Here is a 57,671-nt window from a genome sequence, read left to right as displayed (position 1 = left end):
AGCTTGATAAAGTGGGGGTAAATAGAATGACTAGCATTCCATGGCATGTTGAAAGAGTGCATCGACAGAGTGGGGATGATAGGAGGCAAAAAAAGAATTGTAAATTTTATGATGAAGGAACGTGTTGGGCTTATGCACAACAATGCAAGGGCTCTGCACATTGTATAAAATACAGAGAAAAAGATAAGAAACAAATATTGGAGGAAATTAAGCAACCCAATAAAGAGAATAATAAAAAGAAGAAAAAGGCTAAAACAAAAACAGTGCCTATGTTTTCAGAAAGTCAAAATAATATATCTTTAGTTTCAAATGTTGACTATCACAAAAAATTTCAATTTGGTTTACTTCAAATAGATACAACAGACTTAGTTTGTTTAAAGATCATGGAAAAGTTTGAAAAACAAGGATTTTATAATTTTCAGGTAATTGTGGAAGATTTAATAATAAAATCAACAATTGAAAGTATAAAAATTAATAAAGTATTTTTGGCATTAAAAGGAAAACCAATTCTATGCTCAATTAAGCAAAATACATTTTCTATTATCAATAGCTGTGATTATATGACGATATCTTTTGAAGTTATTGGTTTTGACCGAAATGAAACATATATTTTAAGGGATTATGAAGATATATGCGAAGGATTTGATCCTTTTTATGGAAATATTGCTATAAAATTGAAAAAAGTAAATAAAGGATAAAGTGACAATATATTTTCATGAATAAAAAAGATATAATATATACCTAAGGGAAGTGATGAAATTTATTAAATGATGATTTAATATATATATGATAATAATGATACAAGACAGGAAGGAACAAAAACAAAAATGAATAAACAACAACTTGCAAATAAAATATGGGAATCCGCAAATAAAATGCGATCTAAAATAGAGGCAAACGAATATAAAGATTATATTCTTGGCTTCATTTTTTACAAATATCTATCTGATCAAGAAATAAAGTTTTTGAAAGAAAATGACTTTAGTGATGAGGATATTAAAGAACTAACAGAAAAAGATGAAGAAACAGTCGAATATATTCAAAAGAATGTAGGATATTTTATCTCCTATCAAAACTTATTTTCCACATGGATTCATATGGGCAGAGATTTTGATATTTCTAATGTTAGAGATGCATTGTCCGCATTTAGTAGAAAAATATATGTATCTCATAAAAAAGTATTTGATGGAGTTTTTTATACACTACAAACAGGCTTAAGCAAATTAGGGGATAGCTCAGGATCACAAACAAAAGCAGTAAGAGATTTATTACAATTAATCAAAGATATTCCAATGGACAGTAAACAGGGATATGATGTATTGGGATTTATTTATGAATTTTTAATTAGTAGGTTTGCTGCCAATGCTGGTAAAAAAGCAGGTGAATTTTATACACCACATGAAGTATCTCTGTTAATGTCTGAAATTGTCGCAAATCATTTAAAAGGTAAAAATGAAATAAAAATATATGATCCTACAAGTGGGTCAGGTTCATTATTGATAAATATAGGGCATAGTGTATCAAAATATATGAACGACAGCAATAATATAAAGTATTATGCACAAGAATTAAAAGAAAACACATATAACTTGACTCGTATGAATCTTGTAATGAGAGGAATAAAACCAGATAATATCGTCACAAGGAATGCAGATACGCTAGAAGATGATTGGCCATACTTCGATGAAAATGATCCTGCTAATACGTATGATCCACTATATATAGATGCTGTCGTTTCTAATCCACCATATTCACAATCGTGGGATCCTACAAATAAAGAACATGATCCAAGATATGCTCGTTTTGGCTTAGCACCAAAAGGAAAAGCAGATTATGCATTTCTTCTTCATGATTTATTCCATGTCAAACCTGATGGAATCATGACGATAGTTCTACCTCATGGTGTATTATTCAGAGGTGGAGAGGAAGGCGTTATACGTAAAAATTTGATTGAAAACAATCATATTGATACGATTATAGGTTTACCTGCAAATATATTTTATGGAACAGGTATACCAACAATCATCATTGTATTAAAGCAAAAGAGAGAGAATACAAATGTATTAATTATTGATGCATCAAAAGGATTCGCAAAAGAAGGGAAAAATAATGTATTACGTGCATCGGATATCAAGAAAATTTCAGATACAGTAATGAAAAGAGAAAGTATTGATAAATTTTCCCGTGTTGTAAGTCGTGAAGAAATTAGATCTAATGATTATAATTTAAATATACCTCGTTACGTTGATTCATCAGAAAGTGTGGAAAGTTGGGATATATATGCTTCGATGTTTGGTGGCATTCCAGTATCTGAATTAAATGAATTAGATGAATACTGGCAAGCGTTTCCTACACTGAAAACTACTCTATTTTCCACAAGTGATAAGCCTTATGTGGATTTAGTAGTTGAAGATATTAAAACCTCAATCAAACAACATCCAGATGTGGTCATGTTTGAAAATAAATTTAAACAAGCCTTTGATGATTTCCGAATCTATCTAAAAAAGGAATTAATCGAGAAGATGATGAATGTAGAAATCTCAAAAACAGAAAGTCTAATAAGTGAAGATATATTCTCACGTCTGTCACAAATGCCTATAATTGATAAATATGCAGCATATCAGTTATTACATGAAAGTTGGACAAACATAGCGATTGATCTAGAAATTATTCAGACTGAAGGCTTTGAGGCAACGAAAAAAGTTGATCCTAATTTGATTATAAAAAAGAAAGATGGAAAGGAACAAGAAATTCAAAATGGATGGGTAGGTCATATTATACCATTTGAATTAGTACAAAAAGAGCTATTGTATGATGAATATCAGGCTTTAAAAAATAAAGAAAACAGATTATCTCAGATTCCATCTTGCTATGAAGAAATTATAGACTCAATGACAGAAGAAGAAAAAGAAACAGATGTTTTAAATGAAAGCAATGATGCTTTTGTCACAAAAGAAGTAACAAAAAAATTAAAAGAGCTTCAATCAGAAACACAGTCAAATGAAACAATTGCATTTAAAGAAAAATTATCTGAGGTAGAAAGTTTAGTTAAAGAAGAAAAAGAGCTAAAATCGCAAATAAAAAGTGAAACCACAAATCTTATTAAATTAACCAAGGAAACGATAGAGAATTTATCAAATGATGAAGTTTATGCATTATTGGAGATAAAATGGATTGAAAGCTTAATTGAAAATTTGTTTAGGTTACCAAACGCTATCGTAGATCACTTAGTATCAAAAATACAAAATCTACAAAATAAATATGGAACAACTTATTTTGAAATTGAATCGCAGATTAGGGAAACGGAGAAACAATTATGTGCTATGATTGATGATTTGGAAGGTAATGAATTTGATATGAAAGGCTTAAGTGAATTTAAATCACTTTTAATGGGTAAGTAATATGGAAGAATCAAAAAAACCCGCTCTTCGTTTCAAAGGATTTCATGATGATTGGGAACAGCGTAAGCTAGGAGAGATCGCTGATTATAAAAAAGGTCCATTTGGAAGTGCATTAAAAAAAGAGATTTTTGTTCCAAAAAGTGAAAACTCAGTTAAGGTTTACGAACAGCAAAATGCTATCGGTAAAAATTGGAAATTGCAAAGATATTTTATCACAAAAGAATATGCAAACGAATTAAAAGCATTTGAAACACATGGTGGAGATATTCTTGTTTCTTGTGCAGGAACTATTGGAGAAATGTACGAATTACCCGATAATTCCGAGGTCGGAGTTATAAATCAAGCTCTTATGAGAGTAAGGGTAAATGAGAAAATAATATCAAAAGAATTATATAAATTACTTTTTACTAACATGATTGATGATTTTTCAAAAGAACATAGTAATGGTTCCGCTATGAAAAATATTCCACCTTTTGCCGACTTAAAAGCAATGAATGCAATGCTTCCAACATTAGATGAACAGGAAAGGATTGGAGCGTATTTCAATAAGCTTGATCACCTTATCACCCTTCATCAAGCGTAAGCCATCTAGATAAAAATGGAGGAAAAAATGTTAGAAAATGTTGAAAACACGGAGTTATTCTGTGAGTATTATGCAAAATGGATTTCTGTATACAAGGAAGGTGCAATAAGAAAGGTAACATTAGACAAGTATTTGATGACTCAGCGATGGTTAGTTAAACTTGTTCCTGATTTAAAAGTATGTGACTTAAGTAGAATAACATATCAACAACTTTTAAATGATTATGCCATTACACACGAAAGGCAAACTACTATGGACTTTCATCATCAACTCAAAGGCGCAATATTAGATGCCGTAGACGAAGGAATAATTCCAAGAGATCCTACACGTAAAGCGATAATTAAAGGGAAAACGCCTAATGAAAATAAGAAGATAAAGTATTTGAATCAATTTGAACTACATACATTAATTTCAATTTTAGATTTGAAATCAGAAATTAATTGGGATTGGTTTATTCTATTAGTTGCGAAAACAGGTTTGAGATTTTCTGAAGCGTTGGCATTAACACCAAAAGATTTTGATTTTGCACATCAATCAGTTTCAGTAAGCAAAACTTGGAATTATAAAGGAGACGGAGGATTTTTGCCAACGAAAAATAAATCTTCAGTAAGAAAAGTTCAAATTGACTGGCAATTGGTTATTCAATTCTCTGAATTAATTAAAGGATTACCAGAGGAAGAACCAATTTTTGTTAAAGGAAAGGTTTATAATTCTACAGTGAATGATATTTTAAGTAGATATTGTAAAAAAGCCAATGTGCCGGTGATATCTGTTCATGGATTAAGACATACACACGCATCAATATTGTTGTTTGCAGGGGTGTCTATCGCAAGTGTGGCTAGAAGGTTGGGCCACTCAAGTATGAATACAACACAAAAAACTTATTTACACATCATTCAGGAATTAGAAAATCGTGATGTTGACTTAGTTATGCGTTCATTATCAGGATTAAGTTAAAGTAAAAAGTAGATGGCTTACGTTGATGAAAGCTGATAAGGATATTTACATAAAAATTTTTGAGAATATAAATAAATGAAAGAGTAATAGTAAGCATAGATATCAATAAAAAATTAGATTATGGTAAGAATAATGCCATAATCTATTTCACTTTATAAGCCAATACGGTATAATAAAACCCGATACGAGGAGGAAGGATATGCGTATAAAAGGGATATTTGCGACAATATTATCTGCCATACTTTTTGGCTTAACGCCACTTCTAACAACCATGATTTATGACTATGGCGCAACATCTATGACCGTCGTATTCTTTCGTTCCTTGTTTGTGCTACCTATTCTTGCCATAATTATGTATAATCAAAAAATATCCTTTCATATCTCAAAATTTGATCTAAAAAACGTCGCAATTATCGCGATACTTGGCAGTGGACTAACCACGATTCTTCTGTTTTCATCTTATAACTACATTGATATTGGCTGTGCAACAACCCTTCATTTCCTATATCCGGTATTTGTGTCATTATTATGCTTTTTCATCTATAAACAAAAGATATCTAAACAAAAACAAGTTGCTCTTGGGTTAGCTTTACTAGGGGCATTATGCTTCTTTGACTTAAGCGCAAATGCAAAACCTATAGGGCTGATTATGGCGATTGCATCTGCGTTCACATATGCATTCTATATGGTACAGCTTGAAAAAACACGATTAGCACATGAAAATGCTTATAAAGTATCGTTCTATCTGGCAGCATTTATCGCTATAGAAACACTTGTGTGCTCTATTGTTTATCCTATCCATTTTGTAATGCCATGGGAAGCATATGGATTGTTGATTGTACTTGCCATCATGTCCAGCTTTCTTGCAGTGGTGCTTCTACAAAAAGGGATTCAATATTTGGGAAGCAGTACAGCATCATTATTTTGTTTATTTGAACCGATCACTTCTGTTGTATGTGGCTGGCTGATATTAGGAGAAGCCTTAACATTATCAAAAATAATTGGGTGTGCTTTGATATTAACAGCACTTATCATAATGAGTAGAAAAAATAAATAAGAGGTATTTATGTAAGATAAATTAGTATTGTGGGCAAGATATCAACCTGCGTTTGTGAAACAAAAGATTATACCAGAGATTTTTGAAAACATTAAGAATGATGGCATGTTATGGCCTGAAGCTTATCAGGTGTATAAAGATAATATTAGTAAAGAAAACTGTATGCTTTTTCATCATAGTTATACAGAACAAAATATTCCAATGGGAAAAATATATTCCCATATCGCTTGGATAGAAGATGGCGTGATTCTTCCTGCATCCATACAAGAATGTCATGCGAAAGTAGTATGTTTCTTAACCGCTTATAAGATGCAGCCATCAGATCATGCCATGTGTGGGCATCATGAATTGAGCTTGATTGAATTTCAGAAAGTTCCTTCCATGATATATGATCTTCAAGAGATTTCAAAAAATAAAACATTGAGAAATGGAAAGTATTTGTGTTTATTTTAAGAATACCTTTATTACGAAAACTGATATACAAAAAGAAAAAGGATATTTCATATCAATACAAGTCGCTGTGAAATATCCTTTTCGTTATTTTCCATGAGAAATATCATTCACAAATGTAACAATATCATTCGGCGTGCAATCTAAAATATTGCATAACTTTTCTAGTGTAAGTAACGTTATATTTCTGTTGTTCTTTAAAGTATCTAAAGTTCGATTATCAATTCCGGATTTCAATAATCTATATTGTGAAACACCTTTGATCTTCATGGTTTTCCATAATGGACTGTAATCTATAATCGTAATCAACTCCTTAATCAGATTATAGAATTAATATGTCTAAATTGATATTGTGCATATATTCACAACATGGTATGATATATTAAGAAAGCAATTGTAAAAAAAATAAGAAAGAAAAGGGAGATTTTACACAAATGGAAAAGATGAAAGAGTATATCAAAAACAACAAAAGAATCGTTATATCTGGTGTAGTTGTTATTGTACTTTTAGTTGCTGGGGGCATTTGGTTTGCGGTGCAATCTGGCAGTCATAAGGACACAGAACCAAAGCAGACTGAGCAAATTGAGCAGAAACAAAAGAAAATTGAGAAGGAAGTCAAGCTGGATGAAATCAAGCCTTTGATTGATAAAGAAATTATCAAAGGGATCAAAGATTATGAAAGAGAAAAAGGCGCTAAGGTAGATTTGAAAAAACTTGTATCCGTAGATGATAGTATTGTAGAAAAAGTGGAAATTGACGATAGTAAGATTGATTCTTCTAAAGAAGGCAAATATGAAGTCATTTATACGATAACATTGAAAGGTGATGGCCTGAATACATTCCTTAAGAAAAACAAAGATGTGAAATTAACATTTGATACAAACGCTGATGAGATCATCGTAAAAGTAAAAACAACGGTTTCAATCAAAAATAAGAAACAAGCGAATGAAGAAACAAAACAGAGCAATAAAGATGATAAAGTAAAGGAAACGGTAACGAACAACAATCAACAAGTTGCGGAAAATAAACCAAATACTGAAAACAGTTCTAGTCAAAGCAGTTCTTCAAGTAAACCAAGTGGAGGAAACAATAATTCTTCCAATAATAAACCAAGTAGCAACAACAGTATAAGCAATTCTGATAACAGCAATACGAATACTAAACCAAAAGAACCTGTACATGAACATAGTTATGACATATATGTACCTGAAAAGAGTCATACAGAAGAGCGTGAAGTTCCTGTCACAGTACATGAAGCACAATATGAAATTATTGACGATTGGTACGAATGTAATCATTGTCATGCTAGATTTGATTTGGAGGAGGATTGCTTTATACATTGTGGAGATGTCTGCGGTTGTGGATGGAGTTATAAAGTAGATAGAGAATTTACTGGTTGGAAAGAAATAATAGAATATCAAAAACAAAATGTTAAAGTGGTAGATGAAGAGGCATATTATATGTGTTCTTGTGGTGCTCGCCTGTAGCAGAATCATTTAAAGGATTGACAAAAATTCGTCTTTCCTTTTTTTCATTGATAAAAGAAATTTCTATAATCAATACATAGAAAAGATGTTATATGTATTTTATTTGTAATAGTTTGGTACTTGATGTATGATGGAAGTAACAAAAAGGGAGGCTATCTGATGGAGAAAATTAGCTATGGTAAAAAATTAACACGCTCATATATCATACTATCGCAAATTGGCATATGTATTACGATATATTTGGTATTTTTACTAGTTTTTCTATATTATAAAAGTCAACCTGGCGCAAACTCTATTATGCTAAATCCGTTATTTGAATTGATACTTGCACTTATTTTTACACCATTTTGTTTCATATTGCAAATAAGTATCACACAGTTTAAATATATGGAACTAAGAGAACATGATATGTTGTACTTTGAAGGTGCCACAGTTATAGATTGTATAAAGCTGGCTTGGAATGTTTTAAGATATGGAAATGATAAGAAAGTTTATAAAGTGATTCCATATCATGATATTGATAAGGTTACATTACGTTTTTCACAAGGGAAACAATCAAAGGAGTCCTCATTTGATACGTATTATTTAAGTATCCGCTTTTATACTAAGGAAGCGTGTTTTCTTAGTTTCTCACAATCAATGTCATTAAACGAAAAACTAGATAATCAAATGATTTATAATATTTTAGAATTTTTGTTAAATCATCATGTAAGAGTTGTTGATCAGCATCATTTGATGGGATATTTGAAGCGAGATCAAAAGGCTTTCCATGAGTATTTGGATAGCATTAAGAAAAGAAAATGATTTGAGTAGTAAAGAATTTAAATGAAGATTTCTCTTTTACATTATGAGAATAATCAATGAATGTCGATTATTTATCTACAAAAAAGCTAGCGAACCTTTCGTGATTTGCTAGCTTTTTTAATTATATACAGTGCTTATAATATTTCACCATTTGAAGCAATTACCTGTTGATACCATGTAAATGATTTTTTCTTATAGCGTTTAAAAGTACCTTGACCATCCTCATCTGCATCAACATATATAAATCCATAACGTTTTTTCATCTCACCACTACTTGCGCTAATCAAATCAATACAGCCCCAGGTTGTATAGCCAATTAAATCTACACCATCGATTAAAATAGCATCTTTCATTGCTTGGATATGATCACGTAGATAATTGATTCTATAATCATCATCTACACTACCGTTGATGAATTCATCTTTTGCGCCTAATCCATTTTCAACGATAAATAAAGGCTTTTGATAACGATCATAAAGGGCATTTAAAGTAATTCTTAACCCAAGAGGATCAATTTGCCATCCCCATTCACTTGCGGAAAGATAGGGGTTTTCAATGGTAGGAAACACATTGCCTTTTGCATTTGCCTGTAAGTTAGGATCTGCACTTGCTACTCCACTGTTATAGTAGGAGAAAGATACAAAATCTACACAGCCTTGTGAAAGAATCACTTTATCTTCTTCTGTAATTGACAACGAAATATGGTTTTGTTCTAAAAACTTTAATGCATAAGATGGATAATACCCTCTTACTTGAATATCCGCAAAATAATAGTTCTCACGATCTTTCTGAATACTTTCCATTACATCATTTGGATTACAAGAATAAGGATACATATTACCAGCGGCAAGCATACATCCAACCTTATAATCTGAATCAATTTGATGTGCTAATTTTACAGCCTTTGCACTTGCTAATAATTCATGATGTGCTGCAAGATAACACATTTCTGTCTTGTTTTCATCTGGTTGAATCGTTAAACCGGCAGCCATATATGGCATATGCAAAATCATATTGATCTCATTAAATGTAATCCAGTATTTTACTTTACCTTTAAAACGTGTAAATAAGGTTTCACAAAGTCGCAAATAAAAACCGATAAGTTTTCTGTTTCGCCATGCGCCATATGTTTTAATCAAATGAATAGGGATATCAAAATGGTTGATGGTAATGAGTGGTTCTATATGATAAGAAAGACAAGTATCAATGATATCTTCGTAAAATGCTAAGCCATCTTCATTCGGTGTATCTTCATCACCAAGTGGGAATATACGTGACCAGCAGATGGAAAAACGATATACCTGAAACCCCATTTCTGCGAACAGTGCAATATCTTCTATATAATGATGATACATATCAATGGCAGTTCTGGAAGGATAATACTCATTATCTTTTAAATGTTTTGGGTCTAATTGTCCTGATGCAATTGCAAAACGATTTTCTTTAGACGGAATAAAATCAACATTTGATAGGCCTCGATTACCTTCTAAATAACCGCCTTCACATTGGTTGGCAGCAGTCGCACCACCCCATAAAAATCCTTTAGGAAATGTACTCATAAGTTATCCTCCTATCGAATGATTGTTAAAAATTCTTCTTTATTCTCTAAACCTGTTTCCATAACATCAAGATAATCAGCTGTATTTGTGATAACCACAGGGGTCAGCAATGAATATCCCGCGTTTTTGATTTGATCCATTTCAAATGTTAACAATGTTTGACCAGCATGTACCTGATCACCTTGTTTTATACAAGGATGAAAATATTTGCCTTCTAATTGGACTGTATCCATACCGACATGAATTAATACTTCAATTCCTGAATCTGATGTAATACCAATGGCATGATAAGTAGGAAATAATGTTGTAATTGTTCCATTTACAGGAGAAACAACTTCTCCTTTTTCTGGTTCTATTGCAAGACCTTTACCAAGGATACCTTGTGAGAAGGCACAATCCTCAACTTTAGATAAAGGAAGAACTACACCTTTTATTGGTGCAAGGATGATTTCTTTGTTTAACAATTCAGTTGGTTTAACACTTGCTTCAACAACTACTTCTTTTGTGTCATCTTTCCAGAATAACATGGTAAATACAAACCCTAAAATCATAGCGGCAACTGCGCCAATAATACCAACATACATATTGTCAAAGCTGTTTGTAACTGGATCAATTAAAGTAGTAAAACCAAAGATACCTAAGCCTCCCATTGCAAATTCACGTAAGTTGAATAATCCATAAAATCCACCTACTAACGCAGCAGCAATACAGCTTAGCATAAATGGCTTTTTCTTAGGAAGTAGAATACCGTAAATCGCAGGTTCTGTGACTCCAAAGAAACCTGAAATAGACGCAGGGATGCATAATTGTTTTAATTTTTTATCTTTCGTTTTAATCATCATTGCGACAACAACAGCTGTTGTTGCAAATGAGCCTCCAAAGAATGGTAGCATGACATTATCAAATCCTAATGTTGCGATATTATTGATATAAATTGGAATAATTCCCCAATGTAAACCAAAAACAACTAGAATTTGCCAAAGTCCACCAACGAGCGCACCAGCAATCATTGGAGAGAAACTACGTACCTGCATAATTCCAGATGCAATGATGTTGGAACCATATGTTGCGATTGGACCAATTAAAATAAATCCAATAACAAGTGAAATTAAAAGAGTAAACATAGGAACAAAGAAGAATTTCAAAAGATCAGGAATAATTTTGTTAAAGCCTTTTTCTACTTTAGAAGCTAAATAGCATATCAGGATGACTGGTATGACTGTAGATGTATAATCCATAGTAATAATAGGAATATTAAAAAGTGTTAAGTATACTGGCGATTCAAATATACTACCTGTGAATAAAGTGTATAAAGGTTCTCCTGCACCTGCCAAAGTACTTGCCTGGATAGCAGGATAACATAATGCAGCACCAATAACCAATCCTACAAATGGTTTTAAACCAAATTTTATTGCGGATGTGTATCCTAATATAACTGGTAAGAACATAAACATTGCATCACCGATTGTTGTCATTAGAACATCAGCACCAGATCCAGCACTATACCATCCCATAGCTAAACACAAAGCATTAAGACCTTTCATCATACCAGCAGCAGATAAAACAGATAAAATAGGTTGGAAGATTCCAGATACTGTATCTACAAGCATATCAAAAGGTTTCTTTTTTACTTTTGGTTGATCTGTATGATCACCTGCATGTATTTGAGCGACTTCACATACATCAGCATATACCATAGGTACATGATTTCCAATAACTACCTGATATTGCCCACCAGATTTCATGACAGTAACAACACCATCCATATTTTTTAGAATCTCATCATCAGCTTTGCTTTCATCCTTTAATTGAAAACGCAGACGTGTAACGCAGTGTGTAAGGGAAATAATGTTTTCTTTTCCTCCGACGTGTTTGACAATCTCCATTGCCAGTTGTTTATAATCTTTCATATTCATTTACCTCCATTTTTTATGTTATATATATGAAGGTTTAGCCAACTGAATGTAACTACCCAATTAGACGTATACTGTGCACACTTGCCTCCTTTCTATCAGTATACGGGTTCCTTATTTTGATTTTTTAACAATTCTTTCGATATGAATTGTTAAGTATAACTGTTCTTCATCTGACAGACAGTAATCATAATTGTTTTGTATAAGTTCCATGATTTTTCTGACACATTGATAGGCTTCATGGTATTGTGTTTTCACCATTGTTAACAAGGTATCATTTTCATCACTTTGATATTCTGTATGTGTTAATAGACGTTGTGCAAAGAATTTTAAATGTGTAATAAAGCGGTAATAGTAAACAGAGTCTTCATCAAAAGATACTTTACATGTGTATTTAATGATGTTGATGATTTCCTGCATTACTTTTGTTAGTCCATACATATCACCTACAGATTCTTCCATTTGTGCATTTACGATATGTAAAGCAATAAAACCTGCTTCATCTTCAGGAAGTTTAGTACCTGTTTTATCTTCGATGATATCTAAAGCAGATTTACCAATTTTAAATTCTTCTGGATAAAACTTCTTTATTTCCCATAACAGCACATTTTTCACAAAAACATGATCCTTGCTTCGTTCGATGGATGTATGGATATGATCACTTAATGAGATAATCATTCCTTCATTTAGCTTTTTATGTAATGTATCGGTTGCCATTTCCATAATCGTAACAGCAGCTTCTATTTCCTGTATTGGAATTTCATTCAATAAATCGCTTAGATGAGTAATGCCTTCTTGTTGTGACATGACAAAACGTTTTTCAATCATACGATCATCAATAGGATCGTTTGGGTGCTTTTTAAATCCGATACCTCTACCCATTAATATTGTTTCTTTTCCTGCTTCATCTTTCACAATGACGATATTATTGTTAATCAGTTTATGGATTCTCATACACATACCTCTTTTCATATAAAAAACCTGCACAAAACCAATGGAACTGCTGTTTCACTGTTTCTTATGCAGGTTTAGCTTGCCATTACACAATAACTACCCGATTACGCCTAAAGTTTAGCATACTTCATTTCAATCTGCAAGCGTTTTCTTTCAAAAAATATTTAAAAATTTTTTCAAATTTCATAATCTGATCATAATTATTTTATAAAACGCTAAGTACTTTCACAATATATGTCATAGGTGACATACTTCCACCACTTACTTATAGCTGTTGAAGTGAGGGACTTCTGCTTGCATTTGGTTAAATGAAAATGTCACCTTTACCATGTATAGTCATACTTAAAGAGAGCGAAAAAACTCATTAGATTATGTAAAATAACTTCTTGACATTGATTTATGTTTTGCTATAATGTTAACTGCTCGGAGGGCAAATCAGTGAAAGATTAGCCGGACAAGGGTATAGATGAAATATCTATCCTTTGCCCGGCTTTTTTGTTTGAAGGAGGACTTAGAAAATGGATTTTTTGAATGGTAAAATTAAACCGCTGTATCTAAAATATCTGGCAACAGCCTTTGGAAGTGCATTGATTACTTCCATTTATTCCATTGTTGATATGGCGATGGTGGGACAATATCAAGGACCGGATGGTACTGCGGCATTGGCAGTTGTAGCACCTATTTGGAATATTATTTTCAGTTTGGGTTTGTTAATGGGAATTGGTGGCTCTATTATTTTTAGTACCTTAAAAGGAAAGTCAGATAGAACATCAAAAAATGAAAATGAATACTTTACTACAGCCTTTATTGGTTCTGTTATACTATCCTTAATTGTATGGATTTTCATTGTGTTTTTTGATGAAGAAATGTTTATCTTTTTTGGCGCAAAAGCAATTTTGTTAGAACTTGCGAAAACTTACATTATACCAATCAAATTTGTATTACCATGTTTCTTATTTACACAAATGCTTGCGGCATTTCTAAGAAATGATTCAAATCCAACACTTGCGACAATTGGAGTTTTAGCAGGTGGCGTATTTAATATCATTGGCGATTACGTTTTTGTATTCGTCTTTGACATGGGCATTTTTGGCGCAGGATTAGCAACGGCAATGGGTTCTGTAATTTCATGTGTCATTATGATCACGCATTTCTTTACGAAACAAAATAGTCTAACATTAGTGAGAACTTATAATATCGTACATAAAATGAAAAGAATTTGTATTACAGGTTTTCCAACCTTCTTCATTGATGTCGCAATGGGAATATTAACGATACTCTTTAATCGTCAGATTATGAAATATCTTGGCGTTGAGGCTTTGTCTGTTTATGGGATTATCGTAAATGTAAGCACATTTGTACAATGTTGTGCATATAGCGTAGGACAGGCATCTCAACCGATTATCTCTATTAACTTTGGTGCTAGACAAGGAAAGCGTATCAAAGAAACTTTAAAGTATGCATTATATACGGTTGTGTTTTTCAGTATTTTTTGGACAGTTTTATCACTTGCAATACCGAATATGTTTGTAGGAATATTTATGACACCTACAAAAGAAATATTAGAAATAGCACCTGCGATTATCAGATGTTATGGTTTATCTTTTCTATTATTACCATTTAATATCTTCTCTACATACTATTTCCAGGCGTTATTAAAACCAAAAGCATCCTTTATTGTATCAGTTGCTAGAGGTCTTGTGATTAGTGGTGTTTTGATATATCTATTACCAATCATACAAGCAGATTTCATATGGTTCACCATGCCAATCACAGAAATCATTGTCGCTGTTTTCTCGCTTATATGTATGATAAAGTTCACGAGGAATTTAGCGGTGTAAGTGCTAAATTGTGAGGAGATTCTATGCGTAGACTCCTCTTTTATTTTGCTAAATATTGTCCTGCACCTATGGTAAAATAATTGAATCGTTATTTAGTGACCTGTGTATCTTCCTCTTTCCATACTTCATATATGTTTTGGTTCGTTTCTAACAAGATATCGCATAACTCTTTTGCGGTATATGTTTCTTTAGATAATGAATACAGTGAAATTATTCTTGTGTCCAGCGTTTGATTGTAAATATCTTTACTTGTAAAACCAGGAATATGATGTAAAGCATCTGTACATATATTATTGTATTTCTTACAAGGTTTACATATATCATCTCCATGAATGGTAAGTCGTAAAGGCACATCAGGATTATGAATGATCATATTTGCGACTTTGTAAAAATCATGTCCCATTTTTTCATCAGGTACAAAGTTATGTATGCCTGTACCATAAAGTTTAATGATATCCATAAAATGATGAGGTTTAATCAATATTGTTTTCATATTTTCTCCTTAGTAAAAGTCACAATAGACTTTCCAATCTTGTTTTAAAGCATTGTAGTAAAAGTAAAAATTACCACTATCTATAATGTTGAAATTAGCTTTAAAATCTGAGGATATTTGTAAAACAAATGGATAATCATCCCCATACCATACACCACTTTGACAGAAGGAAGGATAACCACCTATTTTATGAAGACGATAATTTTTTTTATAAATATCTTCAAAGTAATCAAGATTACCTTGTTCTTCTAAAGTGCAAATTTCTTGATCTATATCATCAGGAATACCACCATTATCCCATGTAGGAAAATCATTTTCCACAAGTTCTGTGGATAAAGGAAAAGGCTTTATTGCTTTTGATGTGTAGCAACAAGGCACTAAATCATCCAAAGAACGATATGTTCTTATCACAAACCAGCGGCTTAAATCATCTCCATTTAGATGTTTATATAGATTATTTGACACAAAAATTGTGATTAATTTTATTCCAGAAAGCTCTTTTGGACAAACAGGTGAATCAGGTAAAAAGACTGTCGCAACTGGTAACATTTCTTGGTGATCATCATCCTTTGGTACTTCTTCATTCTTTAATTTCCATCCTACTTTTCCAATCCAACTTTCAGATATTTCATTGGTTGGTCGAAAACCACCAGTACGAAAGACAATTGCTTTTCTTTTTAATGCATTTTTTATTTCTTCTATTTTCATTATATACACCTTACTCTCATTGATACTATATTAACATAGCGCATTGTATAAAAAAGGATTTATCCATAATAAACAAATCCTTAGTTAAGACTACCCTTTTAAACCTCTTGATTGCCTGTCCATATCTTCAACCACAATATCATAAATTTCACCTAATGTTGCACAATATTTTAAAACATCCCAAGGCTCATTTGTGTGGAAATGAATTTTGATTAAATCTTCATCACCAACAGCTAATAAGCAATCACCTTTAAAATTATTTCTAAAATATTCATTGATATCATCTTCATTAAGATGATTTCCTTCAATCAAAAGTTGTGTATCATATCTGAATTCTAACATATAGATTTCCTCCTATTTTCTACTATTATATCGCAAATCAGAAGGAATGTCCTTATCGATGTTTATAATCGACGTTTATAAACTAAATCCACAATGCCATCATATGTTCGTGTAGAAACCAGTTTCAATTTCTTTTCCATTTCATGATGATGAAATAACGAAATGCCTTCTCCTAGTATTGTGGGGATAATAGAGAAACAAAAAGTATCTATCATATCTGATTTTAGTAATTGATTTACAATGGATGAGCCACCACATATCCAAATATCTTTACCTTCTTCTTTTTTCAATTTTTCTATTAAGCCTACAGGTTCTTCATGAGTGAAAGTTATTGATTTTGTATTTGGCAGTTGATGATGTGTGAATACATAACTTTTTCTATCATCATAAATCCAATGATTTGGAAATAACTCATTTGCGACTTGATCATATGTTTTATATCCTAATATTACAGTATCAATCGTTTCATAAAATTCAGGATAACTTCCTTTATTTTCAGGATCACTACCATCTCCCATTAGCCAGTGAACGCCGCCATTTTTATCAGCGATATAGCCATCTAAACTCATTGCGATATATAAAATAACTTGCCTGCCATCATGCTTATTTTCCATCATGTGATAACTCCTTTTCTTTATATATATTGATATATATTATAGCCTCTATTTGAATCAGTATGCGAAATGAAAAAAATTTATAAGAAATTTAAGATTCTATCGCTAGTCACAGATTTGTATTTGGATAAAAATTATAAATTTATGACAAAAGAAAGAACAGACTATTCATCTGTTCTCTCCTATATATGAAAGGGAATGAAATTTTCCCTATCACTAATATATGCAGGAAACTAGAAAAATATACAGGCTTTATGAAAAAAAACAATGTTTTAGTTTAAGAAAATTAAATACAAACCACGTATATATGTGTGTGAAAATTATTACTATCTTAGTAATAAATATCAATGAAAGGGATTGCAATCTATAAACTGGTAAATTATTTACACCAATTTAAAAGTAAGATATAGTAATAGCGTACTCAAAGAAGGGCCGTTCTGAGTTAGAAAAAAAAGAAAATAGGAGAGATTGTAATATGAAAAAATTTAATGTATGTATCGTTGGTGGAGGAAGTACATTCACATTAGGATTCTTAAAATCATTCGTTCGTATGAAAGAAGAATTCCCATTAAACAAACTGGTATTGTTCGATATTGATAAAGACCGTCAGGAACCAATTGGTAAATTCGGTGAAATCCTGTTTAAAGAAAGATTTCCTGAATTAGATTTCGCTTATACAACAGATATCAAAGAAGCTTATGAAGGTATGGATTTCGTGTTTATGCAGATGCGTGCTGGTGGACTTCCAATGCGTGCTAAAGATGAACACATTCCATTAAGCATGGGATTGATTGGACAGGAAACATGTGGTGCCGGTGGTATGGCATATGGACTTCGTTCTTGTGTAGATATGATTAAAGCCATTCATGATATCAGAACATATGCGCCTGAAGCATGGATCTTAAACTATTCTAATCCAGCCGCAATCGTAGCGGAAGCATTACGCAGAGAGTTCCCAGATGATAAGAAAATTTTAAACATCTGTGATCAGCCGGAAAATGTGGTTCGTTCATGCTCACGTTTACTTGGATGTGATTGGGAAAACCTGGATCCTGTATATTTTGGATTAAATCACTATGGATGGTTTACACACATTTATGATAAGACAACAGGTGAAGATTTATTGCCAAAAATCAAAGAGATGATTAAAGAAAATGGCTTCTTGCCACAGGATGCAGAACAGCGTGATGCTTCATGGTTAGATACATATGGTATGGTACAGACAATTATGGCTGACTTCCCAGATTATTTACCAAATACATACGATCAGTATTACTTATATCCTGAATATAAAGCAAGTCATTTGAATCCAGAATTTACACGTGCGGATGAAGTTATGGCTGGTAGAGAAAAACGTGTATTTGCAGAATGTGCAGAAGTTATCAAAAAAGGATCATTAGGTGATGGCTTTGATAATATTTCCGATGCACATGCGGAGATGATGATTAAAGTTGCGGAAGCAATTGCTTATAATAAGAATAATCGTCATATCTTGATTATCGAAAACAATGGTGCTATCGCCAATATGCAGGATGATGCCATGGTAGAAGTTGTATGTGAATTAGGCGCAAATGGACCTAGACCAATGCGTGTTGGTAACATTCCACAGTTCTACTTAGGATTATTGGTAAATCAGGTATCTGTAGAAAAACTAATTGTAGATGCATACTTTGAAAATTCATATCAGAAAGCATTAGAGGCATTCACATTAAGTCGTCTGGTAAACGATGCGAAGAAAGCACGTAAAGTATTAGATGCATTAATTGAAGCAAATAAAGGCATGTGGCCAGAATTAAAATAATTATATCGACGAAAGAGAGAAAGGAATAATTTTATGAGGAAAAACAAAATCATGGATTTTTTCTCAGCCCTGGGACGTAGTTTAATGATGCCAATCGCTGCATTAGCAGCGTGCGGTATTGTTCTAGGATTGAGTTCTGCGTTAATGAAACCACAGGTTTTAGAGGCAGCTCCATTTTTATCACAGGCAGTTGTAGCATTTATCATTACCACCATTAACAAGGTATCTGGTGTTGTATTTACACTGATTCCAGTGTTATTTGCGATATCTATATCCTTTGGTCTAGCAAAAGAGGATAAAGAAGTTGCGGCTTTTGCGGGATTTATTGGATATTACACATTCTTAGTAAGTTCAGCATGTATGATCAATACAGGATTTATGGACTTTAGTGCTTTGAAAATATCAGCGATTCTAGGGGTAGAAACAGTTGATATGGGGGCGATTGCGGGTATTATCACAGGTATTATGACAGCCGCAATCCATAATAAATATCACAAGATTACATTTCCAGTTGCGATTTCTTTCTATGGTGGAAAACGCTTTGTGGCCATTGCAGTTATCTTAAGTGTCACAGTTGTAGGTTTGATTGCACCAATTGTTTGGGAACCAGTTTCTAGTGCTATTGATTCTTTAGGTGGCTTTATCGCTGATTCTGGATTATTTGGTGTGTTCTCCTTTGGATTCTTGGAACGTTTATTGATACCTACCGGTTTACATCATGTATTGAATGGAATCTTTCGTACAACATCCATTGGTGGAGTATATCAGGGTGTAGAAGGTTGTTTAAATATATTCTTACAATTTGTGGATAAGGTAGATATTTCTGAATTACAGCCATATACACAATTCTTAGGTCAGGGAAAAATGCCATTCATGATGTTTGGTTTACCTGCCGCTGCTTATGCAATTTATAAAACGAGTCCAAAAGAAAAGAAGGGCAAAGTAAAAGCATTGATGATTGCCGGTGTCGCTGCCAGTGTAGTTTCTGGTATCACAGAACCATTAGAATTTGCCTTCATGTTTATCGCACCAGCATTATACTTATTCCATGCGATTATGGGTGGTATTTCCTTCATGTTGATGTCAGCGTTTGGTGTAATCATTGGTAATACCGGTGGTGGCTTGATTGACTTCTTTATTTGGGGTGTATTCCAGCCAGGTTCAAACTGGTATTGGGTTTTAGTAATCGGACCAGTATTTGCGATCATCTATTACTATGCATTTAAATGGTATTTCACAAAGAAAAACTTATCCATTGATGTAGCGGAAGATGATGAAACAGAAGTAGAAGGTGTATCCTTAGATGAAAAACAGAAACAATTAGCCGCAACAATTATCGAAGGTTTGGGAGGCTTTGATAATATCATCAATGTTAATAACTGCATCTCACGTTTGCGTGTTGATGTGAAGGATATGGCATTAGTAGATGAAACAAAACTGAAAAAGACAGGTTCTATGGGAATCGTGAAACCAAGTGAAACACATATCCATGTGATCTATGGTCCGAAAGTAGAAGCGATTGCGGCTTCAGTAAGAGAGGTACTAAAATACTAAAAAGGCGGTGCAAAATTTGCACTGCCTTACTTTTCATCAACACTTCGCTGTGCGACCATTTCAATTAAGATTTGGATCACCGTTAAGATACCCATTCGAGGATTGATATCGATACTATGAAACACCTTGTTTTCATCACTGGTAATGATTGTATAATCACAATATGGTGGTAGAGGACTTTCCTCATCACAAGTAATCAAGATAATCGTGGTACCGCGCTTTTTGGCAGTTTCAAATATCTGTAGATAACGTGGCGCATCCCCGTGTGCAGTAATCAGAAATAAAATCGCATCTTTACTGATAGAATAAGTAATACCTTCCAACAAATGCCGCCATTCAATCAAGATACAGGGACGGTCTAAGGTTGTTAAAATGGTTTGTAGATATTTGGCAGGGATGGAGCTAAGTCCTGCGCCATAAATATATAAAGAACGATGACTGCAGATCAAATCGCTGATTGCCTCTAATTGTTGTAAATCAATCGCATCTAAATTATCACGAAAACATGCTAAAGAATTATCCATTAAATCCTGAGAAGATAAGGAACAGTTTTGTTGCTGCTCCAGTTCCTTGCGGATTTCATATTTAAACTCATGGAACCCATTTAATCCGATTTTCTTACAGAAACGAACAATGGTCGCATTAGATGTATATAAGGCATTGCTAATCTCTTCTAAATTCATATAAATTGCATGGCGGGGATCTTGAATAAAAAATGCTAATATTTCTTTTTCCATATCAGTTAAGGTACAGCTTTGTGCTTTTTCAAGAATTTCTAACATATGCCAGCCTCCAGTTCTTTATAATGTAGATAACTATTGATCATGATATCCATCACATAAAATACAGGCAGACGGGATGTATATTCTGCTCCTTTATTCTCACGTTGATTAGTAAAAAATCGAAAGTTTAATGTAGCGATATTAGCAATGGCATTATTGGTATAAGGGGTAATGGAAATGATGGGAATATCATTCATTTTCGCAAGTTTTGCCATGCGTAAAGTAGGCGCAAAATCACCTGTAGTACTGATCACAAACAGAATATGATGTTTTGATAAACCACGGACAATATGCTCTCCCATCTTACTGGATTCGATTTTATATACATTTTGGCGGCCAATCGCAAACAACAGCTTTTCCAGATAATCAACCAATATGGAAGTTAACCCACCAGGTGCCCATAAATAAATCGGATCATCACTATCCAGATAATGAAAGAAGCGTTCTAATTGTTCATTAGAAATTAATTTTGATGTACCTTCAATGTCGGTATATAAATTATCCATAATGATTTTATTAGTAAGCGCCTCCTGAGGTTTTGTGATGACGGTTTGAGGCTTCTGCATTTCAGAACGTAAGGCATATTTAAATTCCGCAAATCCATAGAAACCCAGCTTCTTACAGAAACGTAAAATCGTGGCGGTAGAATAGGATACTTGTTTGGATAACTCCTGAATACTCATATGTAACACATCATCCATGTTTTCATAAACGTAGCGTAATATGGATAATTCACCACTACTTAAGCTTTTTATGACAGTATCATCAAGATGTAAAATGACCAATGTAAAAACCCCTTTTCTATATGATAAGTATATTATACTTGAAGTAAACAAAAAATGCATAAAATTAAATAAATATAAGGAGGAGAAACAAGATGTTTTTCAAAAAGAAAGAATCATATATTACAGCATACACAGATGGGACAATCATTCCTATATCAGAAGTAAAAGATGAAGTGTTTTCACAAAAAATGATGGGTGACGGGTTGGCAATCTATCCAGAAAGTGATACCATTTACGCACCATGTGATGGAATCGTAACCGCTGTTTTTGACCAGACACAACATGCAGTAGGAATTACCATGGAAAATGGTATGGAGATATTATTGCACGTTGGACTTGATACCGTGAACCTTCATGAACCGATTTTTCATACCCATGTGAAAAAAGATGAGGCTGTTAAACAGGGACAGACATTGATTACATATGATAAAGAAGCACTTGCGGCTTTGGGATATAGTGATGTGACGATGTGTGTGATTTTGAGTAATGGAAATACCAAAGAAGTAGAAATTTTAAAAGAAACAAAAGCAGTTGCGAATAAGACAAATATCATTCGATATAAATAACAATAGAAAAGGGGAGAACAATGGTAAATATTCAGGTATTACTGACAACTATGATGGAGTTGTTTGCGTTTATTGTAGTTGGTTATATTTTAGTAAAAAAGCATCAAATCAGTAAAGAAACGAATAAGCAGATATCCGGTTTGGTTGTAAATGTTTTATCACCGGCATTGATTGTCAGTTCTGTGTGTGTAAAATCAGATTATGATGGTAATGATATCATTTGGCAGGCATTAGGGGCAGGTGTGCTTTTATATTTGTTTTTGATATTATTAGCGAAGCTTGTCAATCGATGCTTAAAAGCAGATGAACATGAGGCACCTGTATATGAGTTATTAATGGTATTTTCTAATACAGCGTTTATCGGTTATCCGATATTAAGGGTATTGTATGGTGATTTTGCGGTATTTGTATTTTCATTAATGCATATGCCTTTTAATATATTGATATTTTCTTATGGTGTCTACTTGATAGGAAAAGGTTCTGTGAAAGAAAATCAAAAGATATCGATAGGAAATATTTTGTCAATGGGCACAATCAGTTCTTTGTTGGCGATTATTATTTATATGACACATGTAAATATGCCTGTACCAGTTGTGGATTTTTTATCCATGCTTGGAAATGCGACAATACCAATTAGTATGATTGTGATTGGCGCATCGCTTGCATTTTTGCCGGTAAAAGAAATTATCAGTGAAAAGAAACTTTATATCTTAATTGCGATCAAATTAATCGTATTACCAATCATATTATATTTGTTGGTGTGGAAGCTTCCTTTTGATGATTTTATAAAATCACTAATTGTTGTTTCAGGAGCCTTGCCTTCAGCTTCTATGGTTGTAATTTTATCTACAGAATATGAGGGTGATGTGAAAGCAGCTTCTGCAGGGGTGTTTTTAACAACTTTGTTTTCTATTATCACGATGCCTTTCATGTTAAATATGTTATTATAGATATGGAAGAAGGCGGGATTTATGATTTATACAGAGCTGACAAATAAAGCTATCAGGCTGGCGTATCAGGCACATAATGGGCAAGTAGATAAAGCAGGAATGCCTTATATTTTACATCCCATACATTTAGCTGAACAAATGGATGATGAAATTTCTACATGTGTTGCGATACTTCATGATGTGGGAGAAGATACGGATATCACATTTGAAGATTTAGAGAAAGAATTTCCAGAAAGTGTAGTTGTACCTTTACGATATCTTACCCATGAGAAAAATGTTCCATATATGGAATATGTACAACATATATTAGAAAATGATGTTGCCATTAAAGTAAAACTTGCGGATATTGATCATAATATGGATCAGAGCCGGTTTAGTGGTATGGATGTAGATGAAAAGACAATGGAGTATTTTAGAAATAAGTATACAAAAGCGAAAGCTCTTTTATGTAAAAAGTAAGTTCCTTTAAAGGGACTTTTTTTCTTGGCAGTTTGGAAATATGTAAAAATATTTCTTAGAAAACAATGATTTATTTTAAGATTTCATCATAAAAAACAATTATTTTTCACTTTCCTGATTTTATCAAAGAAACCATGTATAATAGGGAACATTAACTAGAAAGGAGATGTTTTATGAGCAAAAGATTTAAGCTTGCGGACACGATCAATCACAAGGATCCCAAAAAAGCATTAGATGAATATTGTAAAAAAATATTGAGTTTTAAATGTATTCTCGCCAGATTTTTAAAGGATTATACCGAGGAATACAAAGATTTAGAGATTGATGACATTGTCATGTACATTGAAGCGATTCCCGATATTGATTACATCATCGATAACGAGGAAATTCTGGGATTAAATTTGGAGGATCATTCGATTGTTGGCGCAGAGGTGGATTATGATATTTTGTTTTTTGCGAGGCTTCCAGGAGAAGCAGATAACGTAAAGGCGGGTTTTCTGATCAACATAGAAGCACAAAATGATAGTAATCCAGAATATCCATTATTGAGTCGTGCGGTATATTATGTATGTCGGATATTGGTGGGTGAAAAGAATGGTGTAATAGGCTTTGAAAAATCAGAGTATGGAAATATCAAAAAGGTGTATTCCATGTGGATATGTATTGGGCATCCAAATTACAAGGATGGTGTTATTAATAAGTATACGCTGAATGAAACATGTTTGGGAAGAGAATGGCATAGTCCCATGATGTATTATGACTTGATCACAGTGGTAATGATCTATCCAAAGAAGCATTATGATTACAACGATACAAGTGATAAAAGCACGATGAAATTATGGAGCATATTATTTGAATCAGAGTTACCACCGGAAGAAATAAAAAGACAACTTATAGAAAACTATGATATACTATTACCAGAGGATCTAGAACAGGAGGTTTTTGAGATGAGTGGTTATGGTGATTATGTCGAAAACAAAGGATTGAAGCGTGGATTAGAACAAGGAGAAATCAAAGCGACAGTAGAACACGTAAAAAAGTTGATGAAAACAACAAATGTGAGCATAGAAAAAGCAATGGATATGTTAGAACTACCTCAAGAAATTCGTCCCACTGTAATTGAAAAAATCAAAAATCAGAAATAATCATTGGAAATGGTGTTTATGAAAGTGAATGCCATTTTTCTTTATTTATATTATAAATGATAGACTATAGCTTATGATTATAAATGAAGTTAAAAATGAGTATACAGGTTGTTGACTGCTAATAGTAAAAAATCTAATTACTTTTGATCGAACTAGCATCTATATTTGATCTAAATTCATTTGGGGTACAATGATATCTTTTTTGAAATTGCTTATAAAAGCTTGTAAGGTTGTTAAATCCTACAAGTTCTGATATTTCATAAACAGGATAATTAGTATTCAATAAAAATATTGTGCTCTTTTTTAGTCTTTCTTCAAAGACAAGTTTTTTAAAAGTTTCGCCTGTTTGTTGTTTAATGAAATTGCATATATAAACTGACGTATATCCTAGATGGTTACACATATCATTTAAATTACCTCGTACATAATTGTTCTTTATGTAATTCAAAATTGACTGTAGTAATTCTTCGTTTTTCTTTTGACTATGATAGTTGGTGTCAAAACCAAAACATCTTATCAGATGCGTAATCAAAATTGAGATATATCTATCTATTAATTCACTAGAGCATATTTGAGTATCTAAATGTTCACATAGGATATTTTGTACACATTGATGCACCAATTGATTGTTTTTAGTATTACAAATAAGATAATGGGTATGAATACCTTTTTTTCCTAATAATTGTTTTAAGAATTTAGATAGAATGGACTCTTCAGGAAGATTATTTATAAATGATTCCGAAAAGAATTCTACTTTTAAAATGATATTTATTAAAATGTCATCCATTGATGTTGGTAAAATTTCGTGAGGAACATGTTTGTCTATGATAATAAGATCGCCTTTATTTAAAGCAATTTTTTTATCCTCTAATTGAATAGTGATGTTACCATGATATACATAATTGATTTTTATATAATGATAAATATGCATTGGTATCTTAGGACAATTTCTTTCATGGACACTTATGATATGATTTACTCCATGAAAATCTCTATCAGAACCTAGAATAGTTAGATATTCATTATTGTAAGGAACTATATCATGATTTAAAATGAAATGTTGAAAAACAGTATTTTCATCTACTGTTGAAACAGTATGATTGCTGTACAAATATGCTTCCAATTCTTGATAATTCATATAATCTCCTTTGAAATATTAAATTTTGATAGTCTCTTAATAAATTTTTAGTATTTTTAAATGGAATAATGGCCTTTATAATATGAATTGTAACAAATAACCATATATATTTCAAGGCCGAGAATGTGAGTGAAAGTTATAAAAAATGATAGTGAGAGAGGAAAATGAAAATGAAGAATAAATTAATAGGTTTTTTTGAAAAATCCCAACCATTTTTTGATCGTTTAGGTAGTAGTGCATATTTACAAGTTATTTCAAGTGCTATGATGGGTACGCTAGGTGTTATATTTGTTGGATCAATAGCTGTATTATTAGCAGTACTTCCATCTACAGTGTCTGCTTTATCATTCTTAGCTGCTTATTCACCAATGTTTCTAAAAATAAATAATATCACGATTGGTGCTATGTCACTATATGTAGTTGTATTAATAGCATATCAATTAGTAAAAAGATTAGAACCTGAAGAAGATGGTATATCTGCAAGTATTATTTCGTTATTATGCTTCTTAATTATTACACCGCTTGATACAACCACAGATGGTGTTACAGCGATTCCAGCAACTTGGTTAGGCGCTCAAGGTGTATTTTCTGCAATGATTGTTGGTTTAGTATCAGCAAGATTATACTTAGAGATTAAACGCAGAAATTTAACAATAAAGATGCCTGCAAGTGTACCACCGATGGTATCAAATATCTTTGCATCATTAGTTCCAACTATTTTAATTGCAATTTTATTTATCATGATTAATTGGTTGTTTAGTATAACATCTTATGGAAGTATGAATCAATTTATTTATTCCATTATTCAAGGACCATTGCAAGGAATTGGTGGAAATATTACTGCAATGATTGTTATATCATTAATTTGCCAATTATTATGGTTCTTTGGCATCCATGGAACGAATGTTACCATGCCAGTTGTTCAAGCTTTATGGATGGCAATGGATGCGGAAAACTTAACTGCACTTGCTGCTGGTAACCCATTACCGAATATCACAGGTTATGCTTTCTTTAGTATTATTACTTGGGGAGGAACATCTTTAGGACTAGTGTTATTAATGTTAAGAGCAAAAAGTAAACAATATCGTGAAGTTGGTAAAATTGGATTAGTGCCTATTTTATTTGGTATAGGTGAACCAGTAGTATTTGGTACACCTTTAGTATTAAATTTTAAACTAGCAATTCCTCTAATTACAAATAACTCAATATGTTTATTGATATCTTATATCTGCATTAAGTTAGGTATTGTTAGTGTTTTCAGTGGTGTTGCACCAGTATTTGGTATGCCAATTGGGTTATACGCTGCATTTCAAGGAAGCGTTTCAATTATCGTATTACATTTAATATTACAATTTATAATTGGACCTTTATTATGGTATCCATGGTTTAAACGATTAGATAAAGAAACTTATGAACAAGAACAATTACTAGAAAGTGCAGGGAAATAGGATGTATAGTTTTAAAGTACCAGAAGATAAAAAAATAAATATCATTATTGATAGCGATGCAAAAAATGAAGCTGATGACCAATATGCAATTGTCCACGCTTTACTAAGTCCAAAATTAAACGTGAAGGGAATTATTGGAACACAGTTCTCAAAAAGGCGTACTCTTACAAGTATGATAGAAAGCTATGAAGAGTGTAAAAAACTGGTTTCTTTAATGAACTTTTCTACTCCTGTATACAAAGGTAATGTAGAAGCTCTAGATTCTTTAGAACATTACGAAGTTTCAGAAGGCTCAAAGTTTATTATTGAAGAAGCTAAAAAAGCAGAAGGTGAATTATATATTGCATGTATGGGGGCTCTAACAAATATTGCAGTAGCTGTATTACATGAGCCTTCTATAGCAGATAAAATTTCAATTGTATGGGTTGGTGGAAGATTAAATGTATCTGACGATAAAGGATATGAAGCTAACGCCAGAAATGACTATAAAGCTGTAAATGTTGTAATGGAAAGATGTTCTAAAATTTTGCATATACCTTATGAAACATATACAATGATGCAGGTATCAATAGCTGAATTAGAATTAAGAGTAAAGCCATATCATGAGATTGGGGAATATCTATTCAATCAGTTAAATGATTTTAACTATAACATTAATCGTCCTTGGACAAATGGCGAAAGTTGGAATATGGGAGATACAACGTCAATATCGGTCTTAATTAACAAACATAGCGCAACCTATGCCAAAAGAAATGCCTTTATATTAGATAAAGAATTAAATGTCACAGAAATAGATAAAGAAATCACTGCAGTCACAAGTATTGATAGTAGATATGCTATGGAAGATTTCTATGCAAAATTAGTCTTGTTTTCAAGACACCAAAAACAAACTCTCTTTTAATACCTTTTTCAAATAGCAGCATACCTCATGGATATCACCCAACTGTAATTGAAAAAAACAAAAATCAGGAATAATCATTGGAAATGGTGTTTACAAAAGTAAATGCCATTTTTTTGTTTTGTGATAATTATATAAAAATGGAAATTCAGTTAGAAAACAATTAAAATCATCTATTTTTTCTTACTATTTCCAAAAAACGAATTCCTTGATAACTTTTTTAGGATTTTCATACCTAAATTACGTATATAGATAGTATACGGTATCAGACCGTGTAGAAAGATGAGGATTTGTATGAAAAAAACAAAGAAGATGAAAATGGAAAGAAAAGAAAATGCGGATATTCTATATGATGGTAAGGAGATTGTTGTTATAGGCGCAGACTATGAAACTGAAAAAAGCAAAAATGAGGTAAATTTAATGATGGCACAACCTACATTCTTGACCATTTGTAAATGTGGTATGTTTTCAAATAATGATACCATGTTTGAAAATACGACAGTGAAAGATGTTTTTGTGAAAAGTAGTTGTAATTTAATTTTTAAAGGGAAAGCATATGTTGATCAAAAGGAAAAAGAGGAAGCAATCAAACGCTTTGAAGGTGTTTTTGAAGAAGAAAAGGCAAAATTGAAAGAAACATATAAAAATGATCGTTTATATAGTGTCAGATATATTAAAGAATACCCTATAATAAATGGAAGTGTACAAAAAACGGGAATAGGTGCTTTACAAGGCGAAGTGAGAACATATGATGAAAACTTTAGTTTGAGCGATATTGAAACCATTATGCAAATTACATCAGAGGAATTAGTAAAAAAGGAAAAAGCAATAGGATATAATAATTTAACATCCTTTGAGAAGCTGTTGCATAAACTTGAGAAAAATGCAGATATCAGAAAATTGGAGCATTTAGTTTTAAAAAGTGTAGAGGCAGTGAAGAGAACAGATGAAGTCAATAGAAAAATTTCAGATTTTATGAAAGGGCGTAGTTGTGGCGTAAATGATTCAGAAGCATTCGTAAAATTGGAAATGCCAGTAGATAAGCAAAATGAAGAAACCGCTGAACGTTATGCAGCATTTAGTGTTATGAAAAGACAATATGAGATGATGAATGATGAAGAAAAAGCTGAGTTTCTAAAGGCGTATAGTGAAGAAAATGACACAGATCCAAAACAAAAAGTATTTTATCAAACGGTAAATGAAATTTTAACATCATCACAACAACTAGAGGAAAGAGAGGAATTTAAAGATATTCATCTAAAAACACAGATCATTAAAACAGTCGAAGATGCTCCAGCTGGTATGAACGATAATCGTATTTCAGTTAAAGTAAACAAAGTCGGCACAAAAGAAAAAATAGAATTATTTTCTATGGATAAGGTGGAATTAGATAAAGAAATCCGTAAAAAAGGATTTGATGGCCTTAGTGGATTTGAAAAATATTGTTACCTGACCTTCTATGGCGAAAATGAATTTGTGAAAGATGCTGATGCAGCTATGCAGGAGTGCTGGGATGATATTCAAAACGCGCTAAACCATCTTCAATATCAAACAAACTAGAATAAAAGTGAAGAAATACGTTAGATTGTATCAGAATATCACAAAAACTCATCTCTTAAAATCTACTTCATAAATCAGTGTGGTTTTATGCTATAATATAAAAGTGAGTTAGGAGTGTTAGACATGCAAAAAGGTCTTTTTATAACATTTGAAGGAAATGATGGCAGTGGGAAAACAACAATTTCCCAAATGGCATACGAAAAATTAAAAGAAGCTGGTTATCCTGTGATATATACAAGAGAACCTGGTGGAATTGATATCGCAGAACAGATACGCAAAGTAATACTTGATCCTAAGAATACCGCAATGGATGCACGTTGTGAGGCATTATTATATGCCGCAAGCAGACGACAGCATTTGGTAGAAAAAGTATTGCCTGCCCTTGATGAAAAGAAAATCGTACTATGTGATCGATTTGTGGACAGTTCACTGGTTTATCAGGGAATTGCTCGAGGGATTGGTGTAGATGAAGTTATGCAAATCAATGAATTTGCGATTGAAGGTCATATGCCAGACGCCACAATCTTTTTAGATGTTGATTTAGAAACAGGCTTGGCGCGTGTTGCAAATCGAGGAAATATGGATCGCTTAGATGCAGAAGGCATGGCATTTCATGAAATGGTTGCGAAAGGATATGCGACGATCAAAGAAAAATATGCCGATCGTATGCATATAGTAGATGCAAATAAAGAAATGGATGATGTACTGACACAAACCATAACCACATTATTGGAGATCATAACACCTTATGTTTAAAGAACAGCTAGAACAACAGCAGCCAGTTGTTTACCATACATTAAAAAATGCTTTAGAAAATGATAAACTGGCACATGCCTACATGTTTTCTGGGCCAAGTGGTACGCCTAAAAAACAGACAGCTTACCTTCTAGCACAAAGTCTTGTCTGTGATGAAAAAGGATTTGCTTGTGAAACCTGTGATACCTGTCAAAGAGTTTTGCATAATGAATATGCAGATATGATTTATATAGATGGCACAACGACATCAATTAAAAAGGATGATATTATCAAGCTGCAGGAAGCATTTAATAAAACTGGTCTGGAAGAAAAAGGTAAAAAAATCTATATTCTGGATCATGCTGAAAATGCAACACCTGATGCATTAAACTCCTTATTGAAATTTCTTGAGGAGCCAAGCAACGATATGATTGCAGTTTTGATAGTCGAACAATTGGAACGTGTTCTTCCAACCATCATCTCCCGATGCCAGAATATTCCATTCATTCCTTTAAGCAGTGAACAATGCTATGAAGCAGTGAAAAAGGATATGGGGGAATTAGATGCATATTTATTAAGTCATATGATAAGAAATAAAGATGCGATTATGGAAGCATATGAGAGTGAAGATTATCAACATGCTTTATATGTATTTAAAGGTGTAATTGATCAATATCTGATAGATCCATATGGTGCATTGTTATTCTTACAGGTAGAAGGATTTCCTGCAAAACAGAAAAAGTATGGAAAAGTATCTTTTGGATACGTTCTAGATATGCTGTCTTTATTCTTTAAGGATTGTATGAAGCATAAACAGGTACCAGATCCATGGTATCAAGAACATATGAAGCGAATGATAGATAAACATATCAATGATATCGCAATCATGCAGGTGTTAATGGACACAAGAGATAAACTACTTCGGACATCCATTAATCTGCAGCTGTTAATTGATGATATGATTTATCAAATGAAAGAGGTGAGCTGATATGCAGAATGTAAAAAATGAGCATAAAAATGATGCTGTCAAACAAGAAAACAAGTCATTTAAGACTGAAGATAAGTTTCATAAAGATGACAGAAATTATCGTGATGATAAATTACATAAAAATGATATCAATCATAAAAAAGATGAACAAAAACCATCAAGAACCTATAAGTATCTAGCTTTTGTATCATTCAAAGAAAGTAAAAAGGTATATTCCTTTGGAAGTGATCAAAACGATTTTCATGTAGGTGATGATGTTGTTGTGGAAACCGTTCGTGGTTTAGAGCTTGGTAAGATTGTTAAAGAAAGCGAAGCATTCATACCGAATGGAATGGAAATCAAACCAATTATCCGAAAAGCAACTCCAAAAGATTTAAAGAATGCGGAAGTAAATGTTGAAAAAGCTAAAAAGGCTTTGGTTACATGTAATGAATGTATTCATAAATTAGGTTTAGATATGAATCTGATTGAGGCTGAATATACATTAGATTGTAGTAAAATCATCTTTGTATATGTCGCAGATGAACGTGTAGATTTCCGTGAACTGTTAAAGGAATTAGCCGCAATCTTTAAATGTCGTATTGAGCTACGCCAGATTGGACCTAGAAACAAATCAAAAATCGTTGGTGGATTAGGCAGCTGTGGAATGGAAACATGTTGTTCAAGATTCTTAAATGATTTTGATGTAGTATCCATCAATATGGCAAAAAACCAGTTGTTGGCATTAAATATTCAAAAACTAAGCGGTCAGTGTGGCAAATTGATGTGTTGTTTAAAATTTGAAGATGATCAATACAAAAAGTTACGAGAAGGGCTTCCTAAATTAAATTCACAGATAGAATATAAAGGCAGCCGCTATCGAATTACCAGTATGAATGTATTACTTCAACAGGTAAAGATTGAAAATAAAGAAGATGTACAATTCTTAACATTTAAAGAATTATGGCCAGATATTGATTTCAAAGATCGGTAGGTGATTGGTATGATACGCCAAAAAAGTTTTGATAATGACAGACCAACGTTATATGTTGTCGCAACGCCCATTGGAAATTTAGATGAAATGACACCAAGAGCTGTTGAAATCTTAGAGAATGTAGATGTGATTGCGGCAGAAGATACTAGAAATACATTAAAACTATTATCACATTTCCATATCAAAACACGTTTGATTTCTCATCATCAACATAATGAAACACAAAGTACAAATGGATTACTGGATTTATTGGAAAAAGGTAATGATATTGCTTTGGTAAGTGATGCAGGATATCCTTTGATATCTGATCCAGGTGGAGTAGCTGCAAAGAAAATTATGGATGCGGGATTTAATGTAGTGCCAGTTTCCGGCTGCAATGCTATGCTGGATGCACTTGTTGGCTCTGGTTTAAATACACAGCATTTTATGTTTTACGGCTTTCTTCAATCATCAGAAAAGGGTAGAACTTCAGAACTTTGTGATTTGAAATATTTTCCGTATACAATGGTATTTTATGAAGCACCACATCGTATTGAAAAATGTCTGAGAACCATGTTAGAGGTATTTGGTGATCGCCAAATATGTCTTGCAAGAGAATTAACAAAGAAACATGAAGAATTTATTCGTGGCACTATTGAAGAAGTTTTAGAAATTGTGGATGATTTAAAAGGCGAAATGGTGATTGTTGTAGAAGGCAGTCAGGATATCAAAGATGATAGAGAAGATGCTGCAGTACCTTTGGTACATGAACAGATCAAGCAATATATCGATGGTGGATTAACAACGAATGAAGCAATCAAAAGAGTAGCCAAAGAACGTGGATTATCACGTAATGATGTCTACAAAGAATATCACGAACTAAGTTAAGAAACAGGAAGCAGGATGGCATAGATGTCCTGCTTTTTCATATGAAAATTTAGAAACATAAAAATACGTGGGAATTTCACGTTTTTTAAGATAAAAAAGGTTTCCCTATTATTGGTGCAGGAAACTTATTAGGGGTAAAACTGCATCGATTTCAAAGTTCTTTTTCAGTAGGAAAATTGATATCTTATATATGCACCCAATGAATTTTCATGAATACTTTATTGCTTTAGGAGAAACTAAATTGGTTCAAGTTATAAAAGTGTTAAGGGCTGCCACTGAATTATTATACTTTCTCAAATAGCATTTCTAAGAAAACAGCCTTGCAAGAACACTCATTTTCTTATATCCTTATCTAAAAGAAGGTGTTTCTATGGATTTAAAAAAGAATATCGTTTTATATGCAGATATGTTGGAATGTAAAAGGAAAAATCAACCAATATACTATGAAGATGAACACGCATTATGTATTCAGGATACGTATAATCAAATGTTATATTGTGCAAGCGACAACAAGAAAAGCGCTAAACGAATGGTGGGAGCGATGCCTGAAAGTTTTTCTATGATTGTGGCACATGATATGTATACAGATCAATATATAAAAGAACGTTTTCATATAGCGTGTACCTTAGAATGCTACCATTCAATGTATATTGGAAAAGAGAAGCCAGTTGTGATATTGCCTGAAGGCTATACTATGCGTTTACTTGATGAACAGTATTTACCAGAAGTAATGTCTTTATATTCCATGGAAGATTGTAATGATGAAGCATATCTGCGACCATGTTTAGAAGATGGAATGGCTGGTGTTTTTCAAGATGATATCCTTTGTGGATTTATGGGGGTTCATGAAAAAAGTTCTATGGGAATCTTGGAAATAAAGCCAGAATATCGTCGTCAGGGACTAGCGGTTGCGCTTATCCATCAGATAGTAGGAATGCAAATGGAGAGAGGAAGAATACTTTATGGGGAAATTGTGAAAGATAACATCGCAAGTATCAAGCTTCAGGAAAAAGCAGGTTTGGTGGTAAGTAAAGAACTAACATATTGGTATTTCCCTTAAATGTTCACAAATCGCTCACACAGAAAGATTGGAAACCATGTATAATAAAAATGAGGTGATTTGGATGAGTAAACTTTTGGTTGTGGATGATGAGGAACGTATCCGTTCTATTATTCGTAAATATGGAGAATTTGAGGGACATGAAATAGATGAAGCAGGCGATGGGATGGAAGCGATTCGTATCTGTCAGAATCATACATATGATTTAATTATCATGGATATCATGATGCCAAATCTGGATGGTTTTTCTGCCTGCAAAGAAATCAGAAAAATTATAGATATACCTGTGATCATGTTATCAGCACGTGGAGAAGAATATGATCGTATCCATGGCTTTGAACTTGGCATCGATGATTATGTGGTAAAACCATTTTCGCCAAAAGAGCTGATGATGCGTGTATCCGCAATTTTAAATCGTTATCATAAAGATCAAAATACAAATAGAGAAGTATATGAACAGGCAGGATTGAAGATAGACTTTACAGGTAGAAAGGTTTTTATCCACCAAAAAGAAATTGATTTATCTCCTAAAGAATATGAATTATTATTTTATCTGGTACGCAATGAGGGAATTGCCCTTACAAGGGAACAGCTGATACACGATGTATGGGGATATGATTTCTATGGGGATGATCGTACCCTGGATACCCATATTAAACTTTTAAGGAAAAGCCTTCAAGAATATAGTAAGTGGATTATTACACTTCGTGGGGTAGGTTATCGTTTTGAAAAAGCAAAATAGTATGAAAAAGCCTGTTTCTATAAAATGGAAAATATTTGCATCCTTGGTGTTTTTCATTGCGATTGTTATTGTCGTACTATGGCTGTTTCAGGTGTTCTTTTTAGAAAATTTTTATATGTCTATCAAAAGTAATGCAGTTAAAAAAGCTGCTAGTCAAATTAATGAAATCATCACTTCAGATAAGGATACAGATAAAATCCAGACAATCGCAAAAGAAAATGATTTTTGTATTGAAATATATGAAAATAACGAAAATGAAATTGGTAAATTAAATCAAGTATATCCACAGAGTCAGGAAGATCTGCGATGTCGTATCAAAAACATTCAACAAAGTGCTGATTATATCATTGCACTTCAAGAGGATGTTGTGCGTACAGGGGAAATGGCATCTCAGATGGTGAATCATACAAACCAAGATCGAGGATGGAAAGCAGAAGATGTCTTGTTATGGAATCCTGTCCTGCAAAATGGTATCAATAAAAAACCATTAATTATTCAAAGTCGGATTTTTAATAATATGACATATATTAGTGTACTGCCATCTAAAAATAAAACCTTAAAAACCGTTATCATAGATGCCCAGCTTACTCCTGTTAATGCTACTATTGATACAATCAAGGCACAATTCATCATGATTGCGATTATATTAATTTTGGTTGCCATAGGTTTAGCATTATACTTATCCAAGAAAATCGCAACACCAATTATTCATATCAATGAACGTGCAAAAGTACTTGCGACAGGAAAGTATGATGTGGGATTTAAAGGAAAAGGTTATTTAGAAGTTGAAGAACTAAGTGATACGTTGAACTATGCGGCAAATGAACTTAGCAAGGTAGATAATTTAAGAAAAGAATTAATCGCAAATACCAGTCATGATTTACGAACACCACTGACAATGATCGCAGGATATGGAGAAGTTATGCGAGATATTCCTGGAGAGAATACACCAGAAAATGTACAGATTATCATTGATGAAACCAAGCGATTGACTGCACTTGTTAATGATATGCTGGACTTATCAAAGCTTCAGGCAGGCGCCATGCATATCAACCGCATGCCTTTCAATATTACCCAGGAAATAGAACGAATCATTTTACGTTATGACAGGTTGTTGACAAATCAGGTAGTAGATATACTTTTTGAACATGATGCAGATGTTGAAGTGAATGGAGATATCGTAAAACTTGGACAGGTCATTTATAATCTTATCAATAATGCAATCAATTACTGTGGAGAGGATCATAAAGTCATTGTCAAACAGATTTGTAAAGACCAACATGTTCGTATAGAATTTATTGATCATGGAGAAGGAATTGAAGAGGAACAGCTGCCATATATCTGGGAACGTTATTATAAGGTAGATAAAACACATGTTCGCTCTAAAGTAGGCAGTGGTCTTGGCTTGAGTATCGTAAAAGCTATTTTAGAACTTCATGAAGCAGAATATGGTGTAAGCAGTAAGTTACATGAGGGTACAGTTTTCTGGTTCTCATTACCGATTTATAAAGATTAGGTCATCTACGGATGGCTTTTTCTTTAGCAGTTTTATAAAATTTAGAACATTTTGCTGAAAAGTGGAACGAAATGCTTATTCTTATGATATAGTAAAGATGTAGGATAAAATGGAGGAATATGAACATGAAAAAACTAACGACACTTTTATTAAGCGCAGGTTTATTATTTTCAATGGCAGCATGTAGCAGCAGTAAGATTGATGATGATGCTTTAACATTGTTGGAAACTGGTATGAATCATTTTGAGAAAATGGAAAGTGCTTCATACAATGCATCAATGGATGTGAAAATTCCAGATAGTAATGCATCTATTGCATTCAAAGGCGGATATCTTGAGAAAGATAATAAATTAAATTTTTCATTATTGATGGATGTAAAAGAAGATGGTGAAAAAGCAGAGGAACTTATCAACGTATATTATAAAGATGATACAGCATATATCAATCTTATGGATTTGAATAAAATGAAGATTGATGTAAGTGACTTGCTTGATCAGGCAAAACAATCAGAACCAGCAGAAACAAAGAGTGAAGGATTTAAGAAAGAAGATATCAAACCATTCCTTGATAAAGCCTCCTTAGATGGCAACAAGGTAAAACTGGTTTTGAATAAAGAAAAACTAGATGCGGCAATGGCAGATGAAGTAAAGAAACAAAGTGAAGCAGCAGGCTATGATATGACAATGAACATAAAGTCCGCAACAGCTGAAGTTACCGTAAAAGATGATTTTATCGAAGATGCAGTCGTTGATTTTGTTATGACAGTATCTGCGGATGTAGATGGAAAGAAAGAATCTATAGATATGAATATTAAATTGAATATAAGTTTCTCAGATATCAATCAAAATAAAGAAATAAATTTCCCTGATTTTAAAGGCTATGAAGAAACAGATATCATGTCTTTGATTTATGGTATGAGTAGTGCTGCTGGTGGATTAGAAGGATAAGAAATATATGAAATGCGATTTCTCTAACTTATGAGAAGTCGCTTTTTTTGTGTTTAAATAAAATAAATTCTCTATAAGGGGTGAAAATAGCTTCTGAATTCAACTATATATATGTAAAGATGTTTTTGAACTTTATGAATATCGGTGATTAGAAAGGAGTAGAATGGAAAAAATAGTATCACTTTGGAATCAGAAAACTATCATCAATTTTCTTATGGGCAATATATTTTTTTTACTTTTCATTTGTTTTCTTCATATGATAACTAGTTTCGTAAAGAAAATAATTAGATAATATGCATTAGATATTTGATTCAAAAAGGAGGACACAATGAATATTTAAGTCAAACTTAAGTAAATCTATTCCCTATGTTTGATATAATATAGCTAACGAGGGATGCAAAATGAAAATATTAATTGTTGATGATGAAAAAGAAATCGCAAATTTAGTAACCATCTATTTATCAAATGAAGGATATGAAATAGATGTTTTTTATGATGGCAAAAGTGCCATGGAAGCAATCAAAAAACAAAAGTATGATTTAGCGATACTGGATGTTATGTTGCCAGATATCGACGGGTTTACGATATGTAAGAATATCAGAGAAACATATACATATCCAATCATTATGTTGACCGCAAAAGAAGCCGATATTGATAAAATTAATGGTCTGATGATTGGTGCGGATGATTATGTCACAAAACCATTTCAGCCGTTGGAATTAGTGGCACGTGTGAAAGCACAGCTGCGAAGATATATTCGATACAATACCAGTAAAAAAGATATTAATGAAGTTACTTATTCAGGATTATATCTTGATTTAGAACATCATATATGTAAGGTAAATGAACAAAAAGTAAATCTAACACCGATTGAATTTTCTCTATTATGGTATTTAACTTCCCATCAGGGAAAAGTTGTCAGCGCAAAAGAATTATATGAAGCTATCTGGAAAGAAGAATATCTAACATCCAGCAATAATACGTTGATGGTTCATATTCGTCATATTCGTGACAAAATGAAAGATGATGCTGAGCATCCTAAATATATCAAAAATGTTTGGGGTGTTGGCTATAAAATTGGTGATTAAAAATGATAAAATATAGAAAACAAATCGTAATTAGTTTATTTGTTGTTGTCATTGTATGGTATTTATTAGATAAATTATCTAATGGCTTTGTCCTTGATTATATCGCAAACAATTTCACAAATGTATATGAGTACACCGATGCACAGGGAATCTTGCATCAGGTCAGTAAGCCTGATTGGGAAAACATAAAATTTTATACATTGATACTTACAGCATTATTGACAGCAGGATGCGTTTATTTGATTAAATATAACGCTGATAAGAAATCAAAGAGTGATAAAGCAGACCTTATCCATCAATTAGAAATGGAACTAACTGCCTTTCGGGATGGCAAAGAATATCTACAAATGTCAGAAGAACTTGCGCCAATTGACTCTTTATTAATGCAGATACGCAATAAAGAAGATAAGCAGATTCAAACAATTGAAAAACAGACCCAGCAAAAAAATGATTTGATTTCATATCTTGCACACGATATGAAAACACCACTTGCTTCAGTGATTGGATATCTCAGCCTGCTTCACGATGTAAAAGATATCCCCAAAGAACAAAATGATGCATATATACAGATTGCCCTTGATAAGGCAAATCGATTGGAATCTTTAATTGATGAATTTTTTGATATCACAAGATTTAATCTTCATGATATTGTGATTTCTCGTGGAAAGATCCAAATGCGATTCTTATTTGAACAATTACGAGAACAGTTCTATCCAATCATGTTGAAACAGCATAAAGAAATTATATTGAATATGCCAGAGGATCTTGTTTATTATGGCGATGGTGACAAACTGGCAAGAGCATTCAATAATATCTTGAAAAATGCGATATCGTATAGTTATGAAGAAACAAAGATATTTATAGAGTGCCATCAGGATGAACATACATTGACGTTGTATTTCCATAACCAGGGAGATGAAATTCCTAAACAGAAACTGGATATGATATTTGAGAAATTCTATCGATTAGATAAGGCTCGCTCCACAAATTCTGGTGGTGCTGGATTAGGTCTGGCTATCGCAAAAGAGATCGTTGAAGCCCATGATGGAACCATACGTGCAGAAAGTAGTATGAAAGAAACAGTGTTTATCGTGACATTGCCAATGAAGATTTAGGTGCGTTTAACACGTACCTTTTTTGTGTTATTTTGGTCGCAAATATATAAAAAAAGGATTATAATAAAAATTATAAAACTTTTGATTTGAAAAAACATAATAAAGGAGATAGATACAATATGAGAAGTGAAAAAGCACGCATTACCAATCTTTGCATGGTTTATGATAATGCTGGAAATGTACTTGTACAAGAACGAATTAAAAAAGACTGGCCGGGAATCACGTTTCCTGGCGGGCATGTAGAATATTTAGAGTCATTTCATGATGCTGTTGTACGTGAAGTAAAAGAAGAAACTGGCCTGGATATTAAACACCCAAAATTATGTGGTGTGAAACAGTTTCAGACCAAGGAAGATGAACGATATATCGTGTTTCTATATAAAACCAATGAGTTCTCTGGAGAGCTATGTTATTCATCAGAAGGACATGTGTTTTGGGTGAAACGCTCAGAGTTGTTGAATTATCCATTATCTGAAGATTTTGACGAATTATTAAAAGTCTTTGAAGATGATGAATTAAGTGAATTTTATTATGATACAGAAAATGACTGGAAGATAAACTTATATTAAGTTTGCATTTCGCTTTTTATACATGTATAGAACCAGTTAAGTAAATCCTAAGAAAGTACTAAGCAAGCATTTAAACTAGAACTCCTTAATGGTGGTTTAATATCATCAGGAAGGAGTTTTTATTTATGAAATATATAAAAATTTTAACATTTTGTTTCCTACTGGCATGTTTAGGCTTTTATGTGGTAAGCGCAAAGGATATCGACAGGATAGGACAAAAACTGTTTCAAAAGGAGCCTGAAGAAAATAAGCAGCTAGAAAATGATGAATTAAATATAGATGTAAACAGCAGATATGCGATTCTTGTGGAACAGGATAGTGGTAGGGTCTTATATACAAAACAGGCAAAAAAACGGATACATCCAGCTTCTCTGACAAAAATAATGACTGTGTATCTCGCATTACAATCCATCACAGATGAAAATAAGATGGTTCAGGTTCCAGCAGATATATTTCCTAAATTAGAGGCTGAAAATGCATCAGTAGCTGGGTTTCAACCAAATGAAAATGTGCGAATCAAGGATTTATTATATGGCGCATTATTACCAAGTGGGGCAGATGCCTGTATCACATTAGCTCAAACAATCGATGGTAGTGAAGAGGCGTTTGTGAAACGCATGAATGAAACCGCAAAACAGTTAGGTATGCATGATACCCACTTTACTAATTGTACTGGTTTAGATGATGATCAGCATTACAGCAGTGTATATGATCTTCAATTATTATTACGTGAGGCTTTAAAAAATGATGCCTTTGCGGAAATATTTCATACAAAATCTTATGTTGTGGAAGGAGATCATGTTAATCCAACAGGATTCACGATGTATGGTACCATGTGGCAGACCATGGAAGTTCATAATTTATATTCAGATTTCTTGCTGGGTGGAAAGACTGGCTATACACCAGATGCAGGATTGTGTCTTGCTTCGCAGGGAAGTGTCGATGGAACACAATATTTATTAATTACCGCAGGTGCAGATGGCGATGCGGAAACAGAACCTTATCATATATTGGATGCGATAAAGGTGTATGAAAAAGTAAAAAAGGAATCATAAAGAGAGCCCTTTAATTGGATTAATCAAATAATTCTAACTTTTTCAACATATCCAGCACGCCTTCCTGTTGATTTGTTTTATATGACAGAATGCGTGCTTTTCTTTTCGTTTGATAGAACCCGTTTTTCATCGTAATTCCGATGCCAGCACTAGCTAACAGTTCTTCATCATTTCCACTATCACCAAAAAATAAGACATTAGATAGATCTAAAGATAAAGATTTGCATAATTGTTCCACAGCATAACATTTTCCAACATTGGATTTCACAATTTCAATCGCAAAACGGTTGATATAATAGAAATTATACTGGTGAGGGAAATCATGTTGTATCGTCTGTTTAAAACGCTCAAGTTTATGGTGGGAAGAAAAAAAGCATATTTTCGCTAAAACTGGCCAATTTGTTTTCGTCTGATGTTTTTGAAAATCTGTTTCTCTTAATAAACGAAAAGGATAGAAATTGCTTTTAGAGAAAGGCTTTGATAAAAACGTGCCTGCTTTTGTCGCATAATACAGCCATGGATTACAAACAGCATGATAGATTTGATGAATATTTGCATAAGCTGTGATATGCATATTTCTGGTATAAGATAAAATATCCTGTATTTCTGTTTCAGATAAATAATCAAATGATTGCATGGTATCATCTTTTACACGATGAATTTCCAAACCATTCGCACATATCGCATAACCATCAAATTCTTTCATCTTTAATTGTTCAATATAACCGGCAAGTTCATAGTAAAAACGACCGCTTGCAAGTACCAAACGATAACCTGCTTCCTGTAGCTGTATTAAATATTGTGCCGTTGCCTCTGTGATTTGTTTTCTATGATTTAATAATGTGCCATCTAGGTCACATACAATTACTTTTATTTTTGATATCTGTTGTTTCTCTATACTTAACTTCGTCATAATAACCCTCTTTGTCAAAATTATATCACACATACTGATAAAATAAGAAAGAAAGCGTATTAATTTCGTATGGTTTGTGACAGAAAATTTATTTCATAAATGTAAGAGCATTTACATTCCCCAAACAGTAAAAAATAAGCTATAATAATGCCTAGCGAAACAAAGGAGGAAGTTTTAATGATCACAACGATTAAGAAACGAGATGGCAGAGAGATTCATTTTTCACCAGAAAAAATTACAAGAGCTATTTTTCTAGCTGCGGACAGTGTTGCTAATGAAGAAGGCGTAAAGGCTGATTATGCGACGGCAGAAGAATTGACACAGCAGGTGGTAGGCTTTTTAAATAATACATATCAAAAGGATGTTCCAACCGTTGAAGAAGTGCAGGATGCGGTTGTAAAGGTATTGATTGAAAACGGACATGCACGTACCAGTGAAGCATATATTTTATATCGTGCAGAACGTAGTCGTATCCGTAACATGAAAACCAGATTGATGAAGAGCATTGAAGAAATTACATTCGCAGACAGCAATGATGCGGATATCAAACGTGAAAATGCTAATATCGATGGTAACACAGCAATGGGTACCATGTTACAGTATGGAAGTGCGGTATCAAAAGAATTCTGTATGAGCCAGTTAATGAACCCAATGCATGCAAGACTACATGAAAATGGAGATATTCATATCCATGATATGGACTTCATGAATATGGGTACATTGACTTGTTGTCAGATTGATTTAGAGAAATTATTTAATGGAGGTTTCTCTACAGGACATGGTCATTTAAGAGAACCACAGGATATCGCAAGCTATGCAGCACTTGCGGCAATTGCGATTCAAAGTGATCAAAATGATCAGCATGGTGGACAGAGTATTCCAGCATTTGATTTCTATTTAGCAAAGGGTGTTGCGAAAACATTCCGTAAAGAATATCGCAGTAATATCAACCGTGCACTGGAGTTGTTTGTTTCATTAGACAATAATGCGGATGAAGCATTCGCAAAGGTTGAAGAAAAAACGAACACAACAGCAAAACTTGATATGGAACCAGCATTTGTTGAAGCAATCAGAGAAATGCTGAGAAATGAATATCATTTAGATGATGAAAAAGTTGAACTGGTTGTGAACTTTACATATAAAGAATCCTTAAAAGCCACAAAGAAAAAGACATATCAAGCAATGGAAGGATTTGTACATAACTTAAATACTATGCATTCACGTGCAGGGGCACAGGTGCCATTTTCAAGTATTAACTTTGGTACCGATACATCCAGTGAAGGCCGTATGGTATCAGAAAACCTGATGCTTGCACAGGAAGCTGGATTAGGTCATGGTGAAACACCTATTTTCCCAATCCTTATTTTCAAGGTAAAAGAAGGTATCAACTACAATTCAGAAGATCCTAACTACGATTTATTCAAACTGGCAATGCGTGTATCAGCAAAACGTTTATTCCCTAATTTCAGCTTTATGGATGCACCATTTAACTTGCAATATTACAAACCAGGACACCCTGAAACAGAAACTACTTATATGGGATGTAGAACACGTGTTATGGGAAATATCAATGGTCCTGAAATTGCAACAGGCAGAGGAAATAACTCCTTTACAAGTATCAACCTGCCAAGACTTGGTATCAAACATGGTATCATCACAAACGGTGAATTCAATGAAGCAGGATTCTTTAATGAATTAGATGAATTGATGGAAATTGTGATCCAGCAGTTAATAGAACGTCTTCAGATTCAGGCAAAGAAAAAAGTGAAAAACTTCCCATTCTTGATGGGTCAGGGCGTATGGATTGGCAGTGAAAACCTTGGCTGGGAAGATACTTTGGAAGAAATGGTAAAACAGGGTACTTTGACAATTGGTTTCATTGGTCTTGCGGAATGTTTAAAAGCATTAATCGGAGAACATCATGGAGAAAGTGAACGTGCTCAGCAGTTAGGTCTGAAGATTGTTCGTCATATGCGTGAAGTATGTGATGAAGCAACTGAAAAATATCACTTGAACTTCTCATTGATTGCGACTCCTGCAGAAGGTTTATCAGGAAGATTTACACGTATTGATAAGAAAGTATACGGTATTATTCCAGGTGTTACAGATCGTGATTATTATACAAACTCTTTCCATATCCCAGTATATTATCATATTACTGCATTTAAGAAGATTCAAAAAGAAGCGCCTTACCATGAATTTACAAATGGTGGACATATCTCTTATGTAGAAGTTGATGGCGATCCTACAAATAACTTAGAGGCATTTGAAGCAATCGTTCGTTGTATGAAAGACAGTGGTATTGGTTATGGTTCTATTAACCATCCAGTAGATCGTGATCCTTGTTGTGGATATAGTGGTGTGATCGAAGGTCATATCTGTCCAAAATGTGGACGTGATGAAACAAAAGGCGAATATAAATTTGAAAAGATTCGTCGTATCACTGGCTATTTAGTAGGTACCGTTGATCGTTTCAATGACGCAAAAGCTGCGGAAGAAAGAGAACGCGTAAAGCATGGCTAATCAAATCCGATTAGCAGCACCTTTACAACAGGATAGCTTTGTGGATGGTCCGGGTATTCGTATGGTATTATGGACACAAGGATGTATGCATCATTGTCCTGGCTGTCATAATCCCCAAACACATGATATCCAAGGTGGTACCCTGTATGATATAGAGGATATCATGAAAGAAATGAAAGAAACACATCTACAAAGTGGTCTGACTTTATCTGGAGGAGAGCCTTTTCTACAGGCAGAAGCGCTACTTCCTATTGTACAATGTGCAAAAGAGATGCATTTAAATATCTGGGCATACAGTGGCTTTACTTTTGAAGAATTAGTACAAGATTCTGATAAAAAAGTCTTACTTGAACAAATAGATGTGCTCGTGGATGGCAAGTTTATGATGGATGAAAAAGACTATCGCTTAGTGTTTAAAGGCAGTAAGAATCAAAGAATCATAGATGTACAGGCTTCGCTGGAAAAAGGAAGTGTGATACTATCTTCTTATGATGATAAAAATCAAAATATAGATTAACAAATCAGCATTACCTGAATGAATACATTTGGGTAATGCTTTTTTATATACATTGCTATATACTTATATCGAAAGATAATGAAGTAAGTTTATGGAAGGGGTAGAGGTATTATGAGGACAGAAGACTTAGAGAAAATTACTCCATATACAAACGGAGTGTGGGATAAAGAAAATCTAATAGAGTACTTGATATGGAAGTGTGATCGGCGATTTAGTACTTGGATTGATGACTATTTTTCAAGCTATCTTAATGATTGGCAACTAGCTGAATTATTATTTGATATTGTTCTTGATGATGATTTTGATGGATCTGATGCACGTATGAGTGCTGCTTATTTCATCGCTCAACTTTCTGAAGATATTTTAAAAGAAAAGAAGGATTTGTTAATCAAAGCACAAGAAAATGAAGTGGAAGCATGCAGACCATTATCATATATAAAGAAATCATATGATTGGCTTTAGTTCATGAAAGATTATAAGAATACGAAAGGAACTATCATTATGGGTAGTTCTTTTTATTGAGGAAATAATTTATATTGATAGATACTTGTTTTATGCAGGTGCACTTTTGATACTTAAGGTAACATTTTTATACATTTTTGATAACAAGTAATAAAAAGACACCAATTCGTTTTTTTATCCACTTGTATAAAAACCATTAAAAGTACTATTTATTTAAATAAATACTATGCAAACGTATACAATCTATAAGATACCGTTTACAATCAAGATATTTCATACATATAAAAAAGATTAAAATAGATATCAAAATAAGTAGAAAACATTGAGTATGTAACAAAAGTGCACTCATTGTAAGAAAAAACGGTCGACGAAGAGGACTTTTATTTGTATAGTGTATGTGTCAGGTGGAAGTTGATGATATCCGCGGAAAAGACTTCTTACTGAAAAGAACATATGAATGTGAGGAAAAGGATATGAATAACGAAACAACAAAACAACAGGTTGATGAACGCTTAGAGGCTGTCTATAATGATAAAAAATTTTTTGGACACCCTAGAGGACTAGGCGCATTGGCAGCAGGAAACTTCTTTAACTCTTTTGCATGGGGTGGTGTCTATGCAATCTTGATTTACTACTTATATAGTCCATACACCAAGGGACTTGGTTTTACACAGGGTGAAGCAGCAAGTATGATTGCGGCAATGGGTGCTTGTAACTCATTATTCGTTATCGTAGGAAGCTGGTTATCCGATAGAGTATTAGGGCCACGTAAAGCATTGGTAGTAGGAAACGTTGTAAAAGCAATTTCTTTTGGATTATTGGCAGTTCCAGCTTTCTCTTTAACACAAGGAAGAGTATTCGCAGTGATTTCCTTAATTTTGATGTCACTTCCAATTATGGGTGCTTCTAACTCTTCTATGACTGGTTTAATGTATCGAAGTGATGATGATGGTCGTCGTGATGCCGCATTTACCATTCACAATGTCGCAAATACAATTACTGGTATGATTTCTCCAATTCTTGTAGGTTTCATAGGTATGAGTGATTATCACTTAGGTTTCTTCTTAAGCGCATTAGCAGCACTTGCTTATGGTTTGGTAATCTTATTTACAGGAAAACGTTTCTTTGGTCCCATCGGTGAAAAACCAGCAAATCCTGTATCTAAGGAAGAGTTAAAAAAAGCATTAGGATTATTCTTTGCGGTTGTATTGATCGTTGTCGCAATCATCTTAGTAACTGTAAAAATGGGTGTTATGAATTTTGATGGTGTATTAAATATCATTACCACATTCTCCTTTGTTATTCCCATCATCTTCTTATTTAAAATGTATACAAATAAAAACATCACAAGAGAAGAACATAGCAAAATGCTTCCATTTGTTAAAATCTGGTGCATTCAGTGTGTTGTTGCTGTAACTGGTGTATTGTTGAACACAGCCATGGCAGTATTTATCGAAGCAAAAGTCAATCGTAACTTCATGGGTATTGAATTTGCACCAGCAACTTTTACATCTATTTATAACTTAATCGGATTAATTGTTGCGACAGCATTCGTATATATCTGGGGTTCTACAAAATTTGGAAAGTTAAAAGTCACAAAGAAATTCTCTATTGGTATCTTCATCAATGCCGCAGCATTTGCCGTATTAGCTGTTCCTGTATTAACGGGTGGTAAAACAAGTTTATTCTCTCCATTATGGGTAATTGCTTACTATTTGATTCTGTCATTCGGTGATAACTTCATTAATCCTATCGGTATTTCTATGACCGCAAAGCTTGCGCCAAAATCATATGAAACACAGATGCAGTCCGCATGGTCACAGACAACTTCTATTGCAAATGGTATTAGTATTATCATCTTTAAATTCTTAACTACAGCTGATCAGCAGATGATGATTTTCCCAGCTATGGCAGTCGTATTGGTGATTACCGCATGCATCCTGATTATGATGTCTAAGAAAATTGATGAGGTAATTTAAGGAGAAACATTATGGAAAAGCAGCCTGAAATATTATGCGCAAAAATGATTGATCGTCGTCATTTGGAAGTATATTGGAATCAAAATGTTGTGAATTCAGAATATAGTGAAAATATAGGTGTTTATCAAGGAAAAAGGCGTATTGCAACTTATGATCGAAGTGATATTGAAGAATGGGATCGTGGTACAGTATATGAGCCAGAAAAATGTCGTACAACGTATTTCATGAATGAAGATATGGACATTGATCATATGGAGCAGTATTCCCTTGTAGTATTAAAAAATGTTCGTCAGGATCATATTCCGGCTTTGGAAGCAGATCCACATATCACTTATCCAATTAGCTATGAGCCATATTATACAAAATTCACAACATGTGAATGTGGTGTTGTAATCAAATCTTGTGACAGTGTCAGTGAGGAAGCACATCAAATGGCAAAAACCATTGTGGACTTCATGTTACTGAAACTGCCAGAAGCAAGTGCAATCTTAAAAGGGGCAGGTGCCCAGCTTGCAATTTATCCAAAACATCGTGATGCTTATGATATTCCAGAGCATCGTGCTGGATGTTTATTCTTACATCGTCCTGTGGAAGGCTTTGGTGGAACGATGGAGATTCCTACAACATCTATATCAGAAACAAACGTACTACATATCTTAGAAGGACCATATACAACAAGATATAAACATGAATGTATCCTGGTTCATGAATTTGCACATGCAGTTCATTTAATCGGTATTAATTATATGAAAGATACATCATTAGCAGATGAATTTAGAAATTTATATGCACGGGCTAAAGCAGATGGATTATGGCCAAATACATATGCAATTTCTAATTATGAAGAATACTTTGCGACTTTATCCACCGTCTGGTTTAACGTTATGGAGGAAGGAACAAATGGAACATGGGATGGTGTACGTGGACCAGTCAACACAAGAGCGGAATTAAAAGAATACGATCCACGTGCATACGCGTTCTTCGCAAAGATTTATTCACATGAGTATTTACCAGAACCATGGAATGAATATCAGGATTTATATGATATCCATGGAAATCCAAGAAATTAAAGAAAGAGGAATATAGAATGAGTAAACAAGATTTAAGTGTGATTGAACAGGATATAGAAGCATTATACCTGGGAAATCTAAAGACAGTAGAATTCGACTTAGATTTGCCAACAAGTGGGGCAAATGGATCAAGTATTACATGGTCATCCAGTGATGAACGTTATTTAGAATCAAATGGGAAAGTACACGTATTAGCATATGGAAAAGGAAAACGTGATGTCATTTTAACTGGTCATTTCTCATATGGAGAGGAAAGTTTAGAAAAAGAATATCTAGTAACGGTTTTAGAAGAAGAAAATAAAATCAAGGTAGAAAAGATTTATCCTATTGATGTAGATGCACAGTGTGGAAAAATGGTAAATCTGCCTACAGTTGCGATTGTTGTCACAGATGAACATAAAACAATCTCCCATTCTGTAAAATGGGATGATGGGGATACACAATGCTTTGATAAATTAGGAGATGTGGAAGTACATGGTGTACTTTTAGATACAAAAATTGATGTGGTTGCGAATATCCATGTTGTAGAAAAGATTGAAAACAAACAAGAGATACAAGAACGTGTTGTAGAAGATTTCAATAAAAAAGATGTAAATTTATTAGATGGTTCTGCCTTCAAAGAAGCACAGGATCGTATGTTGGAGGTATTATTGGCACAAGATGATGATCAGATGCTATATAACTTCCGTGCTGCTTCTGGATTAGATACAAAAGATGCGCCACAAATGATTGGATGGGATACACCAGATAGTAAGCTTCGTGGACATACAACAGGACACTATCTATCTGCCTTAGCACTATGCTATGCTGCGACAGGTAATGAAAAAATTAAAGAAAAAGCAGTTTATATGATCAAAGAGCTTGCGAAATGTCAGGAAGCATTTGGAATACTTGGTACCTGTCACAAAGGATTCTTAAGTGCATATGATGAAACACAGTTTGATTTATTAGAAAAGTTCACACCTTATCCTGAAATATGGGCACCATATTATACCTTACATAAAATCATGGCAGGTTTATTAGATTGTTTTGAATATGTAGGTATCAAAGAAGCATACAACATCGTTGACCAGCTGGGTGACTGGGTATATGCACGATTAAGCAGATTGGATAATAAAACATTAAAGAAAATGTGGGGAACTTATATTGCCGGGGAATTTGGCGGCATGAATGAAAGCATGGCAAAACTGTATCAGTTAAGTAAAAAATCAGAACATCTGGCAGCCGCAAAACTGTTTGATAACGACCGTCTGTTTTACCCAATGATTCGTAAAATTGATGCCATTGGAGGAATGCATGCCAACCAGCATATTCCACAGGTGATTGGCGCCATGAAGATTTATGAAGCAGGCAATGATAGGAAATATTATGAAATCGCAAAATATTTCTGGAATATTGTCACAAAGGCGCATATCTATGCAATCGGTGGTACTGGAGAAACGGAAATGTTCCACCAGCCAAACCGTATTGGAGCTTTATTAAGTGATAATACCGCAGAATCTTGTGCATCATACAATATGTTGAAACTGACAAAAGAATTATTCTTATATGAACCAAAGGCTTCTTATATGGATTATTATGAAAGAGCTATGCAGAACCATATTTTATCATCACTTGAAAAACGTCCAACAGGTGCAAGTACTTACTTTATGCCGTTAAGACCAGGTGGAAGAAAATCTTTTGATGTAGAAAACAGCTGCTGTCATGGTACAGGATTAGAAAACCATTTCCGTTATGGTGATGCAATTTATCACTATGGAAAAGATTGTGTATATGTGAATTTGTTCCTATCTTCTAAAGTTACATATCAAGGTGTTGAAATTATTCAGCATGTAGATGAAACAAAACCTCAGGATGTACACATTGAGGTAAACGGCAAGGGAGATTTCGCTTTAAAAATCCGTGTTCCATACTGGTGCCATGGAGAATATCAAGTAAATATGAATGATAAAATTGAAACTGTTTCTATGGACAAAGATGGCTATATCCAAATTCAAAAACAATGGAATAATGATCATGTTCATATTGTATTCGGTATTTCTTATGAACTTGAACAGACACCGGATCGTCCAGAAATTATGTCTTTACGTTATGGACCATATGTATTAGCTGCATTATCAGATGAACAAGATTATTTGAATCTTGCGTTAAAGAAGGATAACTTGTCTTCTGTAATGAAACAGAAAGATCATACATGTGAATTCTATGATGAAGCAGATGGATTAACATTTGTGCCAATTCATACAATTGATAAACAAGCATATCACGTATATTTTAAATTAGCGTAATAAATGAAAACCCCGCAGAACCCAATCATAACTTGAGGGTGTGGGGCTTTCTTTATATTAAGGAGGAATTTTTTATGAACAAGATTACACAATTACGTCAAATGATGGCGAAGCACCAGATAGAAGCTTTATTGATCAGTACACAGGCGAATGTATATTATGTTTCAGGATTTTATGCAGAAGCAGGTGTTGCGACCATTTTATTAACACAAAAGGATGCTTATCTGATGAGTGATGGGCGTTTTATGACAGAGGCAAAAGAAGCCACGAATGGTTTTGAGGTTGTTCGCTGGAAAGATGATATGTTTCAGGATTTAGGAAAATTGATAGATACGTTACGTATTCAGACAGTTTTTGTGGATGATGATTCTATTTCCTATGCACAGGCAAGTACATTGATGGCGAATACAAAAGCAATACTAAAGCCAGCCCCTAAAATGATTGAGCAAATGCGATCTATAAAAACAAAAGAAGAATTAGAAATTATACAAAAAGCTTGTCAGATTGTAGATGATGCATTTGAAGAAATATTAAAGTATATACGTCCTGGCATGAGTGAAGCGCAAGTACGAAATGAATTAGAGTTTCAGATGAGAAAACGTGGCGCAGAAAATTGTTCCTTTGAAACGATTATTGCAAGTGGAGTACGTGGTGCATTGCCACATGGTGTTGCCAGTGAAAAAATAATTGAAAAAGGTGATATGGTCACGATGGATTTCGGGGCATTATATCATCATTATTGTAGCGATATCACAAGAACGATTGCGATAGGTCAGCCAAATGAAGAATTAATAAAAATTTATAAGATTGTAAAAGATACTCAGGCAGTTATGGCACAACATTTAAAGGCAGGTATCATAAGTCATGATTTAGAAAAAGTCGGTAGAGATTATATTGAACAGCATGGATATGATTTAATACATGGACCTGGACATAGTTTTGGTTTAGAAATTCATGAAGCACCATTTATTTCATCAAAATCTGATGCAGTGTTTGAAGAAAATGTGGTTGTGACATTAGAACCAGGTATTTATGTGCCAGAACTTGGCGGTGTCCGTATCGAAGATGATTTCCTTGTGACAAAAGATGGATGCATTCAGTTAACACATGCGAATAAAGATTTGATAATTTTACCATTCTAATAGGATAGGAAAATGTATAAATGGATTTTCTGATTTATGCATATAAAAAATGTATTGTGTAGGTAATGATACTTCTTTTTTGAGTATGATAAAGATAGGTACAGTATTGGTACTAGATGAATTAGGTACCAATATACAAACAATGGCTTTAATGAATATTGTAAGTATAATGATGAGATAAATAAGAACGATATTTAAAGATATTGGATTCATATAGAACAATGTGCTTATTATATTGCGATATAGTAAAAATCATAGAAAATTCGATATGAAATAAATCCACTTATCTAGGAAAAAGTTTAAATCAAAAGTTTATAAGATATGAAACAGCCCATATAAAATAGGCTGTTTTTTTCACTTTTGAATCAAATAGCTTATGAAGTAATATAAATCCACCTAAAGTAAAAAAATGATATCGACAGATGGGATTCAGTTTGTTATAGTAACAATGAAAGAGTCCTTTATAAGGACAGAAAAGGTGATGAAATCATGTTTTACGTAAATCAACATCTGGAACAGCCTGTCGTATTTGAAAGCTGTGGTATCTTTATGGCAGATCAGCGCTGGCGCCATGAAAAAAGAATCATTGACAGTTATGAAATCATTATTGTTTATAATGGAACCTTATCTATGCGTGTGAATAACACGTGCTTTGATGTGCATGAAAATGAAATGCTGATCATTCCACCATTTAACTATCATGAAGGTGTCAACTATAGTGAAAAAGGATTGCGATTTTTCTGGTGTCATTTTTCTAATATATCCTTTGAACAAATGAGTAAAGAAACCGTAGAGGCATTAAGCAATAATGAAACATTTGCGCAAATGTTGCTATTGCCTGAATTTACAAATAAAATCAGTGTGAATCGAGCCAATATTTTGTTTCATCAATTATTAGATATCTATCAAGAAACACAGAATGGGATGTATCTTAACTACTTCATGACAAGTATTCTAATGGAATTATCTTATCAAACACATACATCTTATTTTCCAAATGGAAGAAAAGATAACTCAAATATTACACAACCAATCAGGGACTGGGTGCGTATCCATGCTTTAGAACATATTACCGTAGAATCTATCGCAGAAGAGTTTCGCTATAATAAAAGCTACCTTTCTCGTATGTTCAAAGAAAACGAAGGTATCAGTATAAAAGAATTAATCACAAAATATCGTATAGAATATGCGAAATCAATGCTTGTGAATACTAGTAAAGATATTATAGAAATTGCTTATGAAGCTGGATATGTAGATCCTAAATACTTTATGCGTGTATTTAAACGTGTGGAACAGGTAACACCAACGGTATATCGCAGAACATTTGCGCAAAAACATTTTAATAATAAGTAGGTGAAAAAGATGGATGATAAAAATAAAATACTGGAGGATATGGAAAGTATTAATTTAGGAAATTTGAATACCATAGAATTTGATTTGGTTTTACCACGGGTGGGAGAACATGGCAGTATGATTTCCTGGATATCCAGTGATACACGTTTTTTAAAACGCAATGGTAAAGTGATACAGCCAAGGCATGGCATGGGAAAGCGGGTTGTGACATTAACTGGTGTTTTTGAATTAGGAAGCTATAAGATGACAAAAGAATACACTGTCACGATTATGGAAGAAAATGATTCCTTTGAAGTTAGAGATCTTATGCCAATTATTGTACATGCGCAGATAAATGAAACTTTCTATTTACCAAATTCTGCAGTCATTACAACTGCTAATGACCTAAAACTATCACATACCATTGATTGGGAAGGAAAAGAGGCATGCTGTTTTGAAGAACCTGGAATCTATCAGATAAGAGGGCATCTTTTACAAAGCAATTTTCCTGTATCCGCAAAGATTATTGTACATAGAACTTATCAAAAACCTCTTTTACATAAAGAAAGAAACTGCATATCTTGTGAAGGGAATGTCGCACTGTTACCATCATCATTTCTTCAAGCTATGAGGCGTAAAGTAGATGCACTTTGTGAAATAGATGATGATCAGATGTTATATAATTTTCGTATGAATGCACATTTAGATTTACATAATGCACAGCCAATGATTGGATGGGATACTGTAGACAGTAAATTACGTGGGCATACAACTGGGCATTATTTATCAGCGTTAGCCCTATGTTATCGAGAAACCAAAGAGAAAAAGATTTTAAATAAAATACAATATATGATAGAAGAATTAGGGAAATGTCAGGAGGCGATTGCTCATATTGAGGGGTATCATGAAGGATATCTAGGAGGAATAGAGGAAAGTCAGTATGATGCATTAGAGAACTTTGCGCATTATCCAGAAATATGGGCACCATATTATTCTTTACATAAAATATTAGCAGGATTATTAGACTGTTACCAATATACATACATAGAAAAAGCGAAACAGATTGCGGAAAGATTAGGAAACTGGGTTGTAAATCGTCTGGCTGATATAGATAAGGCCTCATTGAAAAGAATGTGGGGGATTTATATTGCTGGAGAATATGGCGGAATGAATGAGTCCCTTGCACAGCTTTATCAATTAACTGGGGATATCCGTTTCCTTCAAACTGCAATGAAATTTGATAACGATCGTTTGATGGTACCATTACAACAAGATGTAGATGCACTATGCTGGATACATGTGAATCAACATATTCCACAGGTTATAGGCGCATTAAAGATATTTGAAGGATCTCATCAAGAAAAATATTATACGATCGCAAAAAGGTTCTGGGATTTTGTTGTAGAAGCACATACATATACCAATGGAAGTATTGGCGAAGGCGAAATCTTTCATGAACCATATGCAATCGCTTCTATGATTGATGATAATACAGGAGAAACATGTGCTTCTTATAATATGTTAAAATTAACCAAAGAACTATTTTCTTATGAACCAAATGTAAAATATATGGACTATTATGAACGATGCATGGTAAATCATATACTTGCTACACAAATACAAGATATTCCTGAAGCAAGTACGTATTTCTTTCCATTAGAGCCCGGTTCTAAAAAATCTTATACAGATGAGAATAGCTGTTGTCATGGGACAGGCTTAGAAAATCATTTCAAATATAGTGAAGCAATTTATTTCGTAAATAAGGATGATGTATATATCAATCTATTTATATCGTCTGTTTTATACTTTGATAAACAGGATGTAAGCGTAGAGATGAAAGTGAAAGAAGAATGCCCTGAAGATATTCATATTAAATTTATCGGAGCTAAGAAATGTAAACTGCATATCCGTGTACCATATTGGCATAGGGGAGATATACTTGTCACAATCAATGGTGTTCTTCAAAAAACAATTATAGAAGATGGATATATTGTAATGGACCAATTATGGGAAAATACAGAGATTCATATACAATATCATTGTTCTTATTTTATAGAAGAAACACCTGATCGTTCTGATATTATATCTATTCATTATGGTCCTTATGTGTTGGCCGTTATCAGTCAAAGCCAGGAATATATCCAATATCAAATACAGGATATAGAGAAGCAAATTAGTAAGCAACCACAGGAATTAAAATTTTATGATTTGGTGAACAGGGTAGAATTATTGCCATTATTTCAAATTGACCAACAGAGTTATCATGTATATGTGAAAAAAGGATAAAGAAAAGATAAGGTATTAGTTAGTAAAACGGATAGATTTAATATCGTTTTGCTCTTAAAATATGGAAAATGTAATGGTTGAATAAAATAAGAATAATTCTTAAAATTATATTGAAAATCTATTGACATATGAAAAAAACAGAGCTATAATAAGAACGGTTCTTAAGATTGGAGGTCGATAGGATGTATAAATCATCGAAACAGCGTGATTTGATCATGAATTATATGAAGCAAATCAATGGGCATGTGACTGCTGAACAAATCTTTAATGATTTAAATGCGAATGGCACAAAAATCAGTTTAGCCACTGTTTATCGAAACTTAAATATTTTATGTGATTTGCATGAAATAAAGAAAATTGCTCATCCTATTGAAGGATACCAATACGATAAGACATGTAAACCACACTATCATCTGCATTGTATTAAATGTGATCGTATTCTTGATTTAGATATCCCATATAAAGAGGATTTTAATAAGGAAATGTCAGAAGCAACAGGGCTTCCAATCACGACACATGATATGATGGTAGAAGGTATTTGTGAGGATTGTTTAAAAAAGCATTAATATTGGATGCAACCGTAGAGAACGGTGAATCATAGGTAAAGTTAAAAAAACATAGGAGGAAATGAAAATGGAATTAAAAGGATCAAAAACTGAACAGAATTTAATGGCAGCATTTGCTGGTGAAAGCCAGGCTAGAAACAAGTATACTTATTATGCTCAGATGGCTCGTGAAGAAGGTATGGAACAAATCGCTGATATCTTCGAAGAAACAGCTCGTAACGAACAAGAACATGCAAAATTATGGTTTAAAGCATTACATGGTGATAAAGTTCCTACAACTGCAGTAAACTTGGAAGATGCAGCTGCTGGTGAAAACTACGAATGGACAGATATGTACAAAGGTTTCGCTGAAACAGCTAAAGAAGAAGGATTTGCTAAAATCGCTTTCCAGATGGAACAAGTTGCTAAAATTGAAAAACACCACGAAGAAAGATACTTAGCATTATTAGAAAATGTAAAGAATGGTAAAGTATTTGAAAAAGATGAACCAACTGTTTGGGTATGTGATATCTGTGGATACCGTCACGAAGGCGTAAAAGCACCAGGTGCTTGCCCAGTTTGTGGCTATTCAGGAGCTCACTTCGCTGAAGAAGCTAAAAACTATTAATATAATGAAAAAGAATGTATGAGATGATGTAAAGTGTACCCTTTGTCAAGGACAATTAAAAAAAAACCAGTGTAAATCTTAA

The 57,671-nt window shown here is 33.3% G+C and carries 53 protein-coding genes; 41 read left to right on the top strand and 12 right to left on the bottom strand.

Going from position 1 to position 57,671, the window contains the following annotated elements:
- Positions 1–11: 11 nt before the first annotated feature.
- The 6 genes from DW114_RS04075 (at position 12) to DW114_RS04050 (ending at position 6,451) form a co-directional block, all read left to right on the top strand.
- Complete coding sequence (locus DW114_RS04075) at positions 12–698, top strand: hypothetical protein (protein WP_147322614.1); 687 nt, start codon at positions 12–14, stop codon at positions 696–698.
- Positions 699–827: 129 nt separating this feature from the next.
- Positions 828–3,401: a type I restriction-modification system subunit M gene (locus tag DW114_RS04070; protein ID WP_117452522.1), complete on the top strand. Its 2,574-nt coding sequence runs from the start codon at positions 828–830 to the stop codon at positions 3,399–3,401.
- A 1-nt stretch (position 3,402) separates the two neighbouring features.
- Positions 3,403–3,984 carry a restriction endonuclease subunit S gene (locus DW114_RS04065; RefSeq protein ID WP_117452521.1) on the top strand — a complete coding sequence of 194 codons (582 nt, stop codon included), beginning with the start codon at positions 3,403–3,405 and terminating at the stop codon, positions 3,982–3,984.
- 27 nt (positions 3,985–4,011) lie between these two features.
- The gene (locus DW114_RS04060) at positions 4,012–4,941 is read left to right on the top strand and encodes a site-specific integrase (RefSeq protein WP_117452520.1); all 930 of its coding nucleotides are present in this window, start codon (positions 4,012–4,014) and stop codon (positions 4,939–4,941) included.
- 199 nt (positions 4,942–5,140) lie between these two features.
- The gene (locus DW114_RS04055; RefSeq protein WP_117452519.1) at positions 5,141–5,998 is read left to right on the top strand and encodes a DMT family transporter; all 858 of its coding nucleotides are present in this window, start codon (positions 5,141–5,143) and stop codon (positions 5,996–5,998) included.
- A gap of 27 nt (positions 5,999–6,025) precedes the next feature.
- Positions 6,026–6,451: a hypothetical protein gene (locus DW114_RS04050; protein ID WP_117452518.1), complete on the top strand. Its 426-nt coding sequence runs from the start codon at positions 6,026–6,028 to the stop codon at positions 6,449–6,451.
- 84 nt (positions 6,452–6,535) lie between these two features.
- On the opposite strand, the gene DW114_RS04045 is transcribed toward DW114_RS04050, so the two are convergent.
- A complete protein-coding gene (locus DW114_RS04045) occupies positions 6,536–6,718 on the bottom strand; it encodes a helix-turn-helix domain-containing protein (RefSeq protein WP_233511351.1) in 183 nt (60 codons plus the stop codon).
- A gap of 164 nt (positions 6,719–6,882) precedes the next feature.
- Between DW114_RS04045 and DW114_RS04040 the strand changes: the two genes are divergently transcribed.
- Both DW114_RS04040 and DW114_RS04035 read left to right on the top strand, forming a co-directional pair.
- Positions 6,883–7,935: a hypothetical protein gene (locus DW114_RS04040; RefSeq protein ID WP_117452517.1), complete on the top strand. Its 1,053-nt coding sequence runs from the start codon at positions 6,883–6,885 to the stop codon at positions 7,933–7,935.
- A gap of 159 nt (positions 7,936–8,094) precedes the next feature.
- The gene (locus tag DW114_RS04035) at positions 8,095–8,739 is read left to right on the top strand and encodes a hypothetical protein (RefSeq protein ID WP_117452516.1); all 645 of its coding nucleotides are present in this window, start codon (positions 8,095–8,097) and stop codon (positions 8,737–8,739) included.
- Positions 8,740–8,873: 134 nt separating this feature from the next.
- Here DW114_RS04035 and DW114_RS04030 read toward each other — a convergent pair whose 3' ends face one another.
- The 3 genes from DW114_RS04030 to licT all read right to left on the bottom strand — a co-directional run bounded on the left by DW114_RS04030 (position 8,874) and on the right by licT (position 13,165).
- Positions 8,874–10,298: a 6-phospho-beta-glucosidase gene (locus tag DW114_RS04030; protein ID WP_117452515.1), complete on the bottom strand. Its 1,425-nt coding sequence runs from the start codon at positions 10,296–10,298 to the stop codon at positions 8,874–8,876.
- An 11-nt stretch (positions 10,299–10,309) separates the two neighbouring features.
- Entirely contained in the window at positions 10,310–12,208 is a 1,899-nt protein-coding gene (locus tag DW114_RS04025) for a beta-glucoside-specific PTS transporter subunit IIABC (RefSeq protein WP_117452514.1), read from the bottom strand.
- Positions 12,209–12,325: 117 nt separating this feature from the next.
- Positions 12,326–13,165, bottom strand: coding sequence for a BglG family transcription antiterminator LicT (gene licT, locus DW114_RS04020; RefSeq protein WP_117452513.1), 840 nt, complete (start codon positions 13,163–13,165; stop codon positions 12,326–12,328).
- Positions 13,166–13,683: 518 nt separating this feature from the next.
- Here licT and DW114_RS04015 point away from each other — a divergent pair.
- Positions 13,684–15,006, top strand: coding sequence for an MATE family efflux transporter (locus DW114_RS04015; protein ID WP_117452512.1), 1,323 nt, complete (start codon positions 13,684–13,686; stop codon positions 15,004–15,006).
- 88 nt (positions 15,007–15,094) lie between these two features.
- Here the strand turns inward: DW114_RS04015 and DW114_RS21590 are convergent, their stop codons facing one another.
- The 4 genes from DW114_RS21590 to DW114_RS03995 all read right to left on the bottom strand — a co-directional run bounded on the left by DW114_RS21590 (position 15,095) and on the right by DW114_RS03995 (position 17,163).
- Positions 15,095–15,499, bottom strand: coding sequence for a DUF1284 domain-containing protein (locus DW114_RS21590; RefSeq protein ID WP_233511345.1), 405 nt, complete (start codon positions 15,497–15,499; stop codon positions 15,095–15,097).
- Positions 15,500–15,508: 9 nt separating this feature from the next.
- Entirely contained in the window at positions 15,509–16,207 is a 699-nt protein-coding gene (locus DW114_RS04005) for a DUF1963 domain-containing protein (RefSeq protein WP_117452511.1), read from the bottom strand.
- Positions 16,208–16,297: 90 nt separating this feature from the next.
- A complete protein-coding gene (locus DW114_RS04000) occupies positions 16,298–16,549 on the bottom strand; it encodes a kinase to dihydroxyacetone kinase (protein ID WP_117452510.1) in 252 nt (83 codons plus the stop codon).
- A 62-nt stretch (positions 16,550–16,611) separates the two neighbouring features.
- Positions 16,612–17,163 (bottom strand): dihydrofolate reductase family protein, encoded by a 552-nt coding sequence (locus tag DW114_RS03995; RefSeq protein WP_117452691.1) that lies wholly within the window; start codon positions 17,161–17,163, stop codon positions 16,612–16,614.
- 475 nt (positions 17,164–17,638) lie between these two features.
- Between DW114_RS03995 and DW114_RS03990 the strand changes: the two genes are divergently transcribed.
- Together DW114_RS03990 and DW114_RS03985 are read left to right on the top strand one after the other, a co-directional pair.
- Positions 17,639–18,964 (top strand): 6-phospho-alpha-glucosidase, encoded by a 1,326-nt coding sequence (locus DW114_RS03990; RefSeq protein WP_117452509.1) that lies wholly within the window; start codon positions 17,639–17,641, stop codon positions 18,962–18,964.
- A gap of 33 nt (positions 18,965–18,997) precedes the next feature.
- Positions 18,998–20,518, top strand: coding sequence for a PTS transporter subunit EIIC (locus DW114_RS03985; protein WP_117452508.1), 1,521 nt, complete (start codon positions 18,998–19,000; stop codon positions 20,516–20,518).
- Between the two features lie 26 nt (positions 20,519–20,544).
- Here the strand turns inward: DW114_RS03985 and DW114_RS03980 are convergent, their stop codons facing one another.
- Together DW114_RS03980 and DW114_RS03975 are read right to left on the bottom strand one after the other, a co-directional pair.
- Complete coding sequence (locus DW114_RS03980; protein ID WP_117452507.1) at positions 20,545–21,300, bottom strand: MurR/RpiR family transcriptional regulator; 756 nt, start codon at positions 21,298–21,300, stop codon at positions 20,545–20,547.
- Entirely contained in the window at positions 21,294–22,085 is a 792-nt protein-coding gene (locus DW114_RS03975) for a MurR/RpiR family transcriptional regulator (RefSeq protein WP_117452506.1), read from the bottom strand. The genes DW114_RS03980 and DW114_RS03975 overlap by 7 nt, the downstream gene beginning before the upstream one ends.
- Positions 22,086–22,177: 92 nt before the next feature.
- Here DW114_RS03975 and DW114_RS03970 point away from each other — a divergent pair, with 92 nt between their 5' ends.
- The 4 genes from DW114_RS03970 (at position 22,178) to DW114_RS03955 (ending at position 25,205) form a co-directional block, all read left to right on the top strand.
- Positions 22,178–22,651, top strand: coding sequence for a PTS sugar transporter subunit IIA (locus tag DW114_RS03970; protein ID WP_117452505.1), 474 nt, complete (start codon positions 22,178–22,180; stop codon positions 22,649–22,651).
- Between the two features lie 20 nt (positions 22,652–22,671).
- Positions 22,672–23,601 carry an AEC family transporter gene (locus DW114_RS03965; RefSeq protein ID WP_117452504.1) on the top strand — a complete coding sequence of 310 codons (930 nt, stop codon included), beginning with the start codon at positions 22,672–22,674 and terminating at the stop codon, positions 23,599–23,601.
- A 21-nt stretch (positions 23,602–23,622) separates the two neighbouring features.
- On the top strand, positions 23,623–24,060 hold the full coding sequence (locus DW114_RS03960) for an HD domain-containing protein (protein ID WP_117452503.1): 438 nt from the start codon (positions 23,623–23,625) through the stop codon (positions 24,058–24,060).
- Positions 24,061–24,233: 173 nt separating this feature from the next.
- Positions 24,234–25,205 carry a hypothetical protein gene (locus DW114_RS03955; protein WP_117452502.1) on the top strand — a complete coding sequence of 324 codons (972 nt, stop codon included), beginning with the start codon at positions 24,234–24,236 and terminating at the stop codon, positions 25,203–25,205.
- Between the two features lie 133 nt (positions 25,206–25,338).
- Here DW114_RS03955 and DW114_RS03950 read toward each other — a convergent pair whose 3' ends face one another.
- Positions 25,339–26,343: an AraC family transcriptional regulator gene (locus DW114_RS03950; protein ID WP_117452501.1), complete on the bottom strand. Its 1,005-nt coding sequence runs from the start codon at positions 26,341–26,343 to the stop codon at positions 25,339–25,341.
- Between the two features lie 170 nt (positions 26,344–26,513).
- On the opposite strand from DW114_RS03950, the gene DW114_RS03945 reads away from it, so the two are divergent.
- The 15 genes from DW114_RS03945 to DW114_RS03875 all read left to right on the top strand — a co-directional run bounded on the left by DW114_RS03945 (position 26,514) and on the right by DW114_RS03875 (position 41,904).
- Positions 26,514–27,791 carry a PTS sugar transporter subunit IIC gene (locus tag DW114_RS03945; RefSeq protein ID WP_117452500.1) on the top strand — a complete coding sequence of 426 codons (1,278 nt, stop codon included), beginning with the start codon at positions 26,514–26,516 and terminating at the stop codon, positions 27,789–27,791.
- Position 27,792: 1 nt separating this feature from the next.
- Positions 27,793–28,692, top strand: a complete 900-nt coding sequence (locus tag DW114_RS03940) for a nucleoside hydrolase (protein WP_117452499.1) — start codon at positions 27,793–27,795, stop codon at positions 28,690–28,692.
- Between the two features lie 291 nt (positions 28,693–28,983).
- Positions 28,984–30,249: a hypothetical protein gene (locus DW114_RS03935; protein WP_117452498.1), complete on the top strand. Its 1,266-nt coding sequence runs from the start codon at positions 28,984–28,986 to the stop codon at positions 30,247–30,249.
- A gap of 123 nt (positions 30,250–30,372) precedes the next feature.
- A complete protein-coding gene (tmk, locus tag DW114_RS03930; protein WP_117452497.1) occupies positions 30,373–31,005 on the top strand; it encodes a dTMP kinase in 633 nt (210 codons plus the stop codon).
- Entirely contained in the window at positions 30,998–31,972 is a 975-nt protein-coding gene (locus DW114_RS03925; protein WP_117452496.1) for a DNA polymerase III subunit delta, read from the top strand. The genes tmk and DW114_RS03925 overlap by 8 nt, the downstream gene beginning before the upstream one ends.
- Position 31,973: 1 nt before the next feature.
- Positions 31,974–32,945 (top strand): regulatory iron-sulfur-containing complex subunit RicT, encoded by a 972-nt coding sequence (gene ricT, locus DW114_RS03920; RefSeq protein ID WP_117452495.1) that lies wholly within the window; start codon positions 31,974–31,976, stop codon positions 32,943–32,945.
- A 9-nt stretch (positions 32,946–32,954) separates the two neighbouring features.
- Positions 32,955–33,812 (top strand): 16S rRNA (cytidine(1402)-2'-O)-methyltransferase, encoded by an 858-nt coding sequence (gene rsmI / locus DW114_RS03915; RefSeq protein ID WP_117452494.1) that lies wholly within the window; start codon positions 32,955–32,957, stop codon positions 33,810–33,812.
- 370 nt (positions 33,813–34,182) lie between these two features.
- Positions 34,183–34,872, top strand: coding sequence for a GNAT family N-acetyltransferase (locus DW114_RS03910; protein ID WP_117452493.1), 690 nt, complete (start codon positions 34,183–34,185; stop codon positions 34,870–34,872).
- 64 nt (positions 34,873–34,936) lie between these two features.
- Positions 34,937–35,614: a response regulator transcription factor gene (locus DW114_RS03905; protein WP_117452492.1), complete on the top strand. Its 678-nt coding sequence runs from the start codon at positions 34,937–34,939 to the stop codon at positions 35,612–35,614.
- A complete protein-coding gene (locus DW114_RS03900; protein WP_233511344.1) occupies positions 35,598–37,130 on the top strand; it encodes a sensor histidine kinase in 1,533 nt (510 codons plus the stop codon). The genes DW114_RS03905 and DW114_RS03900 overlap by 17 nt, the downstream gene beginning before the upstream one ends.
- A 125-nt stretch (positions 37,131–37,255) precedes the next feature.
- Positions 37,256–38,077, top strand: coding sequence for a hypothetical protein (locus DW114_RS03895; RefSeq protein ID WP_117452491.1), 822 nt, complete (start codon positions 37,256–37,258; stop codon positions 38,075–38,077).
- A 401-nt stretch (positions 38,078–38,478) separates the two neighbouring features.
- On the top strand, positions 38,479–39,165 hold the full coding sequence (gene vanR / locus DW114_RS03890) for a VanR-ABDEGLN family response regulator transcription factor (protein WP_117452490.1): 687 nt from the start codon (positions 38,479–38,481) through the stop codon (positions 39,163–39,165).
- Between the two features lie 2 nt (positions 39,166–39,167).
- The gene (locus DW114_RS03885) at positions 39,168–40,280 is read left to right on the top strand and encodes a sensor histidine kinase (protein ID WP_117452489.1); all 1,113 of its coding nucleotides are present in this window, start codon (positions 39,168–39,170) and stop codon (positions 40,278–40,280) included.
- 119 nt (positions 40,281–40,399) lie between these two features.
- Positions 40,400–40,849: an 8-oxo-dGTP diphosphatase gene (locus DW114_RS03880; protein WP_117452488.1), complete on the top strand. Its 450-nt coding sequence runs from the start codon at positions 40,400–40,402 to the stop codon at positions 40,847–40,849.
- A gap of 125 nt (positions 40,850–40,974) precedes the next feature.
- Positions 40,975–41,904, top strand: a complete 930-nt coding sequence (locus tag DW114_RS03875) for a D-alanyl-D-alanine carboxypeptidase family protein (protein WP_117452487.1) — start codon at positions 40,975–40,977, stop codon at positions 41,902–41,904.
- Between the two features lie 19 nt (positions 41,905–41,923).
- On the opposite strand, the gene DW114_RS03870 is transcribed toward DW114_RS03875, so the two are convergent.
- Entirely contained in the window at positions 41,924–42,817 is an 894-nt protein-coding gene (locus DW114_RS03870; RefSeq protein WP_158552181.1) for an HAD-IIB family hydrolase, read from the bottom strand.
- Between the two features lie 177 nt (positions 42,818–42,994).
- On the opposite strand from DW114_RS03870, the gene DW114_RS03865 reads away from it, so the two are divergent.
- The 11 genes from DW114_RS03865 (at position 42,995) to rbr (ending at position 57,589) form a co-directional block, all read left to right on the top strand.
- Positions 42,995–45,340, top strand: coding sequence for an anaerobic ribonucleoside triphosphate reductase (locus DW114_RS03865; RefSeq protein WP_117452485.1), 2,346 nt, complete (start codon positions 42,995–42,997; stop codon positions 45,338–45,340).
- Positions 45,333–45,857, top strand: a complete 525-nt coding sequence (nrdG, locus tag DW114_RS03860; protein WP_117452484.1) for an anaerobic ribonucleoside-triphosphate reductase activating protein — start codon at positions 45,333–45,335, stop codon at positions 45,855–45,857. The genes DW114_RS03865 and nrdG overlap by 8 nt, the downstream gene beginning before the upstream one ends.
- A gap of 111 nt (positions 45,858–45,968) precedes the next feature.
- Positions 45,969–46,319 carry a hypothetical protein gene (locus tag DW114_RS03855; RefSeq protein WP_117452483.1) on the top strand — a complete coding sequence of 117 codons (351 nt, stop codon included), beginning with the start codon at positions 45,969–45,971 and terminating at the stop codon, positions 46,317–46,319.
- A 473-nt stretch (positions 46,320–46,792) separates the two neighbouring features.
- On the top strand, positions 46,793–48,298 hold the full coding sequence (locus DW114_RS03850) for a peptide MFS transporter (RefSeq protein WP_117452689.1): 1,506 nt from the start codon (positions 46,793–46,795) through the stop codon (positions 48,296–48,298).
- A gap of 11 nt (positions 48,299–48,309) precedes the next feature.
- Positions 48,310–49,368 carry a hypothetical protein gene (locus DW114_RS03845; protein WP_117452482.1) on the top strand — a complete coding sequence of 353 codons (1,059 nt, stop codon included), beginning with the start codon at positions 48,310–48,312 and terminating at the stop codon, positions 49,366–49,368.
- A 17-nt stretch (positions 49,369–49,385) separates the two neighbouring features.
- Entirely contained in the window at positions 49,386–51,656 is a 2,271-nt protein-coding gene (locus DW114_RS03840; protein ID WP_117452481.1) for a beta-L-arabinofuranosidase domain-containing protein, read from the top strand.
- 74 nt (positions 51,657–51,730) lie between these two features.
- Entirely contained in the window at positions 51,731–52,798 is a 1,068-nt protein-coding gene (locus DW114_RS03835; protein ID WP_117452480.1) for a M24 family metallopeptidase, read from the top strand.
- A 489-nt stretch (positions 52,799–53,287) separates the two neighbouring features.
- Entirely contained in the window at positions 53,288–54,151 is an 864-nt protein-coding gene (locus DW114_RS03830; RefSeq protein WP_117452479.1) for an AraC family transcriptional regulator, read from the top strand.
- A gap of 9 nt (positions 54,152–54,160) precedes the next feature.
- Positions 54,161–56,416, top strand: a complete 2,256-nt coding sequence (locus DW114_RS03825) for a beta-L-arabinofuranosidase domain-containing protein (RefSeq protein ID WP_117452478.1) — start codon at positions 54,161–54,163, stop codon at positions 56,414–56,416.
- Positions 56,417–56,598: 182 nt separating this feature from the next.
- Entirely contained in the window at positions 56,599–56,982 is a 384-nt protein-coding gene (locus tag DW114_RS03820) for a Fur family transcriptional regulator (RefSeq protein WP_117452477.1), read from the top strand.
- 67 nt (positions 56,983–57,049) lie between these two features.
- The gene (gene rbr / locus DW114_RS03815) at positions 57,050–57,589 is read left to right on the top strand and encodes a rubrerythrin (protein WP_117452476.1); all 540 of its coding nucleotides are present in this window, start codon (positions 57,050–57,052) and stop codon (positions 57,587–57,589) included.
- The last annotated feature ends 82 nt before the right edge of the window (positions 57,590–57,671 follow it).

This window comes from Absiella sp. AM09-50, from assembly GCF_003433845.1.
GTDB classification, from domain to species: Bacteria; Bacillota_I; Bacilli_A; order Erysipelotrichales; family Erysipelotrichaceae; genus Hoskinsella; species Hoskinsella hominis.
The sequence above is the reverse complement of the archived record's forward strand: the minus strand, read 5'-3'. Positions and strand labels throughout refer to the sequence as shown.

Bases quoted from the DNA above. Each gene is read 5' to 3' on its own strand.
- DW114_RS03955 (WP_117452502.1), top strand. From the start codon at position 24,234: ATGAGCAAAAGATTTAAGCTTGCGGACACGATCAATCACAAGGATCCC.
- DW114_RS04045 (WP_233511351.1), bottom strand. From the start codon at position 6,718: ATGAAGATCAAAGGTGTTTCACAATATAGATTATTGAAATCCGGAATT.
- DW114_RS04030 (WP_117452515.1), bottom strand. From the start codon at position 10,298: ATGAGTACATTTCCTAAAGGATTTTTATGGGGTGGTGCGACTGCTGCC.
- DW114_RS03875 (WP_117452487.1), top strand. From the start codon at position 40,975: ATGAAATATATAAAAATTTTAACATTTTGTTTCCTACTGGCATGTTTA.
- DW114_RS03830 (WP_117452479.1), top strand. From the start codon at position 53,288: ATGTTTTACGTAAATCAACATCTGGAACAGCCTGTCGTATTTGAAAGC.
- DW114_RS03950 (WP_117452501.1), bottom strand. From the start codon at position 26,343: ATGAATTATCAAGAATTGGAAGCATATTTGTACAGCAATCATACTGTT.
- DW114_RS03820 (WP_117452477.1), top strand. From the start codon at position 56,599: ATGTATAAATCATCGAAACAGCGTGATTTGATCATGAATTATATGAAG.
- DW114_RS04035 (WP_117452516.1), top strand. From the start codon at position 8,095: ATGGAGAAAATTAGCTATGGTAAAAAATTAACACGCTCATATATCATA.
- DW114_RS04040 (WP_117452517.1), top strand. From the start codon at position 6,883: ATGGAAAAGATGAAAGAGTATATCAAAAACAACAAAAGAATCGTTATA.
- DW114_RS03855 (WP_117452483.1), top strand. From the start codon at position 45,969: ATGAGGACAGAAGACTTAGAGAAAATTACTCCATATACAAACGGAGTG.
- DW114_RS03850 (WP_117452689.1), top strand. From the start codon at position 46,793: ATGAATAACGAAACAACAAAACAACAGGTTGATGAACGCTTAGAGGCT.
- rbr (WP_117452476.1), top strand. From the start codon at position 57,050: ATGGAATTAAAAGGATCAAAAACTGAACAGAATTTAATGGCAGCATTT.
- DW114_RS03985 (WP_117452508.1), top strand. From the start codon at position 18,998: ATGAGGAAAAACAAAATCATGGATTTTTTCTCAGCCCTGGGACGTAGT.
- DW114_RS03910 (WP_117452493.1), top strand. From the start codon at position 34,183: ATGGATTTAAAAAAGAATATCGTTTTATATGCAGATATGTTGGAATGT.
- DW114_RS04025 (WP_117452514.1), bottom strand. From the start codon at position 12,208: ATGAAAGATTATAAACAACTGGCAATGGAGATTGTCAAACACGTCGGA.
- DW114_RS03865 (WP_117452485.1), top strand. From the start codon at position 42,995: ATGATCACAACGATTAAGAAACGAGATGGCAGAGAGATTCATTTTTCA.
- DW114_RS03880 (WP_117452488.1), top strand. From the start codon at position 40,400: ATGAGAAGTGAAAAAGCACGCATTACCAATCTTTGCATGGTTTATGAT.
- DW114_RS03870 (WP_158552181.1), bottom strand. From the start codon at position 42,817: ATGACGAAGTTAAGTATAGAGAAACAACAGATATCAAAAATAAAAGTA.
- nrdG (WP_117452484.1), top strand. From the start codon at position 45,333: ATGGCTAATCAAATCCGATTAGCAGCACCTTTACAACAGGATAGCTTT.
- DW114_RS03925 (WP_117452496.1), top strand. From the start codon at position 30,998: ATGTTTAAAGAACAGCTAGAACAACAGCAGCCAGTTGTTTACCATACA.
- DW114_RS03835 (WP_117452480.1), top strand. From the start codon at position 51,731: ATGAACAAGATTACACAATTACGTCAAATGATGGCGAAGCACCAGATA.
- DW114_RS04065 (WP_117452521.1), top strand. From the start codon at position 3,403: ATGGAAGAATCAAAAAAACCCGCTCTTCGTTTCAAAGGATTTCATGAT.
- DW114_RS03905 (WP_117452492.1), top strand. From the start codon at position 34,937: ATGAGTAAACTTTTGGTTGTGGATGATGAGGAACGTATCCGTTCTATT.
- DW114_RS03945 (WP_117452500.1), top strand. From the start codon at position 26,514: ATGAAGAATAAATTAATAGGTTTTTTTGAAAAATCCCAACCATTTTTT.
- DW114_RS03885 (WP_117452489.1), top strand. From the start codon at position 39,168: ATGATAAAATATAGAAAACAAATCGTAATTAGTTTATTTGTTGTTGTC.
- DW114_RS04070 (WP_117452522.1), top strand. From the start codon at position 828: ATGAATAAACAACAACTTGCAAATAAAATATGGGAATCCGCAAATAAA.
- DW114_RS03825 (WP_117452478.1), top strand. From the start codon at position 54,161: ATGGATGATAAAAATAAAATACTGGAGGATATGGAAAGTATTAATTTA.
- DW114_RS03980 (WP_117452507.1), bottom strand. From the start codon at position 21,300: ATGTTAGAAATTCTTGAAAAAGCACAAAGCTGTACCTTAACTGATATG.
- DW114_RS04000 (WP_117452510.1), bottom strand. From the start codon at position 16,549: ATGTTAGAATTCAGATATGATACACAACTTTTGATTGAAGGAAATCAT.
- DW114_RS04060 (WP_117452520.1), top strand. From the start codon at position 4,012: ATGTTAGAAAATGTTGAAAACACGGAGTTATTCTGTGAGTATTATGCA.
- rsmI (WP_117452494.1), top strand. From the start codon at position 32,955: ATGATACGCCAAAAAAGTTTTGATAATGACAGACCAACGTTATATGTT.
- licT (WP_117452513.1), bottom strand. From the start codon at position 13,165: ATGAGAATCCATAAACTGATTAACAATAATATCGTCATTGTGAAAGAT.
- DW114_RS03960 (WP_117452503.1), top strand. From the start codon at position 23,623: ATGATTTATACAGAGCTGACAAATAAAGCTATCAGGCTGGCGTATCAG.
- ricT (WP_117452495.1), top strand. From the start codon at position 31,974: ATGCAGAATGTAAAAAATGAGCATAAAAATGATGCTGTCAAACAAGAA.
- DW114_RS03970 (WP_117452505.1), top strand. From the start codon at position 22,178: ATGTTTTTCAAAAAGAAAGAATCATATATTACAGCATACACAGATGGG.
- DW114_RS03940 (WP_117452499.1), top strand. From the start codon at position 27,793: ATGTATAGTTTTAAAGTACCAGAAGATAAAAAAATAAATATCATTATT.
- DW114_RS03965 (WP_117452504.1), top strand. From the start codon at position 22,672: ATGGTAAATATTCAGGTATTACTGACAACTATGATGGAGTTGTTTGCG.
- vanR (WP_117452490.1), top strand. From the start codon at position 38,479: ATGAAAATATTAATTGTTGATGATGAAAAAGAAATCGCAAATTTAGTA.
- DW114_RS04015 (WP_117452512.1), top strand. From the start codon at position 13,684: ATGGATTTTTTGAATGGTAAAATTAAACCGCTGTATCTAAAATATCTG.
- DW114_RS04055 (WP_117452519.1), top strand. From the start codon at position 5,141: ATGCGTATAAAAGGGATATTTGCGACAATATTATCTGCCATACTTTTT.
- DW114_RS03845 (WP_117452482.1), top strand. From the start codon at position 48,310: ATGGAAAAGCAGCCTGAAATATTATGCGCAAAAATGATTGATCGTCGT.
- DW114_RS03935 (WP_117452498.1), top strand. From the start codon at position 28,984: ATGAAAAAAACAAAGAAGATGAAAATGGAAAGAAAAGAAAATGCGGAT.
- tmk (WP_117452497.1), top strand. From the start codon at position 30,373: ATGCAAAAAGGTCTTTTTATAACATTTGAAGGAAATGATGGCAGTGGG.
- DW114_RS03990 (WP_117452509.1), top strand. From the start codon at position 17,639: ATGAAAAAATTTAATGTATGTATCGTTGGTGGAGGAAGTACATTCACA.
- DW114_RS04005 (WP_117452511.1), bottom strand. From the start codon at position 16,207: ATGAAAATAGAAGAAATAAAAAATGCATTAAAAAGAAAAGCAATTGTC.
- DW114_RS03840 (WP_117452481.1), top strand. From the start codon at position 49,386: ATGAGTAAACAAGATTTAAGTGTGATTGAACAGGATATAGAAGCATTA.
- DW114_RS03895 (WP_117452491.1), top strand. From the start codon at position 37,256: ATGAAAAAACTAACGACACTTTTATTAAGCGCAGGTTTATTATTTTCA.
- DW114_RS03995 (WP_117452691.1), bottom strand. From the start codon at position 17,163: ATGGAAAATAAGCATGATGGCAGGCAAGTTATTTTATATATCGCAATG.
- DW114_RS21590 (WP_233511345.1), bottom strand. From the start codon at position 15,499: ATGAAAACAATATTGATTAAACCTCATCATTTTATGGATATCATTAAA.